This is a genomic window from Prochlorococcus sp. MIT 1223 (genome assembly GCF_034092465.1).
Classification (GTDB): domain Bacteria; phylum Cyanobacteriota; class Cyanobacteriia; order PCC-6307; family Cyanobiaceae; genus AG-402-N21.
Map to the genome: position 1 here is coordinate 346,030 of NZ_CP139303.1, position 56,853 is coordinate 402,882.

Annotated in this window: 66 protein-coding genes, 1 tRNA gene and 1 pseudogene (2 of these 68 cut by a window edge); 36 read left to right on the top strand and 32 right to left on the bottom strand. The window is 33.3% G+C overall.

All coding sequences use genetic code 11. The annotated features are described in order from the left end of the window. Both scpB and SOI85_RS01750 read left to right on the top strand, forming a co-directional pair. Nucleotides 1-354, top strand: the 3' portion of a protein-coding gene (gene scpB / locus SOI85_RS01745) for an SMC-Scp complex subunit ScpB (protein WP_320665096.1). It extends 153 nt beyond the left edge of the window; 354 of the gene's 507 nt are visible here — the last part of the coding sequence; the start codon falls outside the window, past its left edge; the stop codon is at nt 352-354. Between the two features lie 24 nt (nt 355-378). After that, nucleotides 379-684 carry a YggT family protein gene (locus SOI85_RS01750; protein WP_320664513.1) on the top strand — a complete coding sequence of 102 codons (306 nt, stop codon included), beginning with the start codon at nt 379-381 and terminating at the stop codon, nt 682-684. Nucleotides 685-703: 19 nt separating this feature from the next. On the opposite strand, the gene SOI85_RS01755 is transcribed toward SOI85_RS01750, so the two are convergent. After that, nucleotides 704-1,033: a nucleoside triphosphate pyrophosphohydrolase family protein gene (locus SOI85_RS01755; protein ID WP_320664514.1), complete on the bottom strand. Its 330-nt coding sequence runs from the start codon at nt 1,031-1,033 to the stop codon at nt 704-706. Between the two features lie 80 nt (nt 1,034-1,113). Here SOI85_RS01755 and pyk point away from each other — a divergent pair. From pyk to ftsH, 3 genes and pseudogenes are all read left to right on the top strand, one after another. After that, nucleotides 1,114-2,541, top strand: a pseudogene (gene pyk, locus SOI85_RS01760) (pyruvate kinase); the annotation flags it as partial. Nucleotides 2,542-2,585: 44 nt separating this feature from the next. Beyond that, nucleotides 2,586-3,815, top strand: coding sequence for an ABC transporter permease (locus tag SOI85_RS01765; protein WP_320664515.1), 1,230 nt, complete (start codon nt 2,586-2,588; stop codon nt 3,813-3,815). A 144-nt stretch (nt 3,816-3,959) separates the two neighbouring features. After that, nucleotides 3,960-5,885 (top strand): ATP-dependent zinc metalloprotease FtsH, encoded by a 1,926-nt coding sequence (gene ftsH / locus SOI85_RS01770; RefSeq protein ID WP_320664516.1) that lies wholly within the window; start codon nt 3,960-3,962, stop codon nt 5,883-5,885. Here ftsH and clpP read toward each other — a convergent pair whose 3' ends face one another. Continuing rightward, nucleotides 5,886-6,476 (bottom strand): ATP-dependent Clp endopeptidase proteolytic subunit ClpP, encoded by a 591-nt coding sequence (gene clpP, locus SOI85_RS01775; RefSeq protein WP_320664517.1) that lies wholly within the window; start codon nt 6,474-6,476, stop codon nt 5,886-5,888. A gap of 84 nt (nt 6,477-6,560) precedes the next feature. On the opposite strand from clpP, the gene psb29 reads away from it, so the two are divergent. After that, entirely contained in the window at nt 6,561-7,184 is a 624-nt protein-coding gene (psb29, locus tag SOI85_RS01780; protein WP_320664518.1) for a photosystem II biogenesis protein Psp29, read from the top strand. Nucleotides 7,185-7,352: 168 nt separating this feature from the next. Here psb29 and petN read toward each other — a convergent pair whose 3' ends face one another. Continuing rightward, on the bottom strand, nt 7,353-7,454 hold the full coding sequence (gene petN, locus SOI85_RS01785) for a cytochrome b6-f complex subunit PetN (protein ID WP_320664519.1): 102 nt from the start codon (nt 7,452-7,454) through the stop codon (nt 7,353-7,355). Nucleotides 7,455-7,514: 60 nt separating this feature from the next. Between petN and SOI85_RS01790 the strand changes: the two genes are divergently transcribed. Both SOI85_RS01790 and SOI85_RS01795 read left to right on the top strand, forming a co-directional pair. Further along, nucleotides 7,515-7,829: a DUF2103 domain-containing protein gene (locus tag SOI85_RS01790; RefSeq protein ID WP_320664520.1), complete on the top strand. Its 315-nt coding sequence runs from the start codon at nt 7,515-7,517 to the stop codon at nt 7,827-7,829. A 297-nt stretch (nt 7,830-8,126) separates the two neighbouring features. Further along, nucleotides 8,127-8,312, top strand: a complete 186-nt coding sequence (locus SOI85_RS01795; RefSeq protein WP_320664521.1) for a hypothetical protein — start codon at nt 8,127-8,129, stop codon at nt 8,310-8,312. Nucleotides 8,313-8,322: 10 nt separating this feature from the next. Here the strand turns inward: SOI85_RS01795 and SOI85_RS01800 are convergent, their stop codons facing one another. Beyond that, complete coding sequence (locus SOI85_RS01800) at nt 8,323-8,592, bottom strand: hypothetical protein (protein WP_320664522.1); 270 nt, start codon at nt 8,590-8,592, stop codon at nt 8,323-8,325. 184 nt (nt 8,593-8,776) lie between these two features. Between SOI85_RS01800 and SOI85_RS01805 the strand changes: the two genes are divergently transcribed. Then, nucleotides 8,777-9,145: a hypothetical protein gene (locus tag SOI85_RS01805; protein WP_320664523.1), complete on the top strand. Its 369-nt coding sequence runs from the start codon at nt 8,777-8,779 to the stop codon at nt 9,143-9,145. An 18-nt stretch (nt 9,146-9,163) separates the two neighbouring features. Here SOI85_RS01805 and SOI85_RS01810 read toward each other — a convergent pair whose 3' ends face one another. Beyond that, nucleotides 9,164-9,298 carry a hypothetical protein gene (locus SOI85_RS01810; protein WP_320664524.1) on the bottom strand — a complete coding sequence of 45 codons (135 nt, stop codon included), beginning with the start codon at nt 9,296-9,298 and terminating at the stop codon, nt 9,164-9,166. A gap of 152 nt (nt 9,299-9,450) precedes the next feature. On the opposite strand from SOI85_RS01810, the gene SOI85_RS01815 reads away from it, so the two are divergent. Next, nucleotides 9,451-9,651 (top strand): hypothetical protein, encoded by a 201-nt coding sequence (locus SOI85_RS01815; RefSeq protein WP_320664525.1) that lies wholly within the window; start codon nt 9,451-9,453, stop codon nt 9,649-9,651. Between the two features lie 780 nt (nt 9,652-10,431). Here the strand turns inward: SOI85_RS01815 and secF are convergent. The 6 genes from secF to rsmA form a co-directional block, all read right to left on the bottom strand. After that, entirely contained in the window at nt 10,432-11,430 is a 999-nt protein-coding gene (gene secF, locus SOI85_RS01820; RefSeq protein ID WP_320664526.1) for a protein translocase subunit SecF, read from the bottom strand. A 10-nt stretch (nt 11,431-11,440) separates the two neighbouring features. Beyond that, entirely contained in the window at nt 11,441-12,919 is a 1,479-nt protein-coding gene (gene secD, locus SOI85_RS01825; protein ID WP_320664527.1) for a protein translocase subunit SecD, read from the bottom strand. A gap of 3 nt (nt 12,920-12,922) precedes the next feature. Continuing rightward, nucleotides 12,923-13,906 carry a pyruvate dehydrogenase complex E1 component subunit beta gene (locus SOI85_RS01830; RefSeq protein ID WP_320664528.1) on the bottom strand — a complete coding sequence of 328 codons (984 nt, stop codon included), beginning with the start codon at nt 13,904-13,906 and terminating at the stop codon, nt 12,923-12,925. Between the two features lie 199 nt (nt 13,907-14,105). Continuing rightward, nucleotides 14,106-14,477, bottom strand: coding sequence for a DUF3082 domain-containing protein (locus SOI85_RS01835; RefSeq protein ID WP_320664529.1), 372 nt, complete (start codon nt 14,475-14,477; stop codon nt 14,106-14,108). Beyond that, nucleotides 14,474-15,421 carry a 4-(cytidine 5'-diphospho)-2-C-methyl-D-erythritol kinase gene (ispE, locus tag SOI85_RS01840; protein WP_320664530.1) on the bottom strand — a complete coding sequence of 316 codons (948 nt, stop codon included), beginning with the start codon at nt 15,419-15,421 and terminating at the stop codon, nt 14,474-14,476. The genes SOI85_RS01835 and ispE overlap by 4 nt, the downstream gene beginning before the upstream one ends. Further along, nucleotides 15,418-16,248 (bottom strand): 16S rRNA (adenine(1518)-N(6)/adenine(1519)-N(6))-dimethyltransferase RsmA, encoded by an 831-nt coding sequence (gene rsmA / locus SOI85_RS01845; RefSeq protein ID WP_320664531.1) that lies wholly within the window; start codon nt 16,246-16,248, stop codon nt 15,418-15,420. The genes ispE and rsmA overlap by 4 nt, the downstream gene beginning before the upstream one ends. 153 nt (nt 16,249-16,401) lie before the next feature. Between rsmA and SOI85_RS01850 the strand changes: the two genes are divergently transcribed. From SOI85_RS01850 to SOI85_RS01885, 8 genes are all read left to right on the top strand, one after another. Then, nucleotides 16,402-17,958 (top strand): ArnT family glycosyltransferase, encoded by a 1,557-nt coding sequence (locus SOI85_RS01850; RefSeq protein ID WP_320664532.1) that lies wholly within the window; start codon nt 16,402-16,404, stop codon nt 17,956-17,958. Between the two features lie 35 nt (nt 17,959-17,993). Further along, a complete protein-coding gene (locus tag SOI85_RS01855) occupies nt 17,994-19,388 on the top strand; it encodes a glycosyltransferase (RefSeq protein WP_320664533.1) in 1,395 nt (464 codons plus the stop codon). Beyond that, nucleotides 19,389-20,369, top strand: coding sequence for a lysylphosphatidylglycerol synthase transmembrane domain-containing protein (locus SOI85_RS01860; RefSeq protein ID WP_320664534.1), 981 nt, complete (start codon nt 19,389-19,391; stop codon nt 20,367-20,369). It begins immediately after the preceding gene. 3 nt (nt 20,370-20,372) lie between these two features. After that, nucleotides 20,373-20,747 carry a hypothetical protein gene (locus SOI85_RS01865; RefSeq protein ID WP_320664535.1) on the top strand — a complete coding sequence of 125 codons (375 nt, stop codon included), beginning with the start codon at nt 20,373-20,375 and terminating at the stop codon, nt 20,745-20,747. 16 nt (nt 20,748-20,763) lie between these two features. Continuing rightward, on the top strand, nt 20,764-21,201 hold the full coding sequence (locus SOI85_RS01870; protein ID WP_320664536.1) for a 23S rRNA (pseudouridine(1915)-N(3))-methyltransferase RlmH: 438 nt from the start codon (nt 20,764-20,766) through the stop codon (nt 21,199-21,201). A gap of 114 nt (nt 21,202-21,315) precedes the next feature. Further along, entirely contained in the window at nt 21,316-21,756 is a 441-nt protein-coding gene (locus SOI85_RS01875; RefSeq protein ID WP_320664537.1) for a translesion error-prone DNA polymerase V autoproteolytic subunit, read from the top strand. Next, entirely contained in the window at nt 21,753-23,027 is a 1,275-nt protein-coding gene (locus SOI85_RS01880) for a Y-family DNA polymerase (protein ID WP_320664538.1), read from the top strand. The genes SOI85_RS01875 and SOI85_RS01880 overlap by 4 nt, the downstream gene beginning before the upstream one ends. A gap of 104 nt (nt 23,028-23,131) precedes the next feature. Further along, nucleotides 23,132-23,641 carry a serine hydroxymethyltransferase gene (locus SOI85_RS01885; protein ID WP_320664539.1) on the top strand — a complete coding sequence of 170 codons (510 nt, stop codon included), beginning with the start codon at nt 23,132-23,134 and terminating at the stop codon, nt 23,639-23,641. Nucleotides 23,642-23,644: 3 nt separating this feature from the next. Here the strand turns inward: SOI85_RS01885 and dnaG are convergent, their stop codons facing one another. After that, entirely contained in the window at nt 23,645-25,696 is a 2,052-nt protein-coding gene (dnaG, locus tag SOI85_RS01890) for a DNA primase (RefSeq protein WP_320664540.1), read from the bottom strand. 110 nt (nt 25,697-25,806) lie between these two features. Here dnaG and SOI85_RS01895 point away from each other — a divergent pair, with 110 nt between their 5' ends. Genes SOI85_RS01895 through SOI85_RS01915 form a run of 5 tightly spaced genes read left to right on the top strand, consistent with a single transcriptional unit; the run spans nt 25,807 to nt 28,557 of the window. After that, nucleotides 25,807-26,706 (top strand): DMT family transporter, encoded by a 900-nt coding sequence (locus tag SOI85_RS01895; RefSeq protein ID WP_320664541.1) that lies wholly within the window; start codon nt 25,807-25,809, stop codon nt 26,704-26,706. A gap of 24 nt (nt 26,707-26,730) precedes the next feature. Next, nucleotides 26,731-27,108 carry a glycine zipper 2TM domain-containing protein gene (locus SOI85_RS01900; RefSeq protein WP_320664542.1) on the top strand — a complete coding sequence of 126 codons (378 nt, stop codon included), beginning with the start codon at nt 26,731-26,733 and terminating at the stop codon, nt 27,106-27,108. A gap of 15 nt (nt 27,109-27,123) precedes the next feature. Continuing rightward, on the top strand, nt 27,124-27,819 hold the full coding sequence (ruvA, locus tag SOI85_RS01905) for a Holliday junction branch migration protein RuvA (protein ID WP_320664543.1): 696 nt from the start codon (nt 27,124-27,126) through the stop codon (nt 27,817-27,819). 43 nt (nt 27,820-27,862) lie between these two features. Further along, a complete protein-coding gene (gene rpsO / locus SOI85_RS01910; protein WP_320664544.1) occupies nt 27,863-28,132 on the top strand; it encodes a 30S ribosomal protein S15 in 270 nt (89 codons plus the stop codon). Then, nucleotides 28,129-28,557: a PAM68 family protein gene (locus SOI85_RS01915; protein WP_320664545.1), complete on the top strand. Its 429-nt coding sequence runs from the start codon at nt 28,129-28,131 to the stop codon at nt 28,555-28,557. The genes rpsO and SOI85_RS01915 overlap by 4 nt, the downstream gene beginning before the upstream one ends. 11 nt (nt 28,558-28,568) lie before the next feature. Here SOI85_RS01915 and SOI85_RS01920 read toward each other — a convergent pair whose 3' ends face one another. The 9 genes from SOI85_RS01920 to SOI85_RS01960 all read right to left on the bottom strand — a co-directional run bounded on the left by SOI85_RS01920 (nt 28,569) and on the right by SOI85_RS01960 (nt 38,854). Continuing rightward, nucleotides 28,569-32,084 carry a DNA polymerase III subunit alpha gene (locus SOI85_RS01920; RefSeq protein WP_320664546.1) on the bottom strand — a complete coding sequence of 1,172 codons (3,516 nt, stop codon included), beginning with the start codon at nt 32,082-32,084 and terminating at the stop codon, nt 28,569-28,571. A gap of 74 nt (nt 32,085-32,158) precedes the next feature. Next, on the bottom strand, nt 32,159-33,619 hold the full coding sequence (gatA, locus tag SOI85_RS01925) for an Asp-tRNA(Asn)/Glu-tRNA(Gln) amidotransferase subunit GatA (RefSeq protein ID WP_320664547.1): 1,461 nt from the start codon (nt 33,617-33,619) through the stop codon (nt 32,159-32,161). 44 nt (nt 33,620-33,663) lie between these two features. After that, nucleotides 33,664-33,894, bottom strand: coding sequence for a DUF1816 domain-containing protein (locus tag SOI85_RS01930; RefSeq protein ID WP_320664548.1), 231 nt, complete (start codon nt 33,892-33,894; stop codon nt 33,664-33,666). A 250-nt stretch (nt 33,895-34,144) separates the two neighbouring features. Further along, complete coding sequence (rlmB, locus tag SOI85_RS01935; RefSeq protein ID WP_320664549.1) at nt 34,145-35,395, bottom strand: 23S rRNA (guanosine(2251)-2'-O)-methyltransferase RlmB; 1,251 nt, start codon at nt 35,393-35,395, stop codon at nt 34,145-34,147. Beyond that, entirely contained in the window at nt 35,392-35,811 is a 420-nt protein-coding gene (locus SOI85_RS01940) for a Mini-ribonuclease 3 (protein WP_320664550.1), read from the bottom strand. The genes rlmB and SOI85_RS01940 overlap by 4 nt, the downstream gene beginning before the upstream one ends. Beyond that, entirely contained in the window at nt 35,808-36,164 is a 357-nt protein-coding gene (locus SOI85_RS01945; RefSeq protein WP_320664551.1) for an STAS domain-containing protein, read from the bottom strand. The genes SOI85_RS01940 and SOI85_RS01945 overlap by 4 nt, the downstream gene beginning before the upstream one ends. 64 nt (nt 36,165-36,228) lie before the next feature. Beyond that, complete coding sequence (gene carA / locus SOI85_RS01950) at nt 36,229-37,383, bottom strand: glutamine-hydrolyzing carbamoyl-phosphate synthase small subunit (RefSeq protein ID WP_320664552.1); 1,155 nt, start codon at nt 37,381-37,383, stop codon at nt 36,229-36,231. Nucleotides 37,384-37,421: 38 nt separating this feature from the next. Further along, nucleotides 37,422-38,459: an anthranilate phosphoribosyltransferase gene (gene trpD, locus SOI85_RS01955; RefSeq protein WP_320665097.1), complete on the bottom strand. Its 1,038-nt coding sequence runs from the start codon at nt 38,457-38,459 to the stop codon at nt 37,422-37,424. 86 nt (nt 38,460-38,545) lie between these two features. Continuing rightward, the gene (locus SOI85_RS01960; RefSeq protein WP_320664553.1) at nt 38,546-38,854 is read right to left on the bottom strand and encodes a DUF3288 family protein; all 309 of its coding nucleotides are present in this window, start codon (nt 38,852-38,854) and stop codon (nt 38,546-38,548) included. 80 nt (nt 38,855-38,934) lie between these two features. On the opposite strand from SOI85_RS01960, the gene SOI85_RS01965 reads away from it, so the two are divergent. The 5 genes from SOI85_RS01965 (at nt 38,935) to SOI85_RS01985 (ending at nt 42,455) form a co-directional block, all read left to right on the top strand. Then, entirely contained in the window at nt 38,935-40,683 is a 1,749-nt protein-coding gene (locus SOI85_RS01965) for an ABC transporter ATP-binding protein (RefSeq protein WP_320664554.1), read from the top strand. 98 nt (nt 40,684-40,781) lie between these two features. Continuing rightward, entirely contained in the window at nt 40,782-41,042 is a 261-nt protein-coding gene (locus SOI85_RS01970; protein ID WP_320664555.1) for a hypothetical protein, read from the top strand. A gap of 12 nt (nt 41,043-41,054) precedes the next feature. Beyond that, the gene (msrA, locus tag SOI85_RS01975; protein ID WP_320664556.1) at nt 41,055-41,783 is read left to right on the top strand and encodes a peptide-methionine (S)-S-oxide reductase MsrA; all 729 of its coding nucleotides are present in this window, start codon (nt 41,055-41,057) and stop codon (nt 41,781-41,783) included. A gap of 215 nt (nt 41,784-41,998) precedes the next feature. Then, entirely contained in the window at nt 41,999-42,361 is a 363-nt protein-coding gene (locus tag SOI85_RS01980) for a hypothetical protein (RefSeq protein ID WP_320664557.1), read from the top strand. 20 nt (nt 42,362-42,381) lie between these two features. Further along, nucleotides 42,382-42,455 (top strand) — tRNA-Pro (locus SOI85_RS01985). Nucleotides 42,456-42,742: 287 nt separating this feature from the next. On the opposite strand, the gene SOI85_RS01990 is transcribed toward SOI85_RS01985, so the two are convergent. Further along, nucleotides 42,743-43,588 (bottom strand): undecaprenyl-diphosphate phosphatase, encoded by an 846-nt coding sequence (locus tag SOI85_RS01990; protein ID WP_320664558.1) that lies wholly within the window; start codon nt 43,586-43,588, stop codon nt 42,743-42,745. Nucleotides 43,589-43,675: 87 nt separating this feature from the next. Between SOI85_RS01990 and SOI85_RS01995 the strand changes: the two genes are divergently transcribed. Continuing rightward, nucleotides 43,676-43,975: a hypothetical protein gene (locus tag SOI85_RS01995; RefSeq protein WP_320664559.1), complete on the top strand. Its 300-nt coding sequence runs from the start codon at nt 43,676-43,678 to the stop codon at nt 43,973-43,975. Between the two features lie 280 nt (nt 43,976-44,255). Here the strand turns inward: SOI85_RS01995 and SOI85_RS02000 are convergent, their stop codons facing one another. The 3 genes from SOI85_RS02000 to SOI85_RS02010 all read right to left on the bottom strand — a co-directional run bounded on the left by SOI85_RS02000 (nt 44,256) and on the right by SOI85_RS02010 (nt 47,706). Beyond that, nucleotides 44,256-45,161: a uridine kinase gene (locus SOI85_RS02000; protein ID WP_320664560.1), complete on the bottom strand. Its 906-nt coding sequence runs from the start codon at nt 45,159-45,161 to the stop codon at nt 44,256-44,258. A gap of 98 nt (nt 45,162-45,259) precedes the next feature. Further along, on the bottom strand, nt 45,260-46,054 hold the full coding sequence (gene yedP / locus SOI85_RS02005; protein ID WP_320664561.1) for a mannosyl-3-phosphoglycerate phosphatase-related protein YedP: 795 nt from the start codon (nt 46,052-46,054) through the stop codon (nt 45,260-45,262). Next, complete coding sequence (locus SOI85_RS02010) at nt 46,054-47,706, bottom strand: alpha-amylase family glycosyl hydrolase (protein WP_320664562.1); 1,653 nt, start codon at nt 47,704-47,706, stop codon at nt 46,054-46,056. Before SOI85_RS02010 ends, yedP begins: the two co-directional genes overlap by 1 nt. Nucleotides 47,707-47,875: 169 nt before the next feature. Between SOI85_RS02010 and SOI85_RS02015 the strand changes: the two genes are divergently transcribed. Further along, entirely contained in the window at nt 47,876-49,063 is a 1,188-nt protein-coding gene (locus tag SOI85_RS02015) for a glycosyl transferase (protein WP_320664563.1), read from the top strand. A gap of 50 nt (nt 49,064-49,113) precedes the next feature. Here the strand turns inward: SOI85_RS02015 and SOI85_RS02020 are convergent, their stop codons facing one another. The 3 genes from SOI85_RS02020 to SOI85_RS02030 all read right to left on the bottom strand — a co-directional run bounded on the left by SOI85_RS02020 (nt 49,114) and on the right by SOI85_RS02030 (nt 50,517). Beyond that, nucleotides 49,114-49,356 (bottom strand): hypothetical protein, encoded by a 243-nt coding sequence (locus tag SOI85_RS02020; RefSeq protein WP_320664564.1) that lies wholly within the window; start codon nt 49,354-49,356, stop codon nt 49,114-49,116. Nucleotides 49,357-49,462: 106 nt separating this feature from the next. After that, nucleotides 49,463-50,197, bottom strand: a complete 735-nt coding sequence (locus tag SOI85_RS02025; RefSeq protein ID WP_320664565.1) for a sulfite exporter TauE/SafE family protein — start codon at nt 50,195-50,197, stop codon at nt 49,463-49,465. A 122-nt stretch (nt 50,198-50,319) separates the two neighbouring features. Beyond that, entirely contained in the window at nt 50,320-50,517 is a 198-nt protein-coding gene (locus SOI85_RS02030) for a hypothetical protein (protein ID WP_320664566.1), read from the bottom strand. Nucleotides 50,518-50,826: 309 nt separating this feature from the next. Here SOI85_RS02030 and SOI85_RS02035 point away from each other — a divergent pair, with 309 nt between their 5' ends. Beyond that, entirely contained in the window at nt 50,827-51,000 is a 174-nt protein-coding gene (locus tag SOI85_RS02035) for a hypothetical protein (protein ID WP_320664567.1), read from the top strand. Between the two features lie 474 nt (nt 51,001-51,474). Further along, nucleotides 51,475-51,858: a DUF2862 domain-containing protein gene (locus SOI85_RS02040; RefSeq protein ID WP_320664568.1), complete on the top strand. Its 384-nt coding sequence runs from the start codon at nt 51,475-51,477 to the stop codon at nt 51,856-51,858. 34 nt (nt 51,859-51,892) lie between these two features. Here SOI85_RS02040 and SOI85_RS02045 read toward each other — a convergent pair whose 3' ends face one another. Continuing rightward, nucleotides 51,893-52,351, bottom strand: a complete 459-nt coding sequence (locus SOI85_RS02045; RefSeq protein ID WP_320664569.1) for a hypothetical protein — start codon at nt 52,349-52,351, stop codon at nt 51,893-51,895. Between the two features lie 219 nt (nt 52,352-52,570). Here SOI85_RS02045 and SOI85_RS02050 point away from each other — a divergent pair, with 219 nt between their 5' ends. Beyond that, nucleotides 52,571-52,738: a hypothetical protein gene (locus SOI85_RS02050; RefSeq protein WP_320664570.1), complete on the top strand. Its 168-nt coding sequence runs from the start codon at nt 52,571-52,573 to the stop codon at nt 52,736-52,738. A gap of 739 nt (nt 52,739-53,477) precedes the next feature. On the opposite strand, the gene SOI85_RS02055 is transcribed toward SOI85_RS02050, so the two are convergent. After that, nucleotides 53,478-53,966, bottom strand: a complete 489-nt coding sequence (locus SOI85_RS02055) for a josephin (protein ID WP_320664571.1) — start codon at nt 53,964-53,966, stop codon at nt 53,478-53,480. A gap of 166 nt (nt 53,967-54,132) precedes the next feature. On the opposite strand from SOI85_RS02055, the gene SOI85_RS02060 reads away from it, so the two are divergent. Together SOI85_RS02060 and SOI85_RS02065 are read left to right on the top strand one after the other, a co-directional pair. Continuing rightward, entirely contained in the window at nt 54,133-54,291 is a 159-nt protein-coding gene (locus tag SOI85_RS02060) for a hypothetical protein (protein ID WP_320664572.1), read from the top strand. Nucleotides 54,292-54,663: 372 nt separating this feature from the next. Beyond that, nucleotides 54,664-54,816, top strand: coding sequence for a hypothetical protein (locus tag SOI85_RS02065; RefSeq protein ID WP_320664573.1), 153 nt, complete (start codon nt 54,664-54,666; stop codon nt 54,814-54,816). 225 nt (nt 54,817-55,041) lie between these two features. Here SOI85_RS02065 and SOI85_RS02070 read toward each other — a convergent pair whose 3' ends face one another. After that, nucleotides 55,042-55,287, bottom strand: a complete 246-nt coding sequence (locus SOI85_RS02070) for a hypothetical protein (protein WP_320664574.1) — start codon at nt 55,285-55,287, stop codon at nt 55,042-55,044. 348 nt (nt 55,288-55,635) lie between these two features. Beyond that, nucleotides 55,636-56,025, bottom strand: coding sequence for a hypothetical protein (locus SOI85_RS02075; RefSeq protein WP_320664575.1), 390 nt, complete (start codon nt 56,023-56,025; stop codon nt 55,636-55,638). Between the two features lie 163 nt (nt 56,026-56,188). Between SOI85_RS02075 and SOI85_RS02080 the strand changes: the two genes are divergently transcribed. Further along, on the top strand, nt 56,189-56,853 hold the 5' portion of the coding sequence (locus SOI85_RS02080; RefSeq protein WP_320664576.1) for an ATP-binding cassette domain-containing protein. It continues 325 nt past the right edge of the window; only the first 665 of its 990 coding nucleotides appear in the window; its start codon is at nt 56,189-56,191; the stop codon falls past the right edge of the window.

A 56,853-nucleotide genomic window follows, 5' to 3' on the forward strand; every position in this document is an offset into this window, starting at 1 on the left:
GCTCAAAGAGACACTGCTTTAGAAATTAGCGAAAGCAATGGATTATATAGTCTCCAATTAAGAACAGGTTTGGGCGAATTGGTTCAGAATCTCTTGCCTGTAGATATATCCATAGCCACCTTAAGAACACTTGCAACTATTGCTTTAAAAAAGAGAATACTCCAATCAGACTTAGTTGATATAAGGGGTTCTGGTGCATACGACCATATTAAAGAACTAATATCTCAAAAATTTATAGAAAGGAAACGACAAAGAGATGGGCGATCATATTGGATAACTCTCTCTGAGAAATTTCATCAGACTTTTTCTATACTCCCTGATATAAACACACCAGAAAATACAAAAGCTGCATAAAGTGTTTACAACCAACACAATTCCATGGGATCAGAAATCATTTCTAATATTTTTGGTGTTATTAGCCAAACCTTAGTTATCTATTCCTATCTTCTAATTATTAGGGTATTGCTGACATGGTTCCCAAACCTTGACTGGTCTAACCCCATCTTAAGTAATCTATCAGCAATAACTGACCCATATTTAAATCTTTTCAGAGGAATAATACCTCCAATAGCAGGGATAGATATTTCACCAATCCTTGCCTTCCTTTTACTTAACTTTGCACAAAGTTTTGTTAATATTATTAGATATGCATCTCTAAACAATTCAATACAGTTTTACGGATAGATAAAAATAAAGTAAAAATTTATCTGTCATCTCCATCCCCTGATATTTGTCCTCGTTTGGCCCTGCTTGCAAGTTTATCAAGATTTGCTTGAGCAACATCATTTAGCTCAAAACCTAATTCAGAAGAGAGTTGGGCTACATACCAAAGGACATCTCCCAATTCTAATTTGATGGCTTCTTTGGCATCAGGATCAAAAATGCCATTATTGTCTCTAAGAATTTTCTTTACTTTGTCAGCAACTTCTCCTGCTTCTCCAGCCAGTCCAAGTGTTGGATAAATTGGATTATTTCCTAAATCTGGATAAAGAGCTGTTCTTCGAGAATTGTGTTGATAATGATTTAGGTTCATGATTAAAGTAATTGGATTTTGAAAAAGATTTTCCCCATGACAGCTAGATGGTATTTTTTGGATGATATCAGGTCCCTTTAATGACCCAGATTGATCTAAAAAGAAGGACCAAGATTGTTGCGACAATTGGTCCTGCTACAGAAAGCGCTCAAAGTATTTCTGAGCTTATAAAAGCTGGGGCGACAACCTTCAGGTTGAATTTTTCTCATGGCGATCACATAGAGCACGCTAATCGCATTTCAACAATACGAAAAGTATCTAAAGACCTAGGAGTTCATATTGGGATTCTTCAAGACCTTCAAGGTCCAAAAATTAGACTTGGAAGATTTAATGATGGTCCAATAAAGGTATCAAACGGTAGTACTTATCGTTTGACATCTAAATCCATCAATTGCGACAGCCAAATAGCAAGTGTTACTTACGATAAATTATCTAAAGAGGTTAGTCCTGGTAATCGAATACTTTTAGACGATGGAAGAGTGGAAATGAGAGTAGAAAAAGTAGATACTAATAACGAAATAATCGATTGTTTAGTAACTGTTGGTGGAGTCTTATCTAATAATAAAGGGGTTAACTTTCCAGATGTTCAGTTATCTATAAGGGCACTAACAGAAAAAGATAAAGAAGATTTAGCTTTTGGGGTTGAACAAGGAGTTGACTGGATTGCTCTCAGTTTCGTAAGAAACCCTTCTGACATTATTGAAATAAAAGAACTTATAAAAGCACATAATCAGGACATACCGATTGTCGCTAAAATTGAAAAGTTCGAAGCTATAGATCAAATAGATTCAATTTTGCCCTTATGTGATGGCGTTATGGTCGCAAGGGGTGACTTGGGAGTAGAGATGCCAGCAGAAGAAGTACCACTGCTACAAAAATCTCTAATAAAAAAAGCAAATAGTTTGGGCATACCGATTATTACGGCAACACAAATGCTGGACTCTATGGCTTCCAGCCCAAGGCCAACTAGAGCTGAAGTTAGTGATGTTGCTAACGCTATTCTCGACGGTACTGATGCAGTAATGCTTTCTAACGAGACTGCAGTTGGAGATTATCCAATAGAAGCTGTTTCGACAATGGCAACAATAGCCAAAAGAATAGAGAGAGATTATCCACAAAGAGCTCTGGAATCTCATTTACCAAGCACTATCCCAAATGCAATTAGTGCTGCTGTTAGCAGTATTGCAAGACAACTTAATGCTGCTGCAATATTACCTTTAACAAAAAGTGGCGCCACAGCACATAATGTTAGTAAATTCAGGCCTGCTACGCCTATCCTGGCAATCACAAGTGAAGTTGAAGTAGCAAGAAGATTACAATTGGTTTGGGGAGTTATTCCGTTACTTATTCCAGAGCAAGTAAGTACAACTAAAACTTTTAATCTTGCAATGAAAATAGCAGAAGAAATGAAATTATTAAATGCCGGTGATATCGTTGTCGAAACTGCGGGAACACTTAATGGAGTAAGTGGCTCTACAGATTTAATCAAAGTTGGAATAATAGGAGAAAATGTAATAGAAAATAAAGATAAAGAGCATATTATTTAATAGAAATGTCTAGGAATTTAGCAGCTAAAGAAATATTTTATATGGCGCTAAAAACTCTTAGGTCCAATAAATTAAGAAGTTTATTGACTATGCTCGGCATAGTAATAGGGAATGCATCTGTAATAACTCTTGTAGGTGTAGGAAGAGGGGCACAAAGACTTGCTGAAAATCAATTAAGCAACCTAGGTGCAAATGTTCTTTTTGTAGTACCTGGTAATAATGACACTAGAAGAAGAGGAGTTGCCTTTCCCAAGAATCTCGTCCTAAGAGATTCCGATGCGATAAAGCAGCAAGTTCCAACTGTAAAAAGAGTCGCCCCTCAGATAAGTACAACTGAAGTTATTCAATATGCATCAAGTTCTAGTAGTGTTTCTATCTCAGGTATTACTCCAGAATTCCTTCCAGTTAGAAGTTTTGAAATAGCTAAAGGACGTTTTGTAAATATGCAAGATCTCAAAAGCGCTAGGAGTGTTGTAGTAATTGGCCCAGACTTAAAAGATAAGTTATTCAAGCAAAGTAAAGCTATAGGCGAAACAGTCAGAATAAGAGATCAATATTTCGAAGTAATTGGAATAATGGCAGCGAAAGGAGCTGTGTTTGGGAACAATCAAGATGAGAATGCTTATATACCATTAACTACAATGGTAAGTCGTATTACAGGAAAAGATCCTACCTACGGAATAAGCTTGAGTTTTATAAGTATTGAAGCAATAAATGAAAAATCTACAAGAGCAGCAAAGTTTCAAATAACCAACTTATTAAGACAAAGACATAACATAATTAGAGATGATGACTTCGCAGTCAGATCGCAGAAAGATGCTCTAACTATAGTTTCTACAATTACAGGTGGATTGACTCTTATGCTTGCCGCTATTGGTGGTGTTTCATTAATAGTTGGAGGAATAGGAATAATGAACATTATGCTCGTATCGGTTAACGAAAGGACTCAAGAAATAGGTTTAAGGAAAGCACTTGGAGCAAAACAAATAGATATTCTTAATCAATTTCTAATAGAATCACTGATTTTAGCAGTTCTAGGAGGAATAGTTGGAACCTGCACAGGCTTAACTACAGTTAAAATAATATCTCTTGCAACTCCATTACCCGCAACAATAGGCAGAGACATAATACTTTTAACTGTTATGATTTCAGGTTCTATTGGATTGACATTTGGAGTTTTACCAGCAAGAAGAGCAGCTAAATTAGATCCAATTGTTGCTTTAAGGAGTCTTTAATTCCTAAATAATCAGTTTCTAAATTAATCAGGATAAATATTGACCTATTAGAAAATAGATATTTGTTCCCATTCTAACGGAGCAGTATAAATATAAACCAACGAAAAGAGGTCCAATTCGTTTAGAATAAAAGAAAAACTGTTCATGAATCCTAAATTGCGCGGAATAACTTTGTGGTTACTCCCTATAGCAATAGTTTTGCTTCTCTCTTGGCAGATATTTGGTAACACCAGTAAAAATAATTTGGATCAGACTAGAACTTCAATAGCATCTAGGAACCCGCCTGTTTCTAGAATTAGTTATGGAAGGTTTTTAGATTATATAAATTCAGGAAGAGTAACTTCTCTTGATATTTATGAAGGAGGCAGAAATGCAGTAGTAGAAGCGATTGATCCTGATTTTGATAATAGAATACAAAGACTTAAAGTTGATCTTCCAGGCATAACACCAGAATTAATTAATAAATTAAAAGATGAAGGAATAAGTTTTGATATTCATCCAGCAAGAACAGCTCCTCCTGCACTCGGAATATTTGGCAACTTGCTCTTTCCATTTCTTTTAATAGGAGGTCTAATATTTCTTGCTAGAAGATCAAATTCAATGCCAGGTGGACCAGGCCAAGCAATGCAATTTGGGAAAACTAAAGCTCGTTTTGCGATGGAGGCTGAAACAGGGGTCAAATTTGATGATGTTGCTGGTGTAAATGAAGCAAAAGAAGACTTAGAAGAAGTAGTTACTTTTCTAAAACAACCAGAAAAGTTTACATCTGTAGGTGCTCAAATCCCAAGAGGAGTCTTACTAGTTGGTCCTCCTGGAACAGGAAAAACTCTTCTTGCTAAAGCAATTGCAGGAGAAGCTGGTGTACCCTTCTTTTCTCTTTCTGGATCTGAGTTTGTAGAGATGTTTGTTGGAGTTGGAGCAAGTAGGGTCAGAGACTTATTTAAAAGAGCCAAAGAGAATAGTCCTTGTTTAATATTTATTGATGAAATAGACGCTGTTGGAAGACAACGAGGAGCGGGAATTGGAGGTGGAAATGATGAAAGAGAACAAACACTTAATCAATTATTAACAGAAATGGATGGGTTTGAAACTAACAACGGAATTATAATAATTGCTGCAACTAATAGACCTGACGTTTTAGACTCAGCATTAATGAGACCAGGAAGATTCGATAGACAAGTATCAGTTGATGCCCCAGATATAAACGGAAGACTTTCAATATTGAAAGTTCATTCTAGAAATAAAAAGCTTGAAGATAAACTAACTTTAGAAAGTATTGCCAAAAGAACTCCTGGATTTACAGGAGCAGACTTAGCAAATCTGTTAAATGAAGCAGCCATACTAACTGCCAGAAGGAGAAAGAGTTCGATAGGTATTAATGAAATAGATGATGCCGTAGATAGGATTATTGCTGGAATGGAAGGACAAACGCTTGTAGACGGACGCAGTAAAAGGCTCATTGCTTATCACGAAATTGGCCACGCTTTAATTGGATCACTGGTAAAAGCTCATGATCCAGTTCAAAAGGTTACTGTTATTCCTCGAGGACAAGCAAAAGGACTTACTTGGTTTTCTCCAGATGATGATCAAATGTTAGTTAGTCGCTCTCAATTAAAAGCAAGGATAATGGGAGCGTTAGGGGGAAGAGCTGCTGAGGACATCGTGTTTGGAAGGGCAGAAGTAACAACAGGTGCAGGAGGAGATATACAGCAAGTAGCCTCTATGGCAAGACAAATGGTAACTAGGTTTGGAATGAGTAATCTCGGACCTGTTTCTCTTGAAAGTGATAGTCAAGAGGTATTTATTGGAAGAGACTTAATGACAAGAAACGATGTATCAGATGCAATAAATCAACAAATTGATGAACAAGTTAGAAAAATAGTTAAACAATGCTATGAGGAGACATTAGAAATAGTAAGAAATAATAGAGAGGCTATGGACAAATTAGTTGAAATAATTATTGAAAAAGAAACTATAGAAGGAGATGATTTTAGGAATATCTTATCAACTTTTACTGAAGTACCAGAAAAAGACAGATTTACACCTGTATTAAACCAGGCAACAAGTTAACTAAATAGATTTAACAGGCTTCTTGTTGAAAACGGTATCAATTAAACCATATTCAATCGCTTCGTAAGGAGACATATAAAAATCTCTATCAGTATCTTCCTTTATCCTTTCTATGGGTTGTCCTGTCCGTTCTGACAATTCTGAATTTAATCTGTCTTTTAAATAAAGAATTTCATCAGCTTGAATTCTGATATCACTAGCTTGCCCCCTTGCTCCACCAAGAGGTTGATGAATCATTATTCTTGAATGAACTAAGCTACTTCTTTTTCCTTTAGTTCCAGCACAAAGAAGAAAAGCTCCCATACTTGCCGCTAGACCTACGCATACAGTCTGTATATCTGGTTTAACGTGCTGCATGGTATCAAATATTCCTAAACCGTCATAAACCGATCCTCCTGGAGAATTGATGTAGAGATATATGTCCTTGTCTGGATCTTCAGCCTCAAGAAAAAGCATTTGCGCAACAATTCTATTCGCTGAATCATTGGTAACAGGCTCACCTAAAAATATAATCCTTTCCCTGAGAAGTCGAGAGTAAATATCAAATGCCTTTTCTCCTCGGCCTGACTCTTCTATAACTATTGGAATCATAATTAATTTTAATAGTCACTCAATCCTAACGGTGAGAGATTGGCTAAGCTAAGGTTTCTACAGAATTAAGTTGAAAAGCATTTCTTGGCACTAAATACCGTCTCAGACAGCAAACAGGCATTTTATCAGGAATTCCCTTTTGTGATTCCAGATATATTTAGAAAAGTTGTTGATGAAATGCTTGTAGAACTTCACCTTCTCAATCATAAGAAGGAATTCAAACCTGACCATCTATTCTCAATTGGCCTGATCAAGGCCTTCGATGATCTAACCAATGGTTATAAGCCAAGAGAACATTTGGAGATTCTGTTCAATGCAATATGTAACTGCAATGGAGTTGATCCAACAAAAATACAAAGTTATTCCAAAAAAGGATTAGAACAATTAAAGGGAATTAAACTTGAAGAGATAAAGAATATCAAGAGCATAAGCGAACTGAATATTGACTTACTAAACGAAACAGGAATTATATATAGTAGAATATCTTTAATAGGCCTATATAATGTTGTATGCAAAATAGAACAAGAAGACCCAAGTAAAGAAGTAGATAGTAACGATACAATTACTATTACTTTAGCAAAGTTACTTGGCTTTCAAGAAGATAGAGTTGAAAAGGATCTATCTGTATACATATCAAGTGTTGACAAAATTAAGCAATCGCTTGAACTAATCAAACTTATAAATCAAAAGAGCAAATCAGATAAATAAATAATCTATTTAACTTTCTTACTATTTTTAGTTAATTTTAATCTTCTATTATCTTTAAAATTAATATATGATATGTAAATAACACCTGACGTTATAAGTATAAGTAAAGACAGAGTAAATATAGATAAAACAGAATATAAAGATATCGTTTCTAAACTAAGAATATATCTAAATATCAATTGAACCATCTCCATTCCTGCCCCAAACAACCATTGCTATTGAGAATGTAAATATTGCAGCTAAGGCTGCCCAAGCGAAAGTGAAGATCATTTTTTTTAGAATTATATAACATTAAGGTTAGTACAGACAAGACATAGAACTTAGCGGGAAGTGTTTACATTAATATTATTTGATGACTGCAGCAGAACTAATTTGCAAATGGGAAGGCTAGTCCTTACGCATAGTACATACATAGATGGACTGATAAAATGGGGAAAAAGAGTAGCTAAAAACAAATCTATTAAAACTCTTACACCTGGAGTAATAGGTAAGACAAAGGGCTTATCTGAAAATTTAGATATACGAATCACAAGGAAGACTTTAGGCGGCTATAAACTAGTTGCGAGAAAAGGTAGCATGTACCAAGAAATATACATAGTAACAAGTTTGTCTGAAGACGATTTAAAAAAAATAATAAAGTCTTAAACAGACTTATCATCGAGTGAATTATCTAGTAATTTATCTAAGTTCTTACTCTTAATACTATTATATAAGTCTTCAATTAATTCATCCTTTATATTATTCATAGCCTTATCTACTTCGGTAATCCTTAGAGTCATAATTGTTTTTTTACAATCCTAGACTGAATTAGCATCAGATCAACACGGAAAATATGTAGAAAATATTAATTTAGAATCCTAGCTAAAATGAATTGATCTAGTAGAATATAATAAATTTATGATTAAATATCCATTTTCACTAATATTGCTACTGAGTACATTGATGTTGTCCCCTTCCATTAGAGGAGAAACTACATACGAACTCAGAAAACGATGCCTGAATTCAAATGATTACAACAAATGCATTTCAACAGTAAAACAAAAAACTGATTTAAATAGTCGATCTACTCGAATTATTTCCAGTGGCCCAATAGAAATAGAAGTAATTCCATATAAGAAATCAAGATGATTTATAAAAGCTATAATTCATATTCTTGCAAGAACTTATCTAGATAAGTTAAATAATTAGATATCATCTTTTCTGATTCATCAGAAAATCCAGAGGTCTTGTAATATTCATCGACAGCACTAACTTCAAGTACAATCTTTTGAAATGCCTGTCGGTATTCAACCTGTATCTCTTCCTCATCTATATCATTAATTTTGGCTGTAATTAATTCGACCTTCTTTCTAGCCGAGGAAATCTGTTGCTCCATTTCCTTGTTCAGTTTTCTTCGTTTCTTAGGCATCGATAAAGAAGTTTTTTTTAATATAAAACATATCAAGATAGTATCTGATATTCACAACATTTTTTAAACACAGAAAAATAGCAATGAAATAAAATCGAAATAATATCTAAAACTTTGACAAGTTATAAATTAAGTTATATTTTATTATAAGGATACATAGACCTCTGCTAGATGGAAGAGTTGAATGCCAACAACTAGCTCAAATCTCAAGTCAGATGACAAAATTAAAAAAGGGCCTCATCTACCTTGGTGGGTAGAGCTTCTTTTTGTACAAATTGGCCTTCCTGACAAATGGTTGCCCAAAATCCTAAAAAGGAAAAATAAAGCACAGAAAACCATAAATGAAAATAAGAAGCGTATTCTTTATACATTTTTATTCTTGTCCACCTTTATTTACCTAAACCAATATACAAAGTATTTCTATTATCAGAATAACTGCATTGAGTTTGAATTATCTAAATCAACAAACGAAGCCAAAGATTACAATATTAGCAAAAAGGAAATGCAAGCCATCGCAGTAAGAAAATGTAATTCTAATATTCAGAGTTATTAACTTAGACTTGATTAAAATTTATTGATCTCTTAGTTTATAGGTTGGATTATTTTTTGGTGGTTTACCTTCAATTACAGGTATAAAAAGTGCTAGTAGTCTTCCAAAAAATGGCACCCATATTTTTCTATAACTTGATTTGAGAAAATTAATCATAAATTTTAATTTTTTAAATTATAGCAAATAAATTAAATTAATTTTATATCATGCTTAAAAATATAATATTGTATATAAAATCCTATTTATCTATGACTTGTAGAAAATTATGTAAAATGATATTATAAGTGATATTAAAGAAACTAGATTAAATGGCAACAGCTAAAGAAAAAAAAGAAGAAGTTAAGGTGTCACTGAAGATGCTAAGGCGAGAACTTAGAAAAATGCATTTAGGAGTAACTGAAGAGCTTACATTACCAGATCCAGTTGAAGTAAAACAATTGATGACTAAAATGGAAGAATTGTTAGCAGTAGTAGAATCAAAAACTACGCGAAAGCCTAAAGCAAAATAATAATGTTTACATTCTAAATGGATAAAAAGATACTAAACAAGAAATTAAACAAGGCTATAGATGAATTATCAAAAGATCTGCAGAAGATAGGTATAAGCAAGAGGCAAGCACAGATAAAAAAAGAATTATTAAATATATTATTTAAATACTAAGAAGATTTATCCATTTGAAATATATAGTAAATATAATAGCAAACAGCACCTAAAAGGATGGATATCATAATATTCACACTATGAACAAATTCTCCTGAAATCATTCTAATATAGCAATTAAACCTATTCTAGACAAAATTTTCTACTGCCGTGATGATTATATATAACTTTAATAAAAATAGTTAGATAGTATATTTGAGACTCTACTTAGTAGCTTGTTGCCATATAAACATAAGACCTAAACTTATTAAGAATGATTCAATTAATAATCTTACAAGTAAAATAAATATTATTATAAATGATACTAACAAGATATATATTATCCAATTATTTTTTAGACTAAGAGCTTTATATCCATCATTACTATTAGTCGGTATTATTTCTGGCTCTATAGCATGATTATTCATAATAAATAAAATTAAAAATCATCTGGAGTATTTTCGAATTAAAGAAGGAGAAATTAATAGGACAAAAAATGATAACATATGAGATTTAAAAGCAAATAATAAAGAAGTAATAGTAAAATGATCTAGTAGAAGTCTAATCTCTGTTCTAATATCTAATAAAGCAAAAATTATTAATATAGAAGGAATATACCTTGAGAAGTTTTTATACATTATAGATGTTATTAACTATTGGAGGGCAAGGCTGATTCAGCTAGTGATGATTTAATAAATAAGCTTAATAGACTAGGGGCCAATGCAATACTTGACCAACTTCCTATGACTACTCCTAATGACAACGCTATCGCAAATAACTTCAAGGTAGGTCCTCCTAGAAACACCAATGCCAATAAAGGTAATAAAGTACTACCACTTGTATAAAGTGTTCTAGTAAGAGAAGCTGAAACAGCATAATCTATTTTTTCCATAGGTGAATAATTCTCTAATTTATTTAATTCCCTTATTCTATCGAATATAACAACTGTATCATTAACAGAGTATCCAGCAATAGTTAACAACGCAACAGCAAATAAACTATTAATTTCTATATTTAAGAGTATTCCTAACCAAGAAAAAATACCGCATACTATTATTACATCATGAATCAAAGCTAACATTGCTAAAATTGCATATTTTCTATCAAATCTAAAACTGATGTAAATAACGATTCCAACGAAAGCAACTATTAGAGAAATGATACTACTTTTAAGTAGTTGGATTCCAAGCTTAGGTCCAATGGCATCCACAGACAATCCACCTTTTTCAATAGGACCTATGCTTTCACTTAGGTTATTGATAACTAATTGTGTTATATCAGCTGAAAGGAAAGGAAGTCTAACTATTATTGACTTTGAATTATCTAATAATTGAACTTTTGAATTAGATAGATTGAATTTAGAACCATTTTTAATACTATCAATAGTTAATGATTTAAGACTATATTTAATTGAATCAGGATTTATTTTTGAACATGACTGTACATCACATTTACGTTCTAATTTAATCTGCGTTCCTCCAGTAAAGTCTAAGCCTGGTTTAAGTGGAGCATTTATAGACGGATTTATAGTAGAGAGAAAAAAACCTATAAAGCTTATAAATATTGCAATAACAGATATAGTAAACACTTTACTTCTACTACTACAAAGTTTTATTTTATAGTTAATTTTTGGGAGATTAGAATTCATAAAAATTTATCTAGTTATTTGCTAATGGTAATTGATTTGCTTTTAGAAAATATGTTTTATTTCGAAGTTTCTGATAACTCATTAAAAATTTTAATAGAACCCTGGTACAAGTTAAGGCAGTAAATAGACTTAGTGTTACCCCTATACCTAAAGTAGCTGCAAATCCCTTAACAAAACCCGTACCAAAGTTAAAAAGTGCTATACAGCTAATTAGTGTTGTTATGTGACTATCAAGAATAGATGAAAAGGCTTGTGAGAATCCTGCTTCTATTGATCTAATTAAAGTATTTCCTCTTCTTAATTCATCTTTAATCCTTTCAAATATCAATATATTTGCATCTACAGCCATTCCTATACTTAGGATGAAACCTGCAATACCTGGTAATGTTAAAGTTACTGGTATCAATGCATAAAAAGAAATATTAAATAACGAATATAATAATAAAGCTATAATAGCTACAAAGCCTGGCAATCTATAAATAGATAACATAATTAATGCAACTAGAAATAGTCCTAAAAGTGAAGAGAATAAACTTCTTTTGATATTCTCAGTTCCTAGTGTTGGTCCTATTGTTCGTACTTGTAGAATTCTTACTGGTAAAGGCAGGGACCCCCCCCTCAATTGAACTTCCAACTCTCTTGCTTCTTCAGCTGTAAAGCTACCGGTTATAGTTGCTGATCCACCAGATATTCCAGCCGTCTTAAATTGAGACCCAACTGAAGCTTCACTTATAGATTCTCCATCAAGAATAATCCCAAGAAGCCTATTAGATCCTGCTATTGATTTGGTTAACTCTGCAAACTTCTCTCCACCCTCCTTATTAAATCCTAGTGTTACTTCCCAGCTAGATAAATTTTGTTCCTGTCTTCTACCTGCTGTAATTAGATCTTTACCAGTAAGATTTGTAGGTTCAAATAAGTTAGTTATTTTTTCATTTAATACCTTTTTTATATTAACTACTTCTTCAAATCTATCTGTTGTAGTTGAAGAAATACCTAATTCATTCTGGAATTCATTAATCTTTTCAGTATATGTACTGTCATAATTAACATCTTTTATATCAATATTGCTAGAAATACTAAAATTGGAATTAAATTCTCTTCTTAAATCAATTAACCTTCTCAAAGGTTCATTAGTCCCAATTTTTTGGGCTCGAAATTCAAGTAAAGCTGTCTTACCAAGAATTCGGGCGGCAGTTGAAGGATCTTGCTCCCCAGGTAATTCAAGAATCAATTGATCTGAACCAATTGTCTGAATAGAAGATTCTGCAACTCCCAGTCCGTTTACTCTTCTATCTAATACAACTTTTACAGCCTCCACTAACTCTGGTGTTATTTTACTTATTTCTTCTGTCGGTTGTATTTCCAACGTTAATTGACTTCCACCTTTCAAATCAAGACCTAATTGAAATGGAAAGCTAATACAAACTGACCATCCAGCAATTGCTAACGCTATTACTAAAGCAAACCATCCTTGCTGTCTTGCCATAAATCAAATTTCCTTATTAAGCATACTTTTAGCTGCATCTACAATTTGATGAGGTTGAATTATTGTTAAGTTCTCAAGATTGCCGTTATATGGAGTTGGAATGTCTTGACTAGAAAGCCTCACTGGACGAGAGTCCAACTCATCAAAACAATGCTCAGTTATTAATGAAAGCAATTCAGCAGCAATACCCCCTGTCTTCATACACTCCTCAACTATAATTACTCTATGAGTTTTCTTAATCGAATTTGCAATTGTATCCATATCGAAAGGCTTAAGACTTATCAAGTCAATTAACTCAACATCTATGCTTTCTTTTTCTAAGATTTCTACAGCTTTAAGGCAATGATGCCTCATCCTTGAGTAAGTAATTATAGTCAAATCACTACCTTCTTTAACTAAATCTGCCTGGTCCAAAGCACAAGTATAATCCCCTTTTGGTATTTCCTCTCTTAAATTATAAAGAAGAACATGTTCAAAGAATAGAACTGGATTGTTATCTCTTATAGCTGCTTTCATCAAACCTTTTGCATTTGTAGGGGTACTACATGCAACAATTTTTATTCCTGGTACTGCATGAAAATATGCCTCTAACCTTTGACTATGCTCTGCACCCAATTGACGTCCAACTCCTCCAGGTCCTCTGACAACTGTTGGAATAGTGTAATTTCCTCCACTGGTATATCTCAACATTCCCATGTTGTTTGATATTTGATTGAATGCAAGTAAAAGAAACCCCATATTCATTCCTTCTACAATTGGCCGTAGGCCTGTCATTGCTGCGCCTACTGCCATTCCAGTAAAACTATTTTCTGCTATTGGAGTATCTAAAACTCTAAGAGCTCCATATTTTTCATAAAGATCCTTTGTAACTTTGTAGGATCCGCCATATTGTCCTACATCCTCTCCCATAACGCATACAAGAGGATCTCTTGCCATCTCTTCATCGATAGCTTCTCGAAGAGCATTAAATAAAAGTGTCCCTGCCACAGAAAAAAGTAGAAAGTAAAAATGCTTTATTAAGCCAAGCTATAACAATGAGGGCCTATTCATCCTCCTGCAGCAAAAGTGGTCAATATTAGGACAGAAAGCAGCATGCCTGGACTAAGAAGCAATACTAATAGGCCAAGATCATGCAAATTCATCTTAAGGGAAGAAGAAGTTTTGAATTTTAGATAACATAATTTTATTAGGGATTAGCTTGATTGCCAGGCAACAAACTTCGAATAAATACAATAGTTAGCCCCAGCCCTATGAAACCAAAAGTAAACGTAGCCAAAAAGCACATACCTGTAATTAGGGTTTTAAATCCAGAAGCAATGCTTTGAGCAATTGCGGAACTATAATTAATTTGGTGAAGAGCAAAATAAATTACAACTTTTTTACTAATAATTAGAGATATCCATGCAAATAAAAGACTCGTAACAGCTCCACTTAGAAAGTTGATAGGTCCTTTTTCAGGAAGAGGTGAATTCTCCTTATCAATATCTGCAGAAGAATCGTTTTCATTCACGAGGGGTTCTTGATCAGTTGATTTAAAAAGATCTTTTGATTCTTTCATTTCTCTATACAAGGACCTTTATTTACAAGAGAACAGCACCAAGATTCAAAACCTGCAGCTTTAAAATTATGAGAATTAGCATGCAATGCATTTTTTGCAGTATCTAAATCTTCAAAAAGAGCAAAGCAACTAGGGCCCGATCCACTCATGGCAACAGATAAGGATGTGGGTATAGATCGCAATAAGGTCAAAGCGTTTTCAACAGAAGGGACTAGAGGTGAAATTGTCTTTTGCAGATCATTCCGTAAAGGTGGAGAAAGTTCTTGATTGTTAGAACTTAACCAAACAGCAGACCTTAAATTAATTCTTTGATCTTCATACTTTTCTTCTGAAGATAAATATTCAATTTGGAATTTTTCTTTGTGTAACTTATATGCCCATGGAGTAGAAACATTAACAAGAGGATCTTTTAGTAAGATTATGGACATCTTATTACTTATCGAGGGTATCTGTTCTAATAATTCTCCTCTACCAAAACATAACTGAGTTCCTCCAGAAATACAAAAAGGAATGTCTGAACCAAGTTCAGATGAAATTTTCTCCAAGTCATTTGTGCTGTATCCTAATTTCCATAAATTATTCAAACCAATGAAGGTTGAGGCTGCATTGCTAGAACCTCCTGCAAGCCCTGCCCCAATAGGAATTCTTTTTCTTAGAGAAATATCTACACCTAGATCTGGGCGCTTTGCGTAATGCTTTAAAAGCTTAGCTGACCTTACTATTAAATTATCATCTCCGTCTGATAAGTTTGGGCTATCAGAAGATAGTTTAATGATGCCATTGTTATTTAAAGTTAAAGTTATTTCATCACTTAAGTCAATAGACTGCATAACCATAGCTAATTCGTGATATCCATCTGCTCTAATTCCCAGTATTTGCAAATGTAAGTTTATCTTTGCCGGAGAATTTACCCTAATTGTCTTATTGCTGGAGGTATAAATCATTTCGCTGATTTTAGATCAATGCCCTTTGCCAAAGCGACCCAATTCTGAATATTTAATTCTTGGGGTCTTTGGTCAAGTGTTATTCCAATATCATGAGATAATTTCTCTAATAAATCTACTCTATATAGTTCATTCAACGTATTTCTTAACTTCTTGCGCCTTTGCATAAAAGCTACAGTAATTATTCTCTCTATATTATTTTCAATTTCTATGGAAAGTCTCTGATCCTTCTTTAAAGGTTTTATCAAGATCACCTTAGAATCAACCTTAGGAGGCGGAACAAAATTAAAAGGTTCTACTTTACATACTTCTGTACATTCTGCTTGTAATTGCATTCTAATACTTAAAGCGCTAAAGGATGATGAGCCAGGGGGAGAAAGAATTCTATCTGCAACTTCTTTTTGAACTAAAAGGACAAGTGAATCAAAAGTAATAACTGATGGCCTACCTAATCTACCAACTAATTTATCTAATATTGGACCAGTTATATTATATGGAATGTTAGCTACAACCTTATTAGTAAATATACCTTCAGGAGGAGTAAGAGGAAATGTTAAAAAATCTCCTTCGATCAATTTAAAATTAGAGTAATTTGAAAATCTTTTCCTTAGGTTAGGTATTAAATACTTGTCTATTTCTATTGACAGTAGTAAAGCTGGATTTGATCTAATTAATTTTTCTGTAAGATAACCTTTACCTGGGCCAATCTCAAGAATACGATCTGTTGGTATAATTTTAGCGGCATTAATAATCTTACTTAGAATTGATTCTTCAACAAGCCAATGCTGCCCAAAATACCTACGTGTTAGTAATGGTCTATGGTTCATAATAAATTAAACAAATTTTTTACAGTAAACATGTTTAAGAGTTTTTTATTCTATATTATCTACGCATTTAAGATATTATACTAAAATAGGACAGTGCACGTTAGGTCTTTTTTGCTATATTAAAAAAGTTTATAATTAAATAAGGGATTCAATTTGCTAAAGACAATAAGAAATATATTATTATGGCTTCCTTTCTTATTGTATTTTGGTGAAAGAAGCTATATAGCTCAAGACGAAGGTTACTACGCTCTACAAGCGAAATGGATATTACAAAAAGGTGAATGGATTGCCCCTATGTGGTGGGATGAAATTAGTTTTGATAGGACTAATGGGATTCAATGGTTAATTGCTATATCACAAAGCTTATTTGGAGAAACAATATTAGCTTCTCATTTACCATCTTTATTAGCAGGCTTTATAACACTTCTCGTAACCTATAAGTTATCAGAAGAACTTATAGGGAAAGAATATAATTGGTTAAGTCCCTTGATACTTTGTACAAGTTTTATCTGGATAAACAATTTACATTTAGCAACTCAAGATATGCCTCTGCTGGCCTTAGAAATGATAGGAATTTACTCCTTATTAAAGAGCTCAGATAGAAGTTCAAGGTTCTATAATTTAATATTTGGCCTATGGATTGGACCAGCATGCCTATTAAAAACAGGCATGGTATTAGTACCTCTGATTTGTATTTCACCCTACATTATTACAAAAAAAAGGTATATAATCAATTCATTATATTTCTGGTTGGGGTTGCTTATTGGATTAATACCATTGATTACATGGCTGGCTATTTCTATACAGTCATACGGATTACAGTCTGTAAAAGGAATTATAGACAAAGTATATTTTCTTTCACAAAGTAATAATTACCACAAACCTCTTTTATACTATACTTGGAATATACCTATCAATTCTTTTCCCTGGATATTCTTTTCTATAATAGACGTAATAAACAAATTTAAAACTAATAAGATTTCTTCAAACTATCCTCTCTATATATATCCACTTTCTTTCATAATTCTTCTTAGTCTTTTTAAGACTAAGACCTCATATTACCCCTTACAAATAGCTCCCCTTATAGCAATATCATCATGCTCTGGTATCAAATTAATTGTTAAGAACAAGCATATATTATCAAAATATTTTAGGAAATATGTCATTACCTTATCTCTATTCTTAATAACAATTTTATTTTATCTTCTTTATTCCTCTAGTAATATTGATTTTATAGACCAAAATAGAACCACAATAATGTTATCAGTAATTCTATTTTTTGTTCCTTGGTTATTAGTTTACTTTTTCGAAAGCCCAAGGAAAATTATAACTTGCCTAATAATAGGTCCCTATCTCTCTTACTCCTTAATAATACAGAATGGTTTTCTAACAAATAGAGATCCGGCAACAAAATATTTATTTAATTCAAATCCACTGCTTTCAATAATAAACAAAAATACTATTGATGTATTTTATACTAATGAATTAAATAGTGATGACTTTTCCAAATTAGTCAAGATTGGAATTTACACAAAGAAATTAGGTAAAAGGATAAAGTCTATTAACCATAACGAATCAACTAATCCAATATGGATACATAGTGATAGTACTACTTTCTCAGAAGATGATCTGAGTTTAATTCTCGATTCTAAGGAATTAAGTCCATGGGTACTTGTTCGAAGAAAAAATCTACAGTCTTCTAATAGATGACTGTCATGTATAGTTGATATATATGAATATAAATTATGGATAAAGTCTCAAAGAAATTTAAATTCCAAAAAAAAAATAGGGCATACTATAAAGATTTAGAGTCAATTCATAATCTACTTGTCCCTAAAGAGAAAAGGATCCTAGAGATAGGCTGTGGTACAGGTGACCTCTTAAATGGCTTATCACCATGCTACGGAGTAGGGGTTGAAAATGACGAAATCATGGTTAATTATGCAAAAGAAAAGCATCCAAATCTGCAAATAAAATACGCTAACGTAGGGAACATAACTCCTAAGAGTATCAATGAAGAAATACCATTCGATATAATTATTATAAACAACTCATTAAATACAGTTAAGGATGTCCAAGGGTTACTAGAAAGATTAAAGTTGTTTAGCCACAAAAACACAAGAATAATAATAAGTTTCCATAACTGGTTATGGCAACCTCTATTAAAAATAGCAGAAAGAGTAGGGCAGAGGGTGCCTCAACCTCCTGAGAGCTGGTTAACTCCGAATGATATTAAAAATTTACTTGATCTTTCTGGATGGGAATTAATTAAACATGGAAATAGATTTTTAATCCCTAGAAATATCCCACTCCTAACATCTTTCGTTAATCGATGGATAAGCCAACTACCTGTTTTCGAGACTTTAGGTTTAACACATTGGATGGTCGCAAGATTAAGCCATAGAGAGATTACTCAGACAAGTGTAAGTGTAATTATTCCTGCAAGAAATGAATCAGGTAATATATCTTCTGCTATTGAAAGAATGCCTGAATTAGGAACATCCACAGAAATCATTTTCGTAGAAGGACACTCTACAGATAATACATGGGAAGAGATTACAAGAGTCTGTGAATCCTATAATGGTAAATTTTCCTTAAGTAAGTATAAACAGTCTGGGAAAGGCAAAGCAGATGCTGTTTGGTTAGGTTTCGATAAAGCAAAGGGAGATATATTAATAATTTTAGATGCCGATCTTACCGTTAAGCCAGAAGATTTACCACGGTTCGTGAAATCCATGCAAGACGGTAGTGCAGACTTTATAAATGGATGTCGTCTTGTTTATCCAAGAACAAATGAAGCAATGCCAATATTAAATACAATGGCAAACCGATTCTTTGCTATTGTATTTTCATGGTTACTTAGGCAAAGACTTAAAGATACCCTTTGTGGAACCAAAGTTATTTGGAACAAAGATTATCAAGATCTAAAGAAAGGAAGAAGTTATTTTGGGAACTTTGATCCGTTTGGAGATTTCGACTTATTATTTGGCGCAAATAAACTCAATCTGAAGATTTCTGAAATACCGATACGTTATCAAGAAAGAACTTATGGAGCATCGAACATAGCTCATATAAAAGAAGGGATAATTCTTTTCAGAATGTGCTTAGTAGCAGCTAAGAAACTACGTTTTATAAAATAAATGAATCTTAGTAAGATTAGATTGTTAAAACTAGTTATAACATTTTTTTTATTATATACGGCTATAAAATTATATCCAGAATTTTCAAATATAAAATATTATATATCACTTGTGCCAGATAAGTTATGGATCTATTCCCTAATAATTCCTATTCTAAGTCATTACATACTAAGTATAAGGTGGTTTTTCCTAATAAGATTCCTAAAATATAAGATAAGTTATTTTGATAGCCTAAAAGTATACTTAGCCGGTCTTACGTTTATGGCAGCACCCGCCAGGAGTGGAGAAGCAATAAGAAGCCTCTGGTTATCAAATCGGCATTCGATACCCATAAAGATAGGTATAGGTATAACTATCAACGAAAGAGTTACAGACTTAATAAGTGCTTTAATATTAATTATTTGGTCTACAAATAATATAAAACTATTAATCGTACTTATACTTTTTTTATTTACTATCATTTATACAGCAAGATCCTATAAAATCTTAAGTATTGTAAATACTACTTTAAAGAAGTTAAGTATATTTTTAATTCGGTTTATGCCCTTTATTAGTAAACATAGAGGAAGAACAGGTTTTAAATCAAAATTATATAAAATATTATCAGGTATCAAAGAAATAAATAAGCCTACTCCAGTAATTATTGCAACCTTTTTATGTATTATTGCGTGGCTTTTAGAAGCATTGTTAATGTATTTTGTTTTTAATTCATTAAATGTTAATCTATCTTATAAGCAATCAACGTTAATTAGAACAGCCATGGGAATAGGAGGTGCTCTTTCAATTTTTCCGGCTGGACTACTTACTAGTGAATCTACTTCAATAGGATTAGCGGTTGCATTAGGTTCAGGGAAAGTAGAAGCACTAGCATCTACTTTATTTACCAGGATTTACACTTTATTGATTCCTAGTTTAATAGGCTTAATATCTATGAATTCTCAAAAAGACTTGAACTTCAAATCAAATAAAAAATTTTATTAGATTATGAGCTTCAATTCTGATGATCTTAAGAAATTAAAAGAACTAGTTAAAAAGTTACCTAATGAGTTAGATAAACCCCTATCAAAATCTGAGTGCAATTTACCAGAATCAAGGCAATATAAATTTGAAACAGATGATGATCCCGATAATATTTTTCATTCCATTATTGATGCCAGTACTGATGGCTCAATTCCTTCTCATCTAATTGATAGAATTAAAGAAGCAGAATGTAAACAATCTAATAGCAGAGAAGCCTCTGATATTAGTATTAATCAAAGAAAACAATCTAATCATTATAGATATAAAGAATCAGCAAGTGAAGAAGACAGTCTATACTTCAAGTTCAAAAATCTCCTCTTAGATGAAGAGGAAGACTAACTAAATATAAATAATCTTGTTAAATACATCGCGTTATCGAATAATTGCTGTTGGCAAAGTCAGTAAGACATGGATTCAACAAGGAATAAATCTATATATCAAAAGAATACCTGGCTTAACTATTAATGAAATTAAAAATAGCAACCCTATTAAAGAAGGTAAGTTAATTCTAAAATCTATAAAGAAAGGAGAGCTTGTTGTTATTCTGGGAGAAGAATTTAAAGCCATGTCATCGCTACAATTTGCAAATAGCCTTAATGCAAATTCTAATCAACGTATTGTTTTTATTGTCGGTGGAGCTGATGGGATATCACCTGAAGTAAAAGATATTGCATCTTTGAAAATCAGCCTATCACCTCTCACCTTTCCTCATGAATTAGCTCGTCTATTACTAATAGAACAAATTTATCGTGCTCAAACTATTTTACAAGGTACTCCCTATCACAGAACATAATCTTCCAAAAAAATTTTCAGAGTAAAAAAGCAAAACAAAAACCTTAGCCGCAAACCAACACTATCCGCTATAGTACTAGAGTACTATAGCGGATAGTGTTGGTTTGCGTTTCTCATGTGTTCCGTCTCCTTTTACCAAAAAAAATCTCGTCTTTCTCTGCCTTTAGCAAGCGAGAATGTATCGGCTGGTTTTCCTTCTCCAGCCGATGACTATATGGATGTTGGAATTGACCTCAATGAAGAGCTAATTAAACATCCTGCTAGCACATTCTTTCTAAGAGTAAGTGGTCATTCAATGACCAATGCAGGTATCTATGATGGGGACTTACTCGTGATTGATCGTGGGATCAACCCAATTCCTGGCCAAATTGTAATCGCCATATTAGATGGTTGTTTTACATTAAAAAAACTTACAAGAAATAATGAAAAGCTGTATCTAGAAGCAGAAAGTCCTAACTATCCCTCTATTGAGATAAGTACATACGAATGTGTGCAGATATGGGGGGTAGCAATTTATAACATCCATCAATTAAGCAAAATTTCAAGATTCTCATGACTAAATTTATAGCATTAATTGATGGAAATAACTTTTATGCATCTTGCGAACAAATGATTAATCCTGCTTTATCAGGTAAACCTGTAATAGTTCTTTCAAATAATGATGGATGTATTATATCAAGAAGTGCAGAAGCACGAGAGTTAAATATAAAGATGGGACAACCTTACTTCAAGATAGCTAATACAGTAGACGCTCTTGGAATCAATGTCTGCAGTTCAAATTACTCATTATATGGAGACATGAGTAATCGATTAATGAGTTTAATAGAAGAGAGGTCTGAGAAAATAGAGGTATATTCAATCGACGAAGCCTTTGTACAAATATCTCATTCAAATAGAAATAATCTAATTTATTGGGCACAAGAACTCCGTGCGATTGTCCAACGTAATATAGGCTTAACAGTAGCTATTGGTATTGGGAAGAATAAGGTTCAAGCTAAAATTGCTAATTATCTATCTAAAGAATTAGAAACACATGCTGGTATTTTTAATATTTGCATGGAAGACAGGAAAGATACTTGGCTAGAAAGAGTAGATGTCGAAAAGATATGGGGAATTGGAACAAGCATGTCTTCCTGGTGTAGAAGAAAAGGAATTAATAATGCAAAACAATTTAGAGATATGTCAACTAATTTACTTAAAGCTAAATATGGAGTAATTGGAATACGTATTCAGGAAGAACTACGAGGTAATAAATGCATCAATCTTTTGACAAAACAATCATCTAAAAAAGAGACTTGTGTAAGTAGAAGTTTAAAAAAGCCAATAATTAACAAAGCTCAACTCAAACAAGTAATTGCTTCTCATATTATTTTAGCAAGTGCAAAACTAAGAAAACAAAAACAACTTACTGGAAGTATAACTATATTTGCAAGAACAAGTTTATATAATCCAAATTTCCATAGTAGAAGTGCTAGTAAAAAATTGAATGTTCCATGCAATAATACTAATACTCTGATAAAAATTTCACTATCTTTAATTGATGAAATTTATTCTGAGAACTGCAGATTTACTAAGACAGGTGTAATAATGCAAAAACTCCAGGGTATCGACTTTATTCAACTATGCTTAAATAATCAAAATGATATTGATAACTTTAGAAGGCAAGAAGTTCTAATGAAAACAATTGATAATTTAAATATGCGTTATGGGAAAGATACTATTAAATGGTGTATCTCATTTATTAACAAAGGTTCTCATGTGAATCATCTAAACTTAAGCCCTGCCGCCTCTACAAGATTTAAAGAAATTGGAATTGCAAGAGCATAGATCAAAGAAGGAGAACGCAATAAGAGATTTCAGCATAAACAAACAAAATACTGAATTTAAAAGGGTTTTAGATATTTGAAAAGCAAAACATAAAGAGATTAAAGGTGTTAGAATTAATAATAAACGATAGTCCTTACCAATTAATAAAGATGGAATTTCTTTTATTTCTTAAACCAAATGAAATTGAAATATTGAATATAATGCAAAAAATAGATTATAAGGTAGAAGAAAATACTCCTTTATGCTTAATAGGAGATCAATATTTTGGATTTCTCAAACACAAACAAAGAAGAATAGTAATTTGTACGAATAATGCAAAGGTAAAAGGTGGCTATTCTTTTTCTAATCAAAGTCAATATGAAGGATTTAATAAGACAGGGATATATATTAGGAGAGCTTTGAGGCATGAAGCAGTTCATGTCGCTCAACATTGTAATAACGGAGATCTTATAAATATAGAAACAAAAAGAAAGATGAAAATACATCCATATAAATTAGACTCATTAAAAGGTTCAACAAGAATTTCTGGAAAAAGAGAACATGAATATCAAGCTTATATGATTGAAGATAAACCTAAGATAATAATAAAGGCGTTAAGAAAATATTGCTTATAAAAACTACTCATTAAAATTAGAATTATTATCATTTAAGCATCTCTGTTTGTCCAGGTAAAGTATATGCTTTCTTTCAGAGTAATAAAGTTCTTGAAAGTTTATAGCGTCATTATTAAGTTGATTAAACATTAGATTTATTTTATCCTCAATCTCGACTGATTCTGAGGTGTCTAATCGATTATTTTCTATAAGTGAAGTTATGCATTCTTCAAGAGTTCTAAGTCTTTGAGAGCTCCATGATTCAATAAGATGTCGACATCTTTTAATTGACTTTTGCCTTTCCAAGGTAGCCATTGCCCCCCGAAAAAGATGAGTAGGCTGCGACATAGCAGTTAATTGAAATTCTCCAGGAGTTAATAATTGAGTAATTTTTGAGAGGGTTTTACTATCTTCATTAATTAATTTATCGAATACCAAGTCGTTTAAGTTAATTGCAAACAATTCATCTCCTGAGCTATCACCTCTATTTACAGATTCTAAAAGATCAGGTCCAACTTTTTCCTCTTCTAATTCACTAATCGCAACCCAGAGTAGCCGATGATGATGAAAAGCAAAATCTTCAATCTCTCTAGCCCTCATTTCTTTTCGAATTTCTCCTCTATGAATTGGAAAGTGTATATATATTCTGAGTATTTCAGCTTCGCTCTTTTCTCTTAAAGGAGCTTCACCAGGTTGATCAAATTTACGAGAACGACCATGCCATCTTTGACCCTTTATTTGATTACGAAGATCTTTCTCTAATTGAATTGCAAAACGCGAATGACCTCCACTTAGAAGTTCAGAAACCTTTTGAAGATAATGAGTTCTTAAAGCCGAATTAGGAAGTTTACCTAATAATTGAACAACTCCACTAACTGCTAATTGAAAGTGATCTGACTTATTTAAATCAAGATCTTTTATAACATTATCAATCTGCCAATCCAACCATAAGGGTGATTTATCTAGTAAGGCCTTGTAATCAGCTGAAGAATGTTGTTTAAGAAACTCATCAGGGTCTTTCCCTTCTGGGAGATGAAGAACTCTTAATTCAAGTTGTCCTTGCATCGAAAGTTGCTCAACTTCTGTGATAGCTCTATTTGCTGCTCGTATGCCAGCACTATCACTATCAAAGTTCAAACATATTCTCTTGCTTTCTGTACATCTTGAAAGTTTTGTAATTTGTTGATTGCTAAGAGCTGTTCCTAAAGAGGCTACAGCGTTAGAAATTCCTGCTTGATGAAGAGCTATTACATCAAAATAGCCTTCAACAACAACAGCTAGATCTTCGGTTCGAATAGTCTTTGCAGCCTTATCAAGACCATAAAGATGTTTTCCTTTTTCAAATATTTCAGTCTCAGGTGAATTTAAATACTTTGGTTCTGATCCATCAAGACTCCGGCCACCAAAACCTATAACTCTATTTTGTTGATCAAAGATTGGAACAATTACACGATTCCTAAATCGATCATAAAAGCCATTTCCTCCTTTCCTGGGAACAATTAATCCTGAAGATTCAAGTAATTCCAGAGAAATATTTTCGACTTGATGTAGATAATTAAGAAGACCATCCCATTGATCAGGGGCATATCCAAGCATAAAGTTATCAAGGGTTCCGTCTGATAAAGATCTTTGATTAATCAAATATTCATATGCGTTGTGACCTCCTGAACTCTTTAGTTGGCATTGATACCAACCAGCAGCCAGAGACAAAACACGAAGAAGGCTCTCCTTACGACTTAGTTGTTTGCGAAAACGCTCCTGCTGCGGAGCATCAAACGTCTCAATTGGTAATTGATATCTTCTAGCCAATTCAAGTACAACTTCACTAAAACTTTGGCGTTGAAACTCCATCAGAAATTTAATGGAGTTTCCGCCTGCTCCACACGAAAAACAGTAGTAAAACTGCTTAGCTGGTGAAACCGTCATAGACGGTTTACTGTCATCATGAAATGGACAAATCCCTACAAACTCTCTTCCTCTTTTCTTAAGAACTACATGTTCACCGACGATATCGACAATATCAGCACGTTCTTTTACTGCTTCGATCGTTCGCGGGTGAAAACGTGGACTTGTCATTTTTCTATTCTGATGGGCTATAACAGATTGGTCTAGAAAAAAATTTTAAAATCAAATGATTTAAATATTTTTGGGAATTGATCTAGAGGTCAAATGAATTTAACCAGAAAATGAAAAATCATTCTAATAAATTAGATAACCAAAACACAAAAGAGCTTCAAGGGGTTAAAGCACTTTTAATCAGTGCTTTAGCTTTTAGTATTATGACTGTTTGCGTTAAACAATTAAAAGGACGTATTCCAGTTGCTGAAATAGTTTTTTTAAGGGCATTATTCAGCTTGATAATCACAAGAGTAATGCTATATAACAAACAAGTAAATCCTTGGGGGACAAATAGAGGACTTTTGCTATTGAGAGGTCTTTTAGGAACAATAGCTCTATTATGTATATTCAAAGCATTAGAATTTCTACCACTAGGTTCAGCCACAATTATTCAATATACATATCCAACATACGTTTCTTTAGCCGCATGGATATTTTTAAAAGAAAAAATCAATTTACAGATGATTTTATCCGTAGTAATTGGATGGATAGGAGTCTTATTAGTTGTACAGCCAAACTGGATAATCATTAATGGAATGGAACTCCCAATTGAAGATGTTGCAGTAGCTATTAGCGGCGCTTTATTTACAGCTCTTGCGTACATATGTGTTCGCAAACTATCTAAAGATGAACATCCTTTAGTTATTATTCATTACTTCCCGTTGGTTTCTGTTCCATTAACTTTTCCATTTTTTATAAGTAATGGAGTCACTCCTTTAGGTGGAGAATGGCTATGGCTTATTGGAATAGGAGTTTTTACTCAAATTGGTCAAATAGGAATTACAAAAGGTCTTAAGCATTTACCAGCAGCAAGAGCTAGTTGCATCAGTTATTCACAAGTTCTTTTTGCAACTATTTGGGGAATAATCATTTTCTCTGAGCAAATTAACGAGTATCTTATTATTGGAGCAATGCTTATTCTTGTTGCCTCTCTTATAAGTATTAACGCCAAACTAAAAGTTATCTAAACTTAACGCAGAGGAATAAAAACCATGAAACTAATTCTTGCAATTCTTGTTCTCTTCGGTTCAACATCACCTTTATTGTCAGAAGAAATTGAGACTTATCGAAAACCTGGGTATTCGAGCACTCGAACATGTACACGTCGTGAATACCGAGAAGAATACATACCAGGCACCCCTGAGAATCCAGGATATGTTAAAAACTGGTATGAATATGTAGAAGTTTCTTGTAATCCCAATAAGAGCGAGGTCATAGATGATAACGACTGCAAAGAGGGAAGCTTAATAGGTGGACTCCTAGGTGCTGGTTTAGCAGCATCTAGCTCAAGAGGTAAAGGAAGGATGTGGGCAATTCCTGCTGGAGGTGTTACTGGAGCACTTATTGGATGCCAAATTGACGGTGGCTAAAAGCTAAATAATCAAATGATTTGTTGGCTAAAAGGTAAAAAAATTGATGCTTGGAGTACCGGAAGCAAAAGTGGCGCAGTAGTTTCTTGCGGAGGTATAGGTTATGAAGTACAGCTTTTACCAAGAGATCAAGCTAAAAATAAAGAACTAGAAGAAATAACACTATGGATACATCAAATTTTTAGAGAAGATAGCTTTTACTTATTTGGTTTTATCGATAAAAAGGAAAGAAATTTATTTCGGAAATTAATCAAAATAAATGGCATTGGTCCTCAAAGTGCTATTTCACTTCTTGATAAATATATTTTCAATGAACTGGTAGAAGCAATAAGAAATTCGGATATTTCAAAGTTAACTAAAGCATCCGGCATTGGCAAAAAAATCGCAGAAAGGCTAACAATTGAACTTAGAGATAAGCTAGATGAGTTTAATCAATCAAGTTCACAAAAAACTCGGTTACTAGCTTCCTCTATGCCAAACGATGAGGCTAAGGATGCTGATATTAAAAATGAATTAATCTCTATACTGGCAGGACTGAACTACGAAGAATTTGAAATTATACAGGCTATAAATGCAGTCTCAACGGAAATACAGCAAGCAAATACAGCAAGCAAACTAGAAGTAGAAACACAAAAAGCCGACACAAAAGACCTATATCTAAAAAGAGCTCTTGTATGGCTAAGTCAAGATGTTTCATCAAAAGGAACTTGAGGAGTTAAATTACTATGAGTTCTATAAAGTTCAGACAAAGAGCATGTCACTGAATACAGAAGAAAAGCAAAGCCTAATCAATCAACATCAGACTCACCCTACAGATACAGGTTCTGCAGAGATACAAGTCGCAATGCTTACCGAAAGAATCTCCAAGCTAAGCGACCATCTTCAGGGAAATATTCATGACTATTCATCTAGACAAGGACTTTTGAAAATGATTGGACAAAGGAAAAGACTATTGAACTACGTAAAGGTTAAAAGTGAGAAAAGATATACACAATTAATAAGTAAGCTTTCTATCAGAGGATGAATAAAAAGGATACAAAATCAACAGATTTTGAAAATCAAATCACTCAAACAGGTTTTAAAGAAAAAGCCTTAACGAAAAAGAAGCAGAAGAATTCATCAGGAAAAAGAGAAACAGGTATTCCCAAGGAAGTTGCCAACAGAATGGCAAGGAGAATAGCTATCACGACTGGAATACCAACCTTATCTGGAATGGGAGTATTTATTGGTAGTTATTACCTTATAACCAAAGGTATAGCTGATATAGCACCAGTAGTTACTCTCATGACTTCAGGAGGATGCTTCCTTTTCGGACTTTTAGGTTTAAGTTATGGAATTTTATCTGCCAGTTGGGACAAAAGTGCAGGTACTTTTCTGGGACTTGAAAATATAAATCCAAATATAAGAAGAATGAAAGAAGCATTCAAAGCTAAAGAAAGTACCAATTAAACATAGTTGGATTAAGTCAACAAACTCTCGCTCCTAGAGGCTTTAAAAGAATTTTTCTGTAAAGAATTTATAGCGGATTCTGCATCTCGAACACAAAACTGATGACCGAATCTTACATAACTAACTTTTGAATTATTGCGTATGGCTGCCACAACAGGAATTCTTACTCCTAGTTCTCCCTTGTTTGGTCGATGTTGATTTAGACATTCCCTAAGTTTATGTTGTATGCCAATATCATTTGCTTCTTCAGGTAATAAGTCAATCAAAACAACTCTCAAATCATCAATTGCTCTACAGTCATCAACAATTAATTGAGTAGTCTCGTCCCTACGATCAACAGACCCCCAAACAAGCAATCGGGTTTCAGCTATCAAATGCTCAGATAACCTTATATAACTTTTAGGAAAAACTACAGCATCACAAGTTCCAGTTAGATCCTCTAATTTAATAATTGCCATTGCATCTCCTTTACGAGTTATTACTCGCCTAATCTCAGGAATCATGGCAATACAGCTGATTTTAGCTTTATCTGATTGCTCCTCAAGGTTTCCAATACTTATTGGTGCAATAAGCTTTGCAGGCGTTGATAATTGCTTAAGAGGATGATCAGACAAGTAAAACCCAAGTAAATCCTTCTCATGTTTTAATTTTTCCGTTGCCGAGTAATCATTAACAGAAGGTGCTTTCGGGGCAATAGAGAAATCGGAACTTGAATCAGAGGTGGCTATGGAAGATGAAAAATCAAACAAATTTCCTTGCCCACTAGATTTGTCTCTAGCTCTTGAATTTGCCCAGTCAATAACAAAATCTAAATCTGCAATAAGTTGAGCTCTATTCGCCTTAGGTTCTAACTTATCAAGAGCTCCACAGTGAATTAAAGATTCAAGACCTCTGCGATTGAGAGAATTGGAAGGAATACGATCACATATATCTGCTAATGATAAGAACTTACCATCTTTATTACGAGCTAATATTAATTCTTTAATAGCATTATCTCCAAGATTTCTTATAGCTGATAATCCAAATAGAATCTTATTATTGCTTGGTGTGAAATCAATTCCAGAGGTATTCACATCTGGAGGAAGTACTTCTATCCCTATAGAATTACAATTAGATATATAACGATGAACTTTATCACTTGCACCAGAATTGACAGTTAGTAAAGACGCCATATATGCAACTGGATAATGTGCCTTTAAATAAGCAGTTTGATAAGTAACTGCTCCATAGGCAGTCGAATGACTTTTGTTAAAACAATATTCTGCAAACAAAACCATCTGATCAAAAAGTTTATTTGCCAATGTAGCGTCAACTTTTTTATCACTTGCTCCTTTAACGAATAACTGGCGATGCCTCTCCATCTCCTCAATCTTCTTTTTACCCATGGCTCTTCTTAATAAATCAGCCTGTCCAAGCGTATAGCCAGCTAAATCTTGAGCAATCTTCATGATTTGTTCCTGGTAAACCATTATTCCGTAAGTGTCTTTTAAAATTGGTATTAACAAGTCATGAGGAAAATCTATTTGCTCTTTTCCATGTTTGCGATTTATAAACTTAGGAATAAGACCTGCATCTAATGGACCTGGTCTATAAAGAGCAAGAATTGAAGAAATATCTTCTAAAGATGAAGGTTTTAAATCTTTTACAATATTTTTCATCCCACTAGATTCAAGTTGAAATATCCCCTCAAGATCTCCTCTAGATAAAAGATCAAAAGTATCTTTATCATCTAAAGGAAAATCATCCGGATCTAACTTACAACCTATAGAAGTCTTTAAAAGCTCAACAGTTTTATTAATCATGGTGAGATTTTTTAATCCAAGGAAATCCATTTTTAGCAAACCTAATGATTCAATATCTTCCATAAAGTATTGGGTAATTATTTGACCATCATTATTTCTCTGAAGAGGCACAATTTTATCTAAAGAGTCTGAAGCAATTACAACACCCGCTGCGTGAACTCCAAATGTTTTATTAGTTCCTTCTATACGAATTGCCATATCAACCCATTTCTGAACTTCTTTATCATTTTTATACTTTTCTCTAAATTCTAAATTTGGTGAATCTTCTCCTATCATTGCTGAAAGTTTAGCTGGCTTACCTCTTACAACAGGTATCAGTTTAGCTAATCTATCTGCATCTCCATAAGGAATATCTAATACTCGTGCAACATCCTTTAAAACAGCCTTAGAAGTCATCCTGTTAAAAGTTATTATTTGTGCAACTTTGTCTTCTCCATATCTTTTAGTAACATAATCAATAACTTCGCTTCGCCTTTCAATACAAAAATCAGTGTCTATATCTGGAAGTGATTTACGCTCTGGGTTTAAAAATCTTTCAAACAATAGTCCATTCTCTACAGGGTCAATGTTAGTGATGTTTAAGGCATAAGCAACCAAGGAACCTGCCGCCGATCCTCTTCCTGGACCTACTGGAATACCTTTATTTCTTGCGAATCTAATGTAATCCCAGACCACTAAGAAATAAGTTGGAAAGCCCATTTGATTTATAATGCTAATTTCGTGTTCAAGCCTATTTAAGTAGTCTCTCTTTATATCATCTGGACTTTCAACATTAAATCTTTCCTTAAGTCCATCTAAAGCTACCTTTTTTAAATAGCTGAGAGCGTTAAATCCATCTGGGATAGGAAACTGTGGCATTTTATATTCACCAAGGATGTTATATTCTTCAACTTTATCTGCTACTAATAAGGTATTATCTATTGCCTTCCGAACAACTTTAGAGTCCAAGTGATCAGAGAATAATGTAAACATTTCTTCTCTACTTTTTATATATTCTGTACCTGTATATCTTAGGCGTTTTTCATCACTAACTAATTTACCTGTAAGGATGCATAGCAGTGCGTCATGAGATTCAACATCATTCTTCGATAAATAATGTGCGTCATTAGTTGCAATTAAATCTATATTTAATTCTCGTGCAATTCGTACAATTTCTACATTTACTATTCGATCTTCTATTGATCCATGGTCTTGTATTTCGAGATAGAAATCATCATTAAATATACTTTTATACCAAGAAGCTATCTCTCTTGCCACATCACTGCGACCTCTTAATATGGCTTGGGGTATTTCTCCTCCTAGACAAGCAGTAGAAATAATCAGGCCCTCGCTATAGCGCTTTAAATTTTCCTTATCTATACATGGTCTTGAAAATATACCTCTTCCACGCATTCCTCTTAAATGGCTAATTGTTGTTAGTTTTACAAGATTTCTATATCCAACAGAATTCTTGGCTAATACAACAAGATGGTATCTGCGCTCTTTCTTAGGCTGAGGGTCATCAATAGATCCATTTACAACATACATTTCATTCCCAATTATTGGTTTAATATCGCAAGCTCTACAAAGTTTAAAAAGTTCTATAGATCCATACATAACTCCATGATCTGTAAGAGCAAGAGCAGGCATGCCAAGTTCCTTAGCCCTCCCAACCATCTTGGGCAACTGACTTGCACCATCCAAAAGACTGTAATCACTATGATTATGTAACGGTACGAATCCCATTAGAAAGTTAATTCTCAAGCACTACATAGAGTGTAGTATCAAATTCAAGCCTCTATATAAAGTGCCAGACTTGCTCAAGAAATGAAATCTGAATCAGGTTTATTTTTCATGACATTGGCCGTTTGCTCATATTGATAAGCAACTTGCAATAATTTTGCTTCATCTAAAACATTTCCAATAAATTGCAGTCCGATTGGTAATCCATTTGAATCAAAACCACTTGGAAGGCTAATCGCAGGCAATCCAGCTAGATTGGCAGGTATTGTCAATAAATCAGAAAGGTACATCGATAAAGGATCATTAGTATGTGAACCCGCTTTAAAAGCAGTTGTTGGGGAGGTAGGGGTTAGTAATAAATCAACCTTATTAAAAGCAGATTCAAAATCACGACGTATTAAAGTTCTAACTTTTTGGGCCTTTTTATAGTATGCGTCTACATAACCTGCTGATAGAGCATAGGTTCCTATTAAGATTCTCCTTTTAACCTCATTACCAAATCCTTCTGATCTAGTAAAAGAAGTCATAGAAGAAATATTTTGTTCTTCATTAGATCTATAACCGTATTTGACCCCATCGTATCTAGCCAAATTAGCGGAGGCCTCCGAAGGAGCAATAACATAATAAGTAGCTATACCTTCATTGAAGCAAGGACAATCAACTTCTATAAGTTCTACGCCTAATTCCTCAAGATCCTTGGCGGCTTTCATTGTGGCATTTTTCACATCCAAAGATAACCCTGGCTGATCAAAGCACTGCTTAATCAAACCAACTTTGAGTCCTCTTATTGGCTTACATAATTCTTTTGCATAATTTGGCACGGATGCCTTTAGACAAGTCGAGTCCTTACTATCTGCTCCTGCTATAACTTGCAGTATTTCTGCTGAATCTGAAACAGAAGAGGTAAGAGGACCAACTTGATCTAATGAACTTGCAAAAGCTACCAAACCCCATCTGCTAACTCTTCCGTAAGTCGGTTTCAAACCGACAACTCCACAAAAAGATGCTGGTTGCCTAATCGAACCTCCTGTATCTGAACCCAAAGCTGACATGCACATTCCAGAAGCCACTGCGGCGGCGCTTCCTCCGGAACTTCCTCCAGGGACTCTACTTATATCCCATGGATTAAATGTATTCCCAAAGGCTGAGTTCTCAGTGGAACTTCCCATAGCAAACTCATCTAAATTAGTTTTACCTAAGAGAATTCCACCTGCTTTCCACAACTTATTTGTGACTGTTGATTCATAAGGTGGGATAAAGCCTTCAAGCATTCGGCTTGAACAAGTTGTTTTTATTCCTTTAGTGCAAAGATTGTCTTTTATGCCAAAAGGGACTCCTGCTAATGGAGGTAACTCATTTCCGGCTATTCGGTCATTATCTATTTTTTCAGCTTGAGCAAGAGCTTGATCAAAATTAAGTGTTAGATAAGAATGAATGCGATCATCGTTTAATTGGATTTTGTCTATATATTCCTTAACTAGCTCAACAGCAGATACATTGCCTTCGTTAAGTTGCTTTCGCCAATCGGATATAGACATTATCTTTAAGATTCAAAATTAAACACTAAATATATCAGAATCAACTATGTAGTAAGAGGCTCTGAGCGACGACCTCTAATCAAGTTGTGACTTATAGATTGAGCCCCTTCAGTAGACAAGTCTTGAACGAACAAAGACAGATTTCTCTTTAGACTTCTACGCGTTAGAAATGGACCAAACCAATAAGTAACATTAGGTTCGGTAGTTTCCACCCTGGCCCACCATGCCAGACCAAAACTATTCCCCAAACTCCGAATCGCCCTGATTGGGCCCATGGTAATCAAAGCAAATTTTTCCCTACTTTACTTAGATTATTGAAATAATCAAAAAACCTTTTCGTTATTAACTTATGAGATCTTGAATCCAAAACTAACTCAATAAAACTAACTCAATAAAACCAAATTAATTTAAAAGCATTTTTAAATTGATAGGATGAAAATCCTAAATATAATTAGTCGTTATAATTCCGGTAAAAAAATTATATTAACTTATCAAAATTAATTATTTTTTTTGATGTGCAATATTCTATTTACTAGAAAACTTGGCTCTAAGTAATTTAGGGGATGGTGATTGACCAAATATACCCTTCATCCAAGAATTTCTAGCTATCTCGTATAAGACAACAGAAGTCGCAATTGAAGCATTCAAGCTTGTAGTTACCCCTCTCAAAGGAATTCTTACGAGATGATCGCAATGCTTTCTTGTTAATAATGACAGGCCTTTGTCTTCAGAACCAATTACAACAACTAAAGGACCATCTAAATTAACTTCTTGAAGAGTTATTTCTCCTTCCTCTGCTAGTCCGATGATTTTATAACCTTCATTCTTTAACTGAATTAAGGATCGATTTAAATTCACCACTCTCGCAACTGGCAAATGTTCTAATGCTCCAGCAGCAACCTTTGCAACTGATCCTGTTAATCCAGCACTGCGTCTTTGAGGTAAAACCAATCCATGGGCACCAAGTGCTTCAGCTGATCTGATAATGGATCCTAAATTTTGTGGGTCAGTTAAACCATCTAATGCCAACAAAAGAGCCGATTCATTAAAGGAACTACAAGCATTAATTAATTTCTTCAAATCTAAAGTTTCAGCAGCAGCTATTTGCAAAGCAATTCCCTGATGAACTGCACCCTTAGTAATTTGTCCTAGTCTTGCCCAAGAGACCTCCTCAACAAGAACACCTGAACTCTTAGCATCTTTCAGAAATTGAAAGAATTTAGATGAACTTCTAATTTCTGTAGTGCACCAAACTCTATGTATAGGACGCCCTGATTCAAAAGCTGCCTCTGTAGCATGTCTTCCCCAAAGCAAATCAATGGATTCTTCCTGTAAATAAACACAGCCTTCTAACTTATTGGTTTCTATATTTCTATTTGAGCGATTAATTCCTGAATTAGATCTTAAAGAATAAGGTTTATTATTTTCGTTGAAATTTCCTCTTCTATCTTGACTTTTAATCTTATATGTTGAATTATTATTTCTTCTGTAAGGACTAGGGATATTTGATGTTGACCTGGTTGAATTTATGCTTGGATTTCTTTGACCAATGTAAGTTCCAAAATTCTTATTCTGTAAGGAGTTTTGCTGATCGTTATTTCTATTCTTTATAAAACTTTCTTTGGAGGTACCTGAAACTGGCGAATTCCTATTTGAGCGATTTAGATCCTTTTTTACATAATTATTCTCATTACTGTTCCGATTGAATTTTCTATTAGAACCTTTAGAAGAATAATCTCTAGAATTTGTTCTGTTCCTTCCTGATCTGTTATTCATTTATTTAAAGGATGATTGTCAGAAGGCATTTCATTAAGTCTCTTGAATAATTCCGCAAGTCTCAGAGGGTCTTTTAAAAATAGCCACCCAATCATTGTCTCAAATCCTGTAGCCATTGCATAAGTTGCAGCCTCTACTTTTTTTGGCCCCCTTCCAGAACTATTCCTACCACGCCTTACATAATCTTTTTCAATTTGCGTTAAATAGGGTTCCAACACTAAAAGCGCTTCAGCCTGAGCACAGGCTCTTACTTCTGAAACAACTGCTTGATGTAAATCTTTTGACCGAGCAGGTTTTTTGCAAAATCTTAACCGTTGATGCATCTCCCAAACAGCGTCTCCTAACCAAGCCAATTGCAATGGGCCTAAAGTTTCTGGTGACCCAGAAGGAGTCTGTGAGCTTATCCAATCAGTCAAGCAGTTAACTGTCCCAGGGCTGAATCCAAATCCTCAACTAAGTGAAGAAATTCTTCTAGCCGAACTAATTTAATAGTTTGCTTAACTCGTGGATTACCAACTACTAAAAAGGAGCGTTTTTGCTTGTTGCAATCCTTTGCTATATGAACCATTGCTCCAAGACCAGAAGAGTCGATGAAATCAATTTTGGACAAATCTATTACCACTGATAAATCATTAGCTTTAAGAACCTCATCCACAAAATCTGTGAACTGCTTCTCTGAATAAGCATCCAATTGCCCAGTGAAATAAAACACTAAACAAGCCTTGCGTTTTTCGAATCCGCCTCTCAAAGAGACAGTAAGTCGCTGCAATTCTTTTATGGGTTCAATCCCCCAAGACAGACGTATCGTTCGAAGTGTAGTTATTTAAACGAAACTAAACCACGCTTTTACGTCGTTGTTCCATTAGAGAAACAAAACGATTGAAATGATGATCAGCGTCATGAGGTCCTGGACTAGCCTCAGGGTGATATTGAATTCCAAATACAGGCTTATCTAGCATTGATATTCCAGCAACTGTTTTATCATTCAGGTTTAAATGTGTGATTTCAACTATACGTTTATCCAAGGACGATTTGTCTAAGGCAAAACCATGGTTTTGACTTGTGATTTCCAAGCGTCCTTTTATTCCACAAGGATGATTTAAACCTCGATGTCCATAATCTAACTTAAAAGTCTTTCCACCTAATGCTATTCCCAATATTTGATGGCCTAAGCAGATGCCAAACAATGGAATACTCTGATTAATAATTAACTCCTTAGCTAAGGCTATTCCTTCATGTACAGAGGCAGGATCACCAGGTCCATTAGAAAAGAAAATACCTTCAGGATTAAAACTCATAACTTTATTAATATCTGAGTTTGCTGGCAATACATTAATTTCACAATTATGCGCAACTAAACGTTCAAGAATGGATTTTTTTATTCCGAAATCAATCGCAACTACTTTGTATGGTTTATAAGACTTGTGCTTAATGCGTTGATCAAATTCAACTGAAGATAAATTGTTCCAAAAAAATTCCTTTTTAGTAGAGACCTCATCGACAAGATTCATACCTGCCATTGATCTATGTCTATCAAGCTGACTTTGTAATTCAAGAATAGATATATTCGCGTCAGAAGATATAACTCCATTCATAGAGCCTGAACTTCTTAAATGACGAACTAAGGCTCGTGTATCTATTCCATAAATACCTACAATATTCTCTTTCTTGAACCAATCATCAATCGAAAAATTAGATCTCCAGTTACTTGGGGAATGCGCATATTGACGAACTATTACTCCTTTAACAGAAGAATTCTCAGATTCATTATCTTCATTATTTATTCCCGTGTTACCTATCTCAGGATAAGTAAAGGTAACTAATTGCCCGAAATAACTTGGATCAGTAATAACTTCCTGATAACCAGTTATGCCTGTATTAAATACGACCTCACCAAAAACTGTTCCTTTTATACCAAATGATAATCCTTCAAAGAAAGTACCATCTGATAGTAAAAGAACTGCAGAATTTTGAGAATCTAACTTCATAAAAAAGATAAGAGGTGTTAATGAAAATCAATAATTTATTATTCAGATAAATATCTTTTCAATTTATCAAAGACATTCCAGGGCAATCCTGACTCTAAACAACCAAGTGATTCCTTAAAACCTAAACCCAAGTCCTTCTCTAATCCAGAAGCCCACAAAACCAAAGTATTATTCAAGGTAAGGGCATATTTCTGTGCTTTTGTACCTTCTCCCTTAAGTAAAGAAACTAAAATATCCATGTTCCTATTTAAGTCTCCACCTCTTAATTCATTATTAGAATAATTAGAAATACCGAAATCAGAAGCGTCAATAAAAGAAGAAGTTATCTGTCCATTTTCTAAAAACCTAATTTCATTAGGTCCCTGAAGTGACGCTTCATCAAGTCCTCCAGAACCATGCACTATAACTGCGCGACTTAGTCCTAATTGTTGCAAGGCCTCAGCCATTGGGTCTAGCAACTCAGACTTTGCCACTCCTAACACCTGATAAGTAGGCCTAAGAGGGTTAACTAATGGACCCAACAAGTTAAAAATTGTTCTTACTCCAAGGCTCTTTCTCAATGGAGCAAGATTTATCAAAGAAGAATGCCATGCAGGGGCAAATAAGAAAGTAACTTTTGTTGTAGAGACTGCATCTATAACTCTATCCAAAGGCGCATCCAAGCGAATACCAAGTCCTTCAAGAACATCTGCTGAACCAACACTACCGCTAGCGCTACGATTACCGTGCTTAGCTACATTTACTCCGCAAGCAGCAGATAAAAAAGCAACACCCGTAGAGATATTAAAAGTATCTGCACCATCTCCTCCAGTACCGCATGTATCAACTAAAGGGAATTGAGGTATTGGTAAAGGTAATTTGCATGCTTGCCTTAAAACTTTTGCCATAGCTGATAGTTCTATCCCTGAGACTCCCTTTGCTCTGAATGCGGCAAGCAGTGCACCTGTCTGAACTGGCAAAAACTCCTCTGAGAGCCATGAGTTCATTAGTTCAGTTGCTTGCAATTCGCTTAAGTCACTTCCTTGTAAGAGGATTTCAAGAATTTCTGGCAATGCAAGCGGAGAAGACATTTGAATCAAAAAACAAAAATTTGTCCACAAAAAATATGATAGAAACGGTTTGTAAAAAAACTAATAAGTAAATCAAAAAAGAGTTTTTTTCTTTAAGGAATTACGTTATCTGAGGTATCAAAACCTGATCCAACTATTTCCGTCGGATTTTTTCCAGGCCTAAAGCCATCTTCCCAGATTTTCTTTGTTTTGGATTCCAAGGATCCTTTAGTAAGTCCCCATAAACTCAAGATTCTCTTCATATCAGATTGAATATCCTCTGCCCCTGGGAAGTCGTTATAACGAATTAATAATCTTCCAAGATCTACAAGATCTGCCTGGTCAGGTAATTTCTTAGCCAACAAACGATTTAAATTATCTCGATCGACCTTATAAAGAGGGTGATTTTGCTCTTTGTTCATGATCTCAAGTAATTTCTATAAAAAAATAATCGCAATTATGGGCTCTTTGGTCTTAGGTTTAAGTACAGAAATACAAAACGATGAATTCATTGCGATTAGATTTAATAAATAAATACTTAAAGTCTCACAGAAGAACATTAATTCTTGGTGGCATCACACTTTTGATCGTAAATCTCCTAAGCGTCGCCATCCCAATGGAGGTAAAGGAAATAATTGACGGTCTTAAAGATGACTTCACTCTTGCTGATATTTTCAAACAGGCTGGCTGGATTATCGTTTTAGCAACAGCTATGGGTGTTGTAAGACTTTTATCAAGACAATTAGTTTTTGGAGTTGGTCGTCAGGTCGAAGTAGAGCTTCGACAGAAACTTTTTAATCATATGATTCATCAGGATCCCAATTGGCTGCAAGAAGTTGGTAGTGGTGAAATTATTACTCGTTCCACAAGTGATATAGAAAATATAAGAAGGCTATTGGGATTCGCCATTCTCAGTCTTACAAATACTTTTTTAGCTTATGCATTCACATTGCCTGCGATGCTAAGAATTGATCCCTTAATGACCTTGGCATCGATTTCCTTATACCCTTTGATGCTCGGAATTGTAGGAATGTTTGGGGGGAGGATGGTCCGACAAAGAAAAAGACAGCAAGAGTCCCTGTCAGCATTAAGTGAATTAATTCAAGAAGATTTATCTGGAATTAGCGCCATCAAAATATATGGACAAGAGAAGTCAGAGATAAAAGCTTTTTCGACTTTAAACAATAATTATAGAGATTCGGCGATTAAGTTAGCAAGAACTGCAAGCACTTTATTTCCACTATTGCAAGGAATTTCCTCAATCTCGCTATTAATACTAATTGCTATTGGTAGTGGAAGGATACAGGAGCAAACAATAACTATAGGAGGGTTAATTGCATTAATACTTTATGTAGAAAGATTGGTTTTCCCAACAGCATTATTGGGATTTACATTAAATACTTTTCAATTAGGACAAGTCAGCTTGGATAGAGTTGAAAAATTACTTAACAGAGAATCACTCATTCAGGACCCAAAAGATCCAGTATCTATAAATAAAAAAATAAAAGGAAAGCTAGAAGCAAGGAACCTGTCATTCAAATATGAAGGGAGCAAACAAAATACTCTAAATAATCTAAATTTTACTATTGAACCAGGAGAGTTAATAGCGATAGTTGGACCAATTGGATGTGGCAAAACCACACTTTCAAGAGTGATAGGCAGAATGATTCAGGTTTCCAAAAAACAATTATTTTTAGATGGCTATGACATATTAGATCTAAGACTTCATGACTTAAGGCAAAATATTGCTTTAGTACCTCAAGAAGGATATCTATTCACAAATAGTTTGGCTGATAATCTCAGATACGGAGATCCAAATGCATCTCAAAAAAGAGTAGAGACATCGGCTTCGCAGGCAAAATTAATAGACGATGTAAGAGGATTCCCGAATGGGTTTAATACTCTTGTCGGAGAAAGAGGCATAACTTTAAGTGGTGGGCAAAGACAAAGAACAGCTCTAGGAAGAGCTTTATTGATTAAGGCCCCATTAATTGTTCTGGATGATGCATTGGCTAGTGTTGATAATAAAACTGCTTCTGGAATATTAAATTCAATAAGAAACCAAACTAACAGCACAGTAATTATGATCAGTCATCAATTGTCTGCTGCTGCTGCATGCGACAGAGTTTTAGTAATGGAAAATGGTGAAATAGTTCAAGAAGGGCATCACTCAGATTTAATTAAAACTAATGGTTTATACAAAAGACTTTGGGAAAGGGAAAAAGCCGTTGAGAGTATTAAAAAGGTTTAATGATTATATATTATTTAAATTAGTATATGTTTGATCTAACCATTTAAAGTAGATGTATTATTAAAAAGTTCGAAGTGGTTAATTCTAGTTTGCTATTTATGACAAAAAAAAATGGCTATTCGTTAAGATGTAATTTGTCTTTTGGTGACATTTACATACAAATACTTGCTTGGATGGGCGTTATATTTGTGAGTCTAGCTGCTGGCCTAGGATTAATGGGTTCATCAAGACCTGTTTTTGCTCTTGTTGGAGTTGGATTAATTTTAGTTCTTAGTTTACCGTTTTTATTATTTGCATTTGTAACCACACTAATAAACAATATTGAATTAGAATCTTTAGAAGAAGTCAATCCTTCTTAAATAGAAACCAACATGATACTTTCATGGCTGGGAATAAACCCCATAACAAAAAGAACAAATTCAACTACTACATTGAAGCATCAAGTACTTGGAACTAACTTACAAGCTCCACTAGGATTAGATCAAGATGAAATACTGTTTGGCTGCGGTTGTTTCTGGGGAGCAGAAAAAGGCTTTTGGAGATTACCAGGAGTAATTACTACATCAGTAGGTTATTCAGGAGGTTCAACAGAGAATCCTTCCTATAATGAAGTTTGTAGTGGATATACAGGACATGCAGAAGTAGTAAGAGTAACTTGGAATAAGGATTTAATAGATATTAGTGATCTTTTAAAATTATTTTGGGAATGCCACGACCCCACTCAAGGGAATAGGCAAGGCAATGATAGTGGATCACAATATCGTTCTGCAATTTATACATATAATGCACATAATTATGAAATTGCAATTAAGAGCAAAGAGTCTTACCAGGAAGAACTAAATAAAAAGAATTATAGAAAGATTACTACTGAGATAATAGAAAATCAAAAGTACTATATTGGAGAGAGTTATCATCAACAATACTTAGCCAAGCCAGGAAGCAGGCCTTACTGCTCTGCAATGCCGACAAACATAAAATTAGGAAGCTTTCCCGGCTCTAATTATAAATTAGAGTCAGAGATATGGAGTCATTATGATTGGTCAATCAAGCATTGTGTTCTACGAAGTGATGTAAATCCTATTAAAGTGAAGGGTATTTAGTTATGAATGATCCTATGAATGACAACACCGTAATCTTAATAATACTTGCAACTATTTTACTAATCTTTATAACTATATTTTCCAGTATACCTCGACAAGACTCAGTGAATCAGCAAATGCAATGGAGAGATAGCAGTAACATGCTCTATAATCAAGTAGATAAAATATAAAACAAATAGAGCCATAATTATTAAATATCAAAATTATTATACTTTATGAATTCAAATACAGACAAACAGGAAACCTTTAAAACTGATACTCCTAAGTTTCTAATAAATCTTTATGGTTTTATGGCGATTATATTTGTTTTAATGCCAGAATGGATTGCCGAATTTGGTTTAGTTCTAAAGAATAATGAGTTCAAAAGTGACTTTTCTATAGATGAAAGTTTATATCACAATAACCCTCAAATATTCATATCAGGTTTAGACATTAAGCGGTTAAGGTTAATTGGCTCAGAACTAAATCTATTTGGGTATTCCGCAGATTCGAGAATAGTATTAGAGAAAAGAATTATAAGAAAATTAAAGCACAAGAAATCAGTTAAAACACTAATGAAAAAATGTAAGATGGAATAAATTATGTTAGCTTAAATATACGGGGCGTAGCGCAGCTTGGTAGCGCACCACTTTGGGGTAGTGGGGGTCGTGGGTTCAAATCCCGCCGCTCCGATTAAATAGAGTAAGTTCAACTTATTATTCACTTTTCCTCTCTATTCACTATTGCTGATTGAAATAATTTAAGAGAGCTAATTATGACTGCTACAAAAGTAAAACAAGTTAGAAGTGATAAAATAATAACTGTGAGTAATGAAAGCTCCATCTCACCAAACGAAATGCTCGAAAGAGTTAAATACATAAATGAAAAATAATATTATACTTTTTCAAGTCTAATTTATATGCTCTTAATAAGAGTATGTACAATTTGCAATAGTATACATAAAGAGTAACATTAAAAATTTACCTAAGAAACAAAAGAATTATAATACCAAATGCGACTCTGTAATATACAAAACTAATCAATGATTTTCTTTTTAGGTAACTAATAAGGAAATCGATAGATATCCATGATGTTATTCCAGCAGTTATAATACCCACAAATAAAGTAATAATGTTAAATTCTGATGGTCTTGCAATTGCTGATTGTATTTCTACTAAAGAAGATAAAGCAATTGCTGGTATACCAATCAAGAAGGAGAATCGAGCAGCTGAGTGTCTGTTAACATTACGAATCAAAGCACTAGATATAGTCATACCAGATCTAGAGGCCCCAGGTAAAAATGCAAAGATCTGGGAAATTCCAATGATAAAAGAATCCATAAAAGTAATATTATCTATATTTTTATTATGACTTCCTATCTTTTCAGAAAAAGCCAGAAACAGACCCATAAAGATTGAAATTATAGCTATTGAAGTTGGAGTTCTTAATACTGACTGTTCATAACCAGACCATTTTAATTTAATTATTATACCTACAATTACGATTGGAATATTAGCTATTATTATTGTCAATGCTAATTTAGAGTATAATTTTTTTGAATATCCCTTAAGGAAAAGACTAACAAAGGACTTACTTAGGCGACAAAGATCATTCCAGAAGTAAATAAGAACAGCTATCAAGCTTCCAAGCTGTATTGAAGCAATATTCGTAATTCCCGGATCCTCAATACCTAAAAGCCTAGGAAGAATTGTCAGATGAGCAGTACTACTAATTGGGATAAATTCAGTTAATCCCTGAATAATACCAAGTAAAACTTGAATTAAAAGTTCATTGATGAAAACTGGTGAGGCTATAAAAAGATTCATATATAGAAATATACTAAATTAAAGTTATCTAATTCAAGTAAATAAAGTAAAATCTATTTCATTGTGACTTACAGTAGCACTAAAGTAATGAATCAGATTCAACAAAAAATCTCATTTAAATTTATACCATCATTTTTATTTTCACTTGCTTTTCTATTGAGCACAGCTCAGATTGCAAATGCACAATACAGGCTAGTAATTGGTAGTTATAGACAGGGACCAGGATCTAAGCCGCATGTTAGCGGCATAACAAGTCCTTCATTATTTGCAATTCCAACAGAAACATTAAAGCAATGCCAAGATGCTGGGGAAAAGATAAGTAAAGAGATTTATAAACCTGTATGGCAGTTCGATAATATGTGGACTTGTATTTACACTGGAAAATAATCCTTATCTTTTAACATCATGTGCACATCCGTCACCTTTATAATCATCACTGTTATAGAAACCATTTTTAGTACCGAAATAGATAGTAGTAAACGCAAAAGGTATTGACATTACTAGTAAGAACGAAGACAGGTTCATAGAGACGTATAACTTACACAATCAATATATATTGATAGATTCTTATATGCTCTGGCTTTAAGGATATCTTTCTTTTTTATTAATTTATTTAGATACTTATAAAAATAATTCTATCTTTTGAGGATTGGTCAATTATTTAGGCTTAGTTATTGTCAGTATGTATTACTTGTCTAAATTGGTTTAAGACTATAGTGAAATCAGACTTTAATGATTGCAAACTTTGCAAGGGAATACTCGCTTGTATCATTCTTATGAAAGAATTCAATCTTTCACCTCTAAGTGAATTTCCTTTTAACTTAAATAATTGATCTTCTTGCTGCTTTTTCCAAATAGAAGTATAAAAGAAATCATAAGCCTTTATATGTACTATTTTATCAAGAAAACTCCATAAAGATGAATATCCTTCCAATGAGTTTTGCACATTAATACGGTATTTACACTCCAAATCACTTAAAGGAGGTAGGAATAATGCTCTGTATTCTTCTTTATTTAAATCAGAACTATCAATTGGATAACAGCCAAGAAACCATCCTTCAAGAATCAAAACTTTTGGATGCATCCTTATCCATCCAGTACGGTCACCAAGACCGCCACGTAATGATTTATCGAACTGTGGTGCTTTTAAAAAACCATTATCTACAAAATTATCCAAAGATTCTCTGATCTCTTCTATTGAATGACTACCAGGAAGGCCCCTTGGAACACCCCAAGGATTGCCTCTCATCGCAGTTTCCAATTGCGTCGATTGCATATAGAAATCATCCAATGAAATACTCTTTACATCTATTCCATGACTTAGCGCAAATTGCTCGAAATTACTTCCAAAAGAAGATTTACCACTACCTGGTAAACCTGAAATACCTATAACTAAAGGTTTTTCTGATCTTCTAAGTTTTAACTTAATTGACAATAATAGAGGTAAGTAAAGTGACCATAACCAATCTTTTGTAATAAGAGGACTTTTTAATATATTCTTTTGTATAGTATTTTGATTTTGATGGAAGTAATTTACAAGTAAATTTTTATCTAATTCTAGTTTAGCCAACATTTCCTCATAAGGCTTAATTGGAAATAAGAACTCGGATTTACTATTATCCTGCCACGGATTAATTAAAAGATTAGTTTTATTATTAAATTTCATTTAATTTAAATAAATTTTATCAAATCTTCTAGTACATAAGACCAACCTTTTGCACCTTCATAAGGTGCAACTATATAGTCTTTATTATTCATTCCAGAAACTAAAGCTTTATTTGGTCCAGAACTACCAGGAACTATTACAGATATATCTGCAATTTGCAGCAAAGGTAAATCATTAGGTGAATCACCCAGTCCTATAACTTTAACATTTTTAGCCTTAAGAAATTTCTTCAGATGAGTAACGGCCTTTCCTTTATGACTTCCTCTTCCAAGAAGGTGACTCATTCTGTTCCCTTGAAATATATTTATCTTATATTTGTCTAATAGCGTATTAAGTTTTTGGTGATACTTCTCTGGAGGATTTAAAAAAGGAACACTCCAATGTCTTTGCAAAGCAAGGTCAATTTGGCTATTATTTAAACCTGTAAGCTTATTAATCTCTCCATTAGATAGATCATTTAAGGCTATAAGCGAATAGCCTATCTCAGCTGATAAGCTGTCAAATATTTTCCTAAGCTGTTTATAACTACTACCTAATACAATCTCCCATTCTTCATTCGTATTTTTATGATTTCCATAGATTGCACCTCCATTTTCAATGATGAAAGGATCTATATTATCTATTTCTTTTCTTATTAATCTAACCTCTGCAGAGGTTTTGCTTGTACATAATATAACTGGAATAGAGTTCTTCTTTAACAATGAAAGCGTAGGTAATGCAGGGGAAAGATCATAATGGTGATCCATTAATGTTCCATCAACATCTGTAACGATCCATACTTCGCTGGTGAGATCTAGCATTAATTAATTCTCTTTAACCACATAACATTATAAGGTGGCACCTCTAGAATATTATTAATAATTAATTTATCTTTTAAAAGATCAGACCATTTAGATGACGAATCTTCTGAATAAGAAAAAATACTATCAAGTAAAGAAATAGTCAATCTAGAGTTTGTCATATTATGAATAGCCCAGATCTTATCCTTATTTTCTCCTCTAGTGATAATAACCACATCACTTCTATCTTTCGTTAAACAATGCATTGGAGAATCAGGATGAAATGAAATTTCTTTTGTTCTTTTTTCCATGGCTGAATTTAATTCTCTAATAATCTGATTAGGGAAAGATTGAATATCTTTTAATTTCAAATAAAGTTTTTCAACATCGAATCTCTCTCTATTAAGATCCCTTCTTTCACCAGAACGGCCAAAGCTTTTTATATCATTTTCAGAAGCTAAAACGGCAGGCAAGTAAAAAGCGGGAACTCCTTGCAATGCAATTGTAAAAAGCTGGCTTAATAAGAACCTTTGAACTTGTAGATAAGATGGATCTATTCCGCTATCAGACATTGCACTCCACCAACTGATATTTAATTCATAAGGACTATCTTCACCATTTTCCATTTTTCTATGGCTTATTAATCCACCCCTTTTCTCACAATTTACTAAAAGTTCATGAAGTCTATTTTGTGTCATAAGGCCTTCAAGAGGTCTCAATCCAATGCCATCATGAGATGCCGTAAAGTTTAAAAATGTTGTTTTAAAAGGAAGAGAAGGCCAAGAACAAAGCCATTTATTTAATAAATCTGCTTTATTACTTACCAGAGCCTCAAGTAATAAAGGAGGTAATGGAAAATTGTATGCCATATGAGCTTCGTCTCCGGATTTTAGGTATGAAAGGTTTTCTGCCTCTGGAACATTGGTTTCTGTAATAATTACTCCTTTGTTAACAAGGTTCTCCAAATAAAATCTAAGTAGTTTTACTATTTGATGAACCTGATCACGATGCAGACATGATGTATTCTTTTCTTTCCAAATAAAAGCTATTGCGTCTAATCGAATCCAACTAACCCCATTCTTTAAGTAAAGGACTATAAGTTTTAAAAATTCAATCAAAATATCTGGATTTTGCCAATCCAGATCAATTTGGTCTGGCCCAAAGGTAGTCCAAGTATTTTTCAAGCCTTCTTTAGTCGCTAACTTTATAAATAAAGAAGTGTTCCTAGGTCTAATAACTTTATCCCAACCATTTAAGTCTCTAGGAGACAATATATATGAAGTTCCTGGATTGATTGATTGTATAAATTGCTGAACCCATTTATGAGAAGAAGAGACATGGTTGAGAACTAAGTCTGCCATTATATTATGATCTTTTGAAAGTTTTTTAAGATCACTCCAATTACCAAAACTAGGTGCTATCTGGTCATGATTAGATACAGCAAATCCTCCATCACTTGTAGAAGGTAAAAAAGGTAAAACATGAATTATCTTTGCTATGTTTCCTAATTTCTTATCAATAAAATCTGAAAGTGTCTTTAAACTATCTTCACCCTTTCTAAAAACTGTATCAGGATATGTAATTAAAACAACTGAAGAAGAGTCCCATAATTCTGGGCTAGAAGCACTCTCAACATCTCTAATATCACTATTCTCTTGGAGAATCTGCAACATTTGACACGTCAGCTTCTCAATCTTTTCTTCAGACTGTTCATTGTAAATTTGCTTAAGGCAGCACCTTAGGATTTGATACTGCTTGTCTTCGTTTAACATGATGTCTCTACTTCCGGTTAACTCAGGTTCGTCCAAGGTTCGTTCCTAATTCTGTTGCACTAAATACCCAATGGACTTTCAACAGGGTTTAATTACAACAATTCATGAGTATGGGATATCAAAGGATTCCCTTGAAGAGCTAAGCCTTGAGCTAAAAAAAAGACCAACTGCCATATTAATACCTTGTCTATTTGAAGAGTTTGGAAGACCCGCATTAAAAAACATCAAAAATGTTTTATCTAAGCTTGATGGTTTAAACGAGTTAGTAATAGCACTATCAGCAAAATCGGAAAATGAAGTAACTCAAGCAAAAGCATTTTTTAATGAAATGCCTTTCACTGTTCATGTTCACTGGACCAACAGTCCTAAAGTAAAAGAACTCCTAAAAAGTCAGGAGGGAAGTGGTCTAGATCTACTAGTTACACCTGGAAAAGGTTGGGCAGTGTGGCAAGGTATTGGAATAGCTTCTATCACATCTGAAGTCATTGCTCTTTTTGACGCTGATATAAGAACATTTAGCCCTTCATACCCAATAAGAATGCTCCAACCACTATTAAATCAATCACATGGAATTTCATATGTAAAAGCTTTCTATAGTCGCCTTTCACTAGAAACGAATGCACTTAAGGGAAGAGCAACAAGACTTTTTGTAGGTCCACTCTTATCAAGTATGGAAGAACTTATAGGGCATGGTCCATTTTTAGACTATCTACAAGCTTTTAGATATCCATTAGCTGGAGAATTCGCTTTCAATAGAGATTTGGCAATGAATTTAAGAATTCCCTGTGATTGGGGTCTAGAGATAGGACTTTTATCTGAAGTGTATAGAAATGTCAGAATATCTAGAATAGCCCAAGTGGATTTAGGTGTTTTTGATCATAAGCATAAAGAAATAGGAGAAAATCCATCTGAAGGATTACAGAAGATGTGTACAGAAATTCTTTCAAGTGTTCTTAGAGGAATAATGGAACACCAAGCTGAAACACTCAATAACTCACAACTATCTACCCTGGAAGTTTTATACAGAAGAATTGGTGAAGACAGAGTTATGCAATTCAGCCTCGATTCTGCAATCAACAAACTTCCGTATAACCTTCATGATGAGAAGTTATCAGTCCAAAGGTTTGGAAAACTTTTACGGCCGGCCATAATAAAATTTCTTGAATCTCCAGTTAGCCAACAACTTCCTAGTTGGGCAAGGGTAATATCATGTGACAGAAATCTGCCTATAAACTTATTAAATGCAGGTAAAATATGAATTATTCACTAAAATAAAAGGAAAAGATTTAGAAAATTAAATTAATAAGATTAAGCTGTTGGGAAGTTATCTGGAAAAGGAGTTTCTTGATTTTTAACAGCTGTAGTTTCGCTTTTCAACCAATCCTTGAATCCATTGGGTTTGACAGTTTGAGAATTACGCGCTGCAAATATTATCACGTGAAATGGTATAACAATTGCAAAGAAAAAGAAATGGAGTAAATACAAGTCCCAAGGTACGCCATTTGCTCCGTAATCTGGGAAAAATAAAGCTGTAAGGAAAGTGAACGCCATAACAAGAAATGGTTTTTATTTTATATCCTGATTTTGGACCAGAAACCTCTTAATTTTAAACACATCTAAAAAAAGTTTACGTCAATACAAAAACTACTGTTTTGAGCTAATTGAGAAAGCCTCTTGCAATAAGGCTTATTCCCATCAAAACAGAAATGTTTTCAAAGATTTTTTTTACGAAAGTATTGCCTTTAAGAAGGGACAAGTCTGCCCCTAAATAACCTCCAATCAATGAGCCAACAAAAAGCATAGGGATCCATTCCCACATAATTTGACCACCAAAGCCAAGTACAAAAGCACCCGTTCCATTCCAAAACAAGCCCACAAGAATAAGTGTATATGCAACGGCATTTGTGTAAGTGAGGCGAAACCAATGAACAAGCCACATCGTCACGAAAAGTCCTGTACCAGAACTTAATGATCCGTTTAGAAAACCAATAAAAAAGAGGACTAGACCTCCAAAATAAAAATTAATTTTATCAAGTTTTACTTCTCTATCCTGCAGTCCAAGATTAGGTCGACGTAAAGAATAAAATCCAAGAAATAGTGTAAGTAAACCTAATAAAATTGAAGAAAATTTATTGGAAAGATAAAGAGCTGTTTGAGAACCTAAATAAACTCCAGGCAATCCAGACAAAAGAATAAATAATGATAATTTAAAATCTAGTTTTCTTGATTGTAGATGCCTAACTGTAGCTCCAAAACCAAGTGATACACTCGCAACCTTATGTGTTGCAAGGGCTATATTGAAAGGCAATCCCAAGAATATAAGTATTGGCAATTGGACAAGTCCTGCTCCTCCCCCTGCTAAAGCTGATAGCAAATTGGCTAATATTGCCACACTAAATAGTAATATTTGAAAAAAGATAAATTCTAAGCTCATATAAACCTAAAGCCAAACTCCTTAATTAATTAACTTTATTTATTACGTCTTTTATATTACATGCTGAATGATTTGAAGCATCAATTTTCTAATCTAATTAAGTCAATGCTGTTTGGATGATCATGTATATATTTATTGAACTCCATTGCTAACATTCTAGCTTCATAAGCATCTGAAGCATAAAAACAATTTTCTATCCTTCTGTTTTCACAGGTCCTGTAGTGAACTGTATAAGCCCTTAAAGAGTCTTGAGCATCAAGCGACTTATTAGACTGCATTCACTTTGATTTGATATATATATTATTTATGCATCTAAACCATTTATTTATCTACAGATATGTTGTAATCAGAATATGTCTTTAAAAATGTCTTTAAACCAAAGTAAAGCTCAGAAAAAATGTAATTGTCAATACATAAGGCACGTAAATCCTATGACTGATAATAGATCTACCAATTTTTGTATGGAGAAAACATGTCTCTTCGTAATTCAGGAAAAACATTATTCATATTTTCATTTGCCAATAAAATATTTCTAGAAAGCTTAATTTCGCATTTATTGCTAACAAGAAATTAGATATCTTTAGAATATGGCTTTCTTAAAGAATTCTTCAGACAATTCAATTGCAAAATTCTTATTTTCGCTTGCTAAACAAAAATCTATATCTAGTAGAGACTCAAAAGCTGAAAAAGGTATTTCAATATCAAAAAATCAGGAGAGATACTTCGAATTACTAAGAGAAGGAGGTTTCTGGCTTTCCTAAGGAATGGTAACAACCAAGTTAGGCTCCAAAATTACCTGTAGTTTTGAAAATATGAATAAGATTATCCTTCCTTTTGATAAAATAATCTTATTAAATGACATCCAGAAATGGATATATTAAAGAATTTAGACCTAGGCTCAACGCTACTATCAATAGCCATAGCATTCGGTCTGATAGCATTTTTCATCTTAATTGTTAGGACATTGTTAATCGGAATCAGTTACATAACCGAAAATATAAAACAAGCATCACAAACAACTGATGAGGACATTTTAAAAGAAAGAAAAAAAGGTTTCTAGAAAAGATTTAAACATTAAGCAGAAATCAAAAAATCAAAGAAATGCTTTAAGACAAATTATTGCCTACAGAGCCTTATCAGAAAAAAGACAAGATTCACATGCTATTGTTAGGTAGATTTACTTAGACTAATTGGATAGGGTCGGGGCAAATGATGTTGTGTTCTCTTTAGGCTCAATGGTTAAAATTGACCTAGTGAAGGTTATTGAACATTTACCCGCAGGGATAGTTGATCAATTAAAAAAAAATCCCATTGGAAAGGTTATTGATTACAAAATGACAGACGCAACAGGAATAGGAGTAATAGTTCAACTTGAAAATGGGCAAACTTGTTGGTTCTTTAAAGAAGAAATAGAAATAACAGAAGACAATTTAATGCTTGGTAAAAATAAAGAGATAAATAAGGATAAATTAAGTTATCAAAAGGCTTTTAGAAACAATCAAGATACTATCAATACTTCAATTTCTATTTCATACAACAACGACAAAAATATTAAACGCTTAATTAACCCAGTAACTTTTATTAAATGGCTTATATATAGTACAAAGGATATCGTCTGAATTATAAGTATTTAAATTGTGTAATTTATGTCTATTATCTTTTATTCCTATTGCTAATGCGCTCTGACCCTCCAATATTCCTAGAATTGGATAATTGAAATATCCTCTCATGCAAGCTATCAGGAACTTGTCTAGAAGAGTCTGATATATAGAACCATGAATCGTCATATAAAATATCTACTTGATTTCTTATTCCCAAATCGCAAAGAGTGGTAGACAAAGTGTTCCATTTACCATCAAACGATCTATAGCCAACTTCTAAAAGTATTTTTCCATCATTAATAGGTGAATAAAAGCATGTGCTATTAAGGTTTTTATTAACTTCTATCTCCTTCATAATACAGGTTCTTTGATTCGTTGTATCAAATTTAGTAATATCTGCTATTCGAATTCCCAAGCAATATATACTTTTATCTTTAATAGTCTTTTGATCGCCTTTAGAGAAAAACCAACTACACTTAATTTGGCCCTCATTATATGAATCGAAAAACAATTGACTATTCTTATAGTAAAAAATATTTCTTATATTACTAATATTATTTTTAGCTTTATTCTTAAATTTATTTTTTAACATCACAAACCAATTAATCTTTTTCGAAACAGACCTTCGTAAAGACATCTTGAAAAAATCAATAATTTAAAATTTTAGTTGCCTAGAATTGAATTGCAAGAATGATCTCATTCAATAACAAGCTACTAACCAAAATTAAAAATGGATGCTTTTGACCCGGCTCTTCACTATGGACCAAACGACGCAGGCATATCTGCCTTAACAATAGCAATAGCTATTGCATCGCTAATTTTTGGTTCTTGGCTGCTAGGGGCCGTTTACACCTATATCGTAGGGATTATCCAGAAAATATCTAAACCAGGTGAGTAATCAATACTGGTTTTAAAGAAAGGAGTTGGCAGTAATTTACAAATTACCATTATTGAATAAAATTATGGTATTTATAAATAACCTATAAAATATTTATGCTTACTTCAATGCTTCACAGTGAGTGGTCAGCTCCATTAGGTTTACCAGCTCCAGTATGGGGAATCTTAACTTTAATTGGCTACCTTTTATTTTGGAGGGTTGCATTAAAGAGATAGTCATTAAAATGAATTCATTTTTAAAAATTTTAGTTAGAAAGCTAATAAATATAATAGGACTGAATATTTTTTTATTTTTCAATCTTTATTCGTATAGTCATTCTCATCTATACGAAAATATAAACAATGAAAATGGAACAACTCAAAATGAAGCTGGGGTTATTTGCTATGAAGATGGTTCAAGCAACAAAAAACAAATGTGTCGTGGATAAATAATACTTTAAGCCTTAGAAAATACCAATAAAAGAAATAAATACTATTAGGACCATGGCAAGTCTTCCATAAAATACCTCTGCCTTAGCTAAATTTGCAAAAGACATAGTAATTTCTCCTATAGAGTTAAAGAAAGGACCTCTTGAAACAAGGTCATTTTTTACCAATGCCGTTTGATCCCCATCACCCGGCAATCAAAAAATAGAAGATTAAAAAGCTAATGCCATGAGTAATTAGTCCTAGAAACGCTACTGATGGTGTCATCAAGTGCATAATACAGCGCTACAGGTAGATAAATTAGGAATCGTTCCCTACCACATTGGATCTATCTTAAAAATTGAGTCATTGGATAAAATGGGTCGAAACTTATGGAGTTGGTCTATCTGACGTTCCAATTCAGCGCTAGATCCAATAAGCCCTTTAGAGAAAGATGTTTTTTGGAAATTAAGTTCCCCGCGACATTTCAATAATCCAAGACATTTACTCCATAAAAATTTATCTTTATAAAGATTAAACCAAAAATCAAAAATTTCTTGAAGCACATCCAAAGGTATGTCATAAGAAAACCCTCTTGAAGGTTTATTTAAAATAAAACCATCCAATTCACAATCTTTTATGAGATTAGTAATATTCAAAGAAATCGTATTTGATATCTCCTTTGCACAAATACTAGTTACTTTTTCTTTTCGATAACATTCCAAAAAATGTTTTTTATCTAATTTTAAAGGGTCCTCTAAATGAGTAAAGCCTATTTTCCAGAACTTCTCTCCTAGTTTTTCACCATTAACAAGATAAAGCATCTTATTCTGTATCAATTGTTATAAGATGGACTTTAGTATATTTCTATTTTTATCTTAAAAGTCACAATAGGCAAGTATATAAATACTTATAGAGTACTCTAATTAATATTTCTATGTTTCTATATTTATAAGTAGGTTATAAATATAGAAAATTAATAAGATTGAAATGAAACAAATAGACGAACAAACAATTATCATTATTGGAGGTTTATTAATTATAAAAGAAGCCTATAAAGAAATGGCAAAAGTCATATCAATTAAGGCTAAGCAAGCCTTATATATTGTTAATGTAAAGAGAATTGAATGGTTACTTACAAATCTTTAATTGGCACCTCAGATATTTCTGGAGATGGTTTAGTTCCTATAGATTAAGCACTATTAAAAGGTTCTAAAAAAATAATACTTAAAAAGACTTCAGATGGAGAACTATTTGGTAAAGAGTGGTATTGTTCTAAAATTAGAGTAGAAGAATGGTGGGGAAAAATTAAAACTAATCATTACATTAAAGATAGATAATTGTGTAAATTAATTTCCAACATGATTTTCATACAAATACTTAGTACACAAAAACTATATAAACAGTGAGACACACGGGAAAACGATAGTAATTATTGCTTAGGTACTTTATCTTTGTTAATTAATTTGATCAGAATGATTAATTATATGCTAGAAGTGTATTTAGTTAGTATTAGCACGGATGAGCCTTCATCAGAATGATATTTTAGACAAAGATGATATGGACTCAATTGATTCATACTTTGAGTGCGTCACTGCTTGTTCTATAGAAGATAAGGGAATTGAATGTATATCTGAATGCGTTGAGGTTCATCTAAAGTCAGAGAACAGCTGATTTCTAAAGTATTTATACTATAATTTCTTTTAAATTAAATATACAAGTTAAAAAATTGATTAAATACTTATATATATAAGCATTACTTAAATTTGGATATAGCTAAAGCAATATTTTCTAAGATTTATTCTAATAATATCAAGCTAAAATTTAGAATATTAATGTAAGTTTATAAGAATTTAATTAAATCATCAGATATATTCCTTGGAGCCTTTCTTGTTTCAGCTATTCGTCAGCTGTTTTCTCCTCCTGCTTTGATGAAGCGGCTTGAGCCTTTAATTCCTCATACTCTAATTGGTGCTGCAATTTACCAGTAGAACGAAGCCATCCATTGACAGTCGCTTCTTTCCCCTCAGCCTCACATTGCTCTTGATATCTTAAGAATGGGAACCAATGGTGGTTGGCACTTCTAGGGTCACTTGCATTTTGAGGATCAGTAGCCACTTTAAAAATACTCGTTTCAACCATCATCGCATTACAATTACAAGTTCAAAACATTAAGTTAAAACAATTAATCGATCTATATATTAAAACCAAAATTCAACTAAACAAACCCGGTTTTAAAGGAGTTGCTAAAATGGTGTGAATAGGTTAAAATACCGATACGCAAATGAAATTATAAGGATGAACCCTATAAAACAACATGCCAAACTGCTTAATCTTCAGGCTAAGGCGCAAGAATGTCTCTCTAGAAAAGAAGCTCAAAAAATTATAAAAAAAGCTGATAAGGCTCATAAAAAGCTTTCTAAATAAAGTTCCAACGTAAACTAAATATATTGCTAAATTAGGATAATAAAGTTGAGAATTTTCGACTATAAACTATACTTCTTTAAACATGATTCCATCATACTTAGAGAAGTTAATACTTTTAACTATTGTAGATATATCTTTTAATTCATTTATAAAAACATCTGTTTCATTAGTTTCTATCCATTTGTTTTTTAATATAGGTAGTTTTGATCTCATTAAATCGAAGGAAATCTTTATTACAAAAAGGCTATGATTAGTTAATATTCTTCGAAAATTCTGTGTCTCACATTTCTCCAAAACCCTAAATAATAATTCTAATGATACTATCTTGGCCTTATTTTCAGGGAAAATCTCTTGGTCTTCTTTTAATGTTAATGATTTACCCCCAAAAGGCATTGCCCTTTTATCGGAGTTCTCAATTAAAGAAATAGCTACTATATAATGTGGGTTATCCATCATCATTTAATCCAAATTCAACACTAGATTATCTTAAAGCTTCTATAAGATATGCTTAAGACTAGCAATACATTATTTATTGATATAATGAAAAATTTACTAGAAATTCTTAGTCTTAACATAAAAAAAACTAATGAAATGATTTTTTATCACTGCAATACTAATAATGATTAAAAAGGATCTCATAGAAGTTGAGCAACTAAACAAGGTGTATAAAGTTGCGAGCAAAAGGCCTGGAATTAAAGGTACTTTCTCACATTTCTTTAAAAGAACATATGAAGAAGTTTTAGCAGTAAAGAATATTAATTTCTCGATCAAGGAAGGTGAAATAGTTGGATTTCTAGGGGCGAATGGAGCTGGGAAGACCACTATATTAAAAATGCTTTGTGGACTTATTTACCCAACGTCTGGTTATTTGAGAGTGTCAGGGTTTTTACCACAGAAAAGAGAGACGGATTTTCTAAAAGCAATCACTCTTGTAATGGGGCAAAAGCAGCAACTAATCTGGGATCTCCCCCCAATGGATTCACTACAAGTAAATGCTTCAATTTATGGAATATCTGATAAAGAAGCAAAGATCAGAATTAACGAATTAGCGGACATGCTTGAAATAGGAGAAGAATTAACAAGACCTGTTAGAAAGTTATCTTTAGGCCAAAGGATGAAAGCAGAACTACTTGCGGCCCTCCTTCATCATCCAACGGTATTGTTTCTTGACGAACCAACTTTAGGTCTAGATATAAATGCTCAATCGAGAGTTAGAAACTTTTTAATCGAGTATAACCGCAAGACTGGAGCCACAATATTGCTTACAAGTCATTACATGGCTGA

Bases quoted from the DNA above. Each gene is read 5' to 3' on its own strand.
- SOI85_RS01750 (WP_320664513.1), top strand. From the start codon at position 379: ATGGGATCAGAAATCATTTCTAATATTTTTGGTGTTATTAGCCAAACC.
- SOI85_RS01755 (WP_320664514.1), bottom strand. From the start codon at position 1,033: ATGAACCTAAATCATTATCAACACAATTCTCGAAGAACAGCTCTTTAT.
- SOI85_RS01765 (WP_320664515.1), top strand. From the start codon at position 2,586: ATGTCTAGGAATTTAGCAGCTAAAGAAATATTTTATATGGCGCTAAAA.
- ftsH (WP_320664516.1), top strand. From the start codon at position 3,960: ATGAATCCTAAATTGCGCGGAATAACTTTGTGGTTACTCCCTATAGCA.
- clpP (WP_320664517.1), bottom strand. From the start codon at position 6,476: ATGATTCCAATAGTTATAGAAGAGTCAGGCCGAGGAGAAAAGGCATTT.
- petN (WP_320664519.1), bottom strand. From the start codon at position 7,454: ATGATCTTCACTTTCGCTTGGGCAGCCTTAGCTGCAATATTTACATTC.
- SOI85_RS01795 (WP_320664521.1), top strand. From the start codon at position 8,127: ATGTTGTCCCCTTCCATTAGAGGAGAAACTACATACGAACTCAGAAAA.
- SOI85_RS01800 (WP_320664522.1), bottom strand. From the start codon at position 8,592: ATGCCTAAGAAACGAAGAAAACTGAACAAGGAAATGGAGCAACAGATT.
- SOI85_RS01805 (WP_320664523.1), top strand. From the start codon at position 8,777: ATGCCAACAACTAGCTCAAATCTCAAGTCAGATGACAAAATTAAAAAA.
- SOI85_RS01810 (WP_320664524.1), bottom strand. From the start codon at position 9,298: ATGATTAATTTTCTCAAATCAAGTTATAGAAAAATATGGGTGCCATTT.
- SOI85_RS01815 (WP_320664525.1), top strand. From the start codon at position 9,451: ATGGCAACAGCTAAAGAAAAAAAAGAAGAAGTTAAGGTGTCACTGAAG.
- secF (WP_320664526.1), bottom strand. From the start codon at position 11,430: ATGAATTCTAATCTCCCAAAAATTAACTATAAAATAAAACTTTGTAGT.
- secD (WP_320664527.1), bottom strand. From the start codon at position 12,919: ATGGCAAGACAGCAAGGATGGTTTGCTTTAGTAATAGCGTTAGCAATT.
- SOI85_RS01835 (WP_320664529.1), bottom strand. From the start codon at position 14,477: ATGAAAGAATCAAAAGATCTTTTTAAATCAACTGATCAAGAACCCCTC.
- ispE (WP_320664530.1), bottom strand. From the start codon at position 15,421: ATGATTTATACCTCCAGCAATAAGACAATTAGGGTAAATTCTCCGGCA.
- rsmA (WP_320664531.1), bottom strand. From the start codon at position 16,248: ATGAACCATAGACCATTACTAACACGTAGGTATTTTGGGCAGCATTGG.
- SOI85_RS01855 (WP_320664533.1), top strand. From the start codon at position 17,994: ATGGATAAAGTCTCAAAGAAATTTAAATTCCAAAAAAAAAATAGGGCA.
- SOI85_RS01860 (WP_320664534.1), top strand. From the start codon at position 19,389: ATGAATCTTAGTAAGATTAGATTGTTAAAACTAGTTATAACATTTTTT.
- SOI85_RS01865 (WP_320664535.1), top strand. From the start codon at position 20,373: ATGAGCTTCAATTCTGATGATCTTAAGAAATTAAAAGAACTAGTTAAA.
- SOI85_RS01875 (WP_320664537.1), top strand. From the start codon at position 21,316: ATGTGTTCCGTCTCCTTTTACCAAAAAAAATCTCGTCTTTCTCTGCCT.
- SOI85_RS01880 (WP_320664538.1), top strand. From the start codon at position 21,753: ATGACTAAATTTATAGCATTAATTGATGGAAATAACTTTTATGCATCT.
- dnaG (WP_320664540.1), bottom strand. From the start codon at position 25,696: ATGACAAGTCCACGTTTTCACCCGCGAACGATCGAAGCAGTAAAAGAA.
- SOI85_RS01895 (WP_320664541.1), top strand. From the start codon at position 25,807: ATGAAAAATCATTCTAATAAATTAGATAACCAAAACACAAAAGAGCTT.
- SOI85_RS01900 (WP_320664542.1), top strand. From the start codon at position 26,731: ATGAAACTAATTCTTGCAATTCTTGTTCTCTTCGGTTCAACATCACCT.
- ruvA (WP_320664543.1), top strand. From the start codon at position 27,124: ATGATTTGTTGGCTAAAAGGTAAAAAAATTGATGCTTGGAGTACCGGA.
- rpsO (WP_320664544.1), top strand. From the start codon at position 27,863: ATGTCACTGAATACAGAAGAAAAGCAAAGCCTAATCAATCAACATCAG.
- SOI85_RS01915 (WP_320664545.1), top strand. From the start codon at position 28,129: ATGAATAAAAAGGATACAAAATCAACAGATTTTGAAAATCAAATCACT.
- SOI85_RS01920 (WP_320664546.1), bottom strand. From the start codon at position 32,084: ATGGGATTCGTACCGTTACATAATCATAGTGATTACAGTCTTTTGGAT.
- gatA (WP_320664547.1), bottom strand. From the start codon at position 33,619: ATGTCTATATCCGATTGGCGAAAGCAACTTAACGAAGGCAATGTATCT.
- SOI85_RS01930 (WP_320664548.1), bottom strand. From the start codon at position 33,894: ATGGGCCCAATCAGGGCGATTCGGAGTTTGGGGAATAGTTTTGGTCTG.
- rlmB (WP_320664549.1), bottom strand. From the start codon at position 35,395: ATGAATAACAGATCAGGAAGGAACAGAACAAATTCTAGAGATTATTCT.
- carA (WP_320664552.1), bottom strand. From the start codon at position 37,383: ATGAAGTTAGATTCTCAAAATTCTGCAGTTCTTTTACTATCAGATGGT.
- SOI85_RS01960 (WP_320664553.1), bottom strand. From the start codon at position 38,854: ATGAACAAAGAGCAAAATCACCCTCTTTATAAGGTCGATCGAGATAAT.
- SOI85_RS01965 (WP_320664554.1), top strand. From the start codon at position 38,935: ATGAATTCATTGCGATTAGATTTAATAAATAAATACTTAAAGTCTCAC.
- SOI85_RS01970 (WP_320664555.1), top strand. From the start codon at position 40,782: ATGACAAAAAAAAATGGCTATTCGTTAAGATGTAATTTGTCTTTTGGT.
- msrA (WP_320664556.1), top strand. From the start codon at position 41,055: ATGATACTTTCATGGCTGGGAATAAACCCCATAACAAAAAGAACAAAT.
- SOI85_RS01980 (WP_320664557.1), top strand. From the start codon at position 41,999: ATGAATTCAAATACAGACAAACAGGAAACCTTTAAAACTGATACTCCT.
- SOI85_RS01990 (WP_320664558.1), bottom strand. From the start codon at position 43,588: ATGAATCTTTTTATAGCCTCACCAGTTTTCATCAATGAACTTTTAATT.
- SOI85_RS01995 (WP_320664559.1), top strand. From the start codon at position 43,676: ATGAATCAGATTCAACAAAAAATCTCATTTAAATTTATACCATCATTT.
- SOI85_RS02000 (WP_320664560.1), bottom strand. From the start codon at position 45,161: ATGTTGGCTAAACTAGAATTAGATAAAAATTTACTTGTAAATTACTTC.
- yedP (WP_320664561.1), bottom strand. From the start codon at position 46,054: ATGCTAGATCTCACCAGCGAAGTATGGATCGTTACAGATGTTGATGGA.
- SOI85_RS02010 (WP_320664562.1), bottom strand. From the start codon at position 47,706: ATGTTGCAGATTCTCCAAGAGAATAGTGATATTAGAGATGTTGAGAGT.
- SOI85_RS02015 (WP_320664563.1), top strand. From the start codon at position 47,876: ATGGACTTTCAACAGGGTTTAATTACAACAATTCATGAGTATGGGATA.
- SOI85_RS02020 (WP_320664564.1), bottom strand. From the start codon at position 49,356: ATGGCGTTCACTTTCCTTACAGCTTTATTTTTCCCAGATTACGGAGCA.
- SOI85_RS02030 (WP_320664566.1), bottom strand. From the start codon at position 50,517: ATGCAGTCTAATAAGTCGCTTGATGCTCAAGACTCTTTAAGGGCTTAT.
- SOI85_RS02035 (WP_320664567.1), top strand. From the start codon at position 50,827: ATGGCTTTCTTAAAGAATTCTTCAGACAATTCAATTGCAAAATTCTTA.
- SOI85_RS02040 (WP_320664568.1), top strand. From the start codon at position 51,475: ATGGTTAAAATTGACCTAGTGAAGGTTATTGAACATTTACCCGCAGGG.
- SOI85_RS02050 (WP_320664570.1), top strand. From the start codon at position 52,571: ATGGATGCTTTTGACCCGGCTCTTCACTATGGACCAAACGACGCAGGC.
- SOI85_RS02055 (WP_320664571.1), bottom strand. From the start codon at position 53,966: ATGCTTTATCTTGTTAATGGTGAAAAACTAGGAGAGAAGTTCTGGAAA.
- SOI85_RS02060 (WP_320664572.1), top strand. From the start codon at position 54,133: ATGAAACAAATAGACGAACAAACAATTATCATTATTGGAGGTTTATTA.
- SOI85_RS02065 (WP_320664573.1), top strand. From the start codon at position 54,664: ATGAGCCTTCATCAGAATGATATTTTAGACAAAGATGATATGGACTCA.
- SOI85_RS02070 (WP_320664574.1), bottom strand. From the start codon at position 55,287: ATGATGGTTGAAACGAGTATTTTTAAAGTGGCTACTGATCCTCAAAAT.
- SOI85_RS02075 (WP_320664575.1), bottom strand. From the start codon at position 56,025: ATGATGGATAACCCACATTATATAGTAGCTATTTCTTTAATTGAGAAC.